The organism is Pseudomonas sp. 22082, assembly GCF_052046055.1.
In the GTDB taxonomy this organism is placed as follows: domain Bacteria; phylum Pseudomonadota; class Gammaproteobacteria; order Pseudomonadales; family Pseudomonadaceae; genus Aquipseudomonas; species Aquipseudomonas pharyngis.
Map to the genome: position 1 here is coordinate 1 of NZ_JBQEQB010000032.1, position 55827 is coordinate 55827.

Below are 55827 nucleotides of genomic sequence, written 5' to 3' on the forward strand. Positions count from 1 at the left end.
GTTGAATTCGACAAGATCGACAGCGCACCAGAAGAAAAAGCTCGCGGTATCACCATCAACACCGCGCACGTTGAGTACAACTCGAACATTCGTCACTACGCTCACGTTGACTGCCCAGGTCACGCTGACTACGTGAAGAACATGATCACTGGTGCTGCGCAGATGGACGGCGCGATCCTGGTTTGCTCGGCCGCTGATGGTCCGATGCCGCAAACCCGTGAGCACATCCTGCTGTCCCGTCAGGTAGGTGTTCCGTACATCGTGGTTTTCCTGAACAAGGCTGACCTGGTAGACGACGCTGAGCTGCTGGAACTGGTTGAGATGGAAGTTCGCGACCTGCTGTCCACCTATGACTTCCCAGGCGACGACACTCCGATCATCATCGGTTCTGCTCGTATGGCGCTGGAAGGCAAAGACGACAACGAAATGGGCACCACCGCTGTTAAGAAGCTGGTGGAAACTCTGGACAGCTACATCCCAGAGCCAGAGCGTGCTATCGACAAGCCGTTCCTGATGCCAATCGAAGACGTGTTCTCGATCTCGGGTCGCGGTACTGTTGTGACCGGTCGTATCGAGCGCGGTATCGTTCGCGTTCAAGATGCTCTGGAAATCGTTGGTCTGCGTGATACCACCACCACCACCTGCACCGGTGTTGAGATGTTCCGCAAGCTGCTGGACGAAGGTCGTGCTGGCGAGAACTGCGGCGTTCTGCTGCGTGGCACCAAGCGTGACGACGTTGAGCGTGGTCAGGTTCTGGTTAAGCCGGGTTCGGTTAAGCCGCACACCAAGTTCACCGCAGAAGTTTACGTTCTGAGCAAGGAAGAAGGCGGTCGTCACACTCCGTTCTTCAAAGGCTACCGTCCGCAGTTCTACTTCCGTACTACTGACGTGACTGGTAACTGCGAGCTGCCAGAAGGCGTTGAAATGGTAATGCCAGGTGACAACATTCAGATGACTGTTACCCTGATCAAAACCATCGCGATGGAAGACGGTCTGCGTTTCGCAATCCGTGAAGGCGGCCGTACCGTTGGTGCTGGCGTCGTAGCTAAAATCATCGAGTGATCTCTTTATTGAGTCAGCTTTGATGAGTTGAAAAAGCCCCCGCTTAGCGGGGGCTTTTTTATTGGGTTGACACCTATCTGGGGCGTCTATAGAATTGCGCCTCCTTTTAACGGGCGTATTGCGCCCGGTGGGAATAGCAGCCGGAGTCTGAAATCCAATGCAAAATCAGCAAATCCGTATCAGGTTGAAGGCTTTTGACCATCGCCTGATCGACCAATCAACCCAGGAAATCGTGGAAACCGCGAAACGTACTGGTGCTCAAGTGCGTGGTCCAATTCCACTGCCTACCCGTAAAGAGCGGTTCACCGTTCTGGTTTCTCCGCACGTCAACAAAGACGCGCGTGACCAGTACGAGATCCGCACTCATAAGCGCGTTCTGGACATCGTCCAGCCAACGGATAAAACCGTTGATGCACTTATGAAGCTTGATCTTGCGGCCGGTGTGGAAGTGCAGATCAGCCTCGGCTAAGACTCGGTCTTGGTCGTGTAACGCTCTGAAATGGGCGGCCATAGCGGGTGAAAGCCCCGTACACTCATGAGGTTTACAACATGACTATTGGTGTAGTCGGTCGTAAAGCGGGTATGACCCGTATTTTCACCGAAGAAGGTGTCTCCATTCCGGTCACGGTCATTGAGATCGAGCCGAATCGCGTCACCCAGTTCAAAACTGAAGAAACCGATGGCTATCGTGCAGTGCAAGTCACTGTCGGCGAGCGTCGTGCTTCCCGTGTTACAGCTGCTCAAGCTGGCCACTTCGCCAAGGCGAACGTTGCCGCTGGTCGTACCGTAATGGAATTCCGTCTTGAAGAAGGCGAGTACCAGGCCGGCGATCTGATCAACGCTGAAATCTTCGCTGCTGGTCAACTGGTTGATGTAACCGGTCAGTCCAAAGGTAAAGGCTTCCAGGGTACGATCAAGCGTTGGAACTTCCGCGGGCAAGATAACACCCACGGTAACTCCGTATCCCACCGCGTCCCAGGCTCTATCGGCCAGTGCCAGACTCCTGGTCGTGTATTCAAGGGCAAAAAAATGTCCGGTCATATGGGCGCTGAGCGCGTGACCGTGCAGTCCCTGGAAGTAGTGCGCGTGGACGCTGAACGCAATCTGTTGTTGGTCAAGGGCGCTGTACCTGGCGCTACTGGCGGCAACCTGGTTGTACGTCCGGCAGCCAAGGCTCGCGGTTAAGGGGAAGCTGACATGCAATTAAATGTAAATGACGCTCAAGCGATCGAAGTTTCCGAACTGACATTTGGCGGCGAGTTCAACGAGACGCTGGTTCACCAAGCAGTCGTGGCCTACATGGCTGGCGGCCGTCAGGGTAGCAAGCAGCAGAAGACCCGTTCCGACGTTCGTGGTGGCGGCAAGCGCCCATGGCGTCAGAAAGGTACTGGCCGTGCTCGTGCCGGTACTATCCGCAGCCCAATCTGGCGCGGCGGCGGCACCACCTTTGCAGCTCGTCCACAGGATCACTCCCAGAAGCTGAACAAGAAGATGTATCGCGCAGCAATGCGTTCCATCCTTGCTGAGCTGGTGCGTACTGATCGTCTGGTCGTGGTTCAGGATTTCGCAGTTGAAACTCCGAAAACCAAAGACCTGCTGGGCAAACTGAACAACATGAGCCTGACCGATGTTCTGATCGTGTCGGATGCTGTTGATCAGAACCTGTACCTGGCTGCTCGCAACCTGCCGCACGTAGATGTACGTGACGTGCAAGGTTCCGATCCAGTTAGTCTGATCGCATACGACAAGGTGTTGATCACCGTGTCGGCCGTGAAGAAATTCGAGGAGCTGCTGGGATGAACCAGGAACGCGTATTTAAAGTTCTGCTTGGCCCGCACGTTTCCGAGAAGGCTACGGTTCTGGCAGACAAGAAAGGCCAGTTCGTTTTCAAGGTTGCTACTGATGCAACCAAGCTGGAAATCAAGAAGGCCGTCGAAAGCCTGTTCAGCGTGAAGGTTGAGCGTGTTACTACCCTGAATGTTCTGGGTAAGAGCAAGCGCACCGCTCGCGGTCTGGGCAAGCGTAATGACTGGAAGAAGGCAGTTATCTCCCTTCAGCCAGGCCAAGATCTCGATTTCAGCAGCAGTGCTGAGTAAGGAAGGGGTGCATCATGGCAATCGTTAAATGCAAACCGACTTCCCCTGGCCGCCGGTTTGTGGTCAAGGTGGTCAACCAGGAGCTGCATAAAGGCGCTCCTCACGCACCGCTGCTCGAGAAAAAATCGAAGTCTGGTGGTCGTAACAACAATGGCCGTATTACCACTCGTCACATCGGTGGTGGTCATAAGCAGCATTATCGTCTGGTCGACTTCCGTCGCAATGACAAAGATGGCATCGCTGCCACTGTCGAGCGTATCGAATACGATCCAAACCGTACTGCTCACATCGCTCTGCTGCTGTACGCAGATGGCGAGCGTCGCTACATCATCGCCCCTAAAGGCGTGAGCGCTGGCGACCAGCTGATCGCAGGTGCTCTGGCACCGATCAAGCCGGGCAACGCTCTGCAACTGCGCAACATTCCAGTTGGTAGCACCGTACACGGCATCGAACTGAAGCCAGGTAAAGGCGCGCAAATCGCTCGTTCCGCTGGCGCTTCGGCTCAGCTGATCGCTCGTGAAGGCGTTTACGTGACCCTGCGTCTGCGTTCCGGTGAAATGCGTAAAGTACTGGCTGAGTGCCGTGCGACCCTGGGCGAAGTCTCGAACTCCGAGCACAGCCTGCGTTCGCTGGGTAAAGCTGGTGCCAAGCGCTGGCGTGGCGTTCGCCCAACCGTTCGTGGTGTTGCCATGAACCCGGTTGACCACCCACATGGTGGTGGTGAAGGTCGTACCTCTGGTGGTCGTCATCCGGTATCGCCATGGGGCTTCCCGACTAAGGGCGCGAAGACTCGTGGTAATAAGCGTACCGACAAAATGATCGTCCGTCGTCGCAAGTAAATAGAGGGATACGACAGTGCCACGTTCTCTGAAAAAAGGTCCTTTTATTGATCTTCACCTACTGAAGAAGATCGAAGTGGCGGCGGAAAAGAACGATCGCAAACCAATTAAGACTTGGTCGCGTCGTTCGATGATCCTGCCACAAATGGTCGGTCTGACCATCGCAGTACACAACGGTCGTCAGCACGTCCCAGTTCTCGTTAACGAAGACATGGTCGGCCACAAACTGGGCGAGTTCGCCGGTACCCGCAACTATCGCGGGCACGTGGCAGACAAGAAAGCCAAGCGTTAAGGGGTAAGGAAATGGAAGTAGCCGCTAAGTTGTCGGGCGCTCGAATCTCCGCCCAGAAAGCCCGCTTGGTCGCCGACCAGATCCGCGGGAAGAAGGTGGGCGAAGCGCTCAACCTGTTGGCTTTCAGCAGTAAGAAAGCCGCCGAGATCATGAAAAAAGTGCTGGAGTCGGCCGTAGCCAACGCCGAGCATAACGAAGGCGCAGACGTTGATGACCTGAAGGTCAGCACCGTTTTCGTCAACGAAGGGCGTTCGCTGAAGCGCATCATGCCACGTGCCAAAGGCCGTGCTGATCGCATCGTCAAGCGGTCTTGCCATATCACTGTCAAGGTTGCTGACAAGTAACGGAGTCGAAGAGATGGGTCAGAAAGTACATCCCATTGGCATTCGCCTGGGAATCGTCAAGGAGCACACCTCCGTCTGGTACGCAGACGGTCGGACTTATGCGGACTACTTGTTCGCTGATCTGAAGGTGCGTGAATACCTCCAAGACAAACTAAAAAGCGCGTCCGTAAGCCGTATCGATATCCATCGTCCGGCTCAAACTGCACGCATCACCATCCACACCGCTCGTCCAGGTATTGTTATCGGGAAGAAAGGTGAAGATGTTGAGAAACTGCGTCAGGACCTGACCAAGCAAATGGGTGTGCCTGTGCACATCAATATCGAAGAGATCCGCAAGCCGGAGCTCGACGGTATGCTGGTTGCGCAGAGCGTAGCTCAGCAGCTGGAGCGTCGTGTAATGTTCCGTCGCGCCATGAAGCGCGCTGTACAGAACGCCATGCGCATTGGTGCCAAAGGCATCAAAATCCAAGTGAGCGGTCGTCTCGGCGGTGCTGAAATCGCACGTACTGAATGGTATCGCGAAGGTCGTGTGCCACTGCACACCCTGCGTGCCGACATCGACTATGCCAACTACGAAGCTCACACCACTTACGGTGTGATCGGTGTAAAGGTTTGGATCTTCAAAGGCGAAGTAATTGGTGGTCGCCAAGAAGAGCTGAAGCCACAAGCACCAGCGCCTCGTAAAAAAGCTGCTAAGTAAGGGGTACGCCAAATGTTGCAACCTAAGCGTACGAAGTTCCGCAAGCAGATGACCGGCCACAACCGTGGTCTGGCACTGCGCGGTAGCAAAGTCAGCTTCGGCGAGTTCGCGCTGAAGTCTGTAGCTCGTGGTCGTCTCACCGCTCGTCAGATCGAGTCAGCGCGTCGTGCACTGACCCGTCACGTAAAACGTGGCGGCAAGATCTGGATCCGTGTATTCCCGGACAAGCCGATCTCCAAGAAGCCTCTCGAGGTTCGTATGGGTAAAGGTAAGGGTAACGTGGAGTACTGGGTTGCCCAGATTCAGCCAGGCAAAGTCCTGTATGAAATCGAGGGTGTTTCTGAAGAGCTGGCGCGTGAGGCTTTCGCCCTGGCTGCTGCAAAGCTGCCGCTCGCCACCTCCTTTGTTAAACGGACGGTGATGTGATGAAAGCGAATGAACTTCGTGAAAAATCCGCACAGCAGCTGAACGAGCAACTGCTCGGCTTGCTGCGCGACCAGTTCAATCTGCGCATGCAGAAAGCAACTGGCCAGTTGGGGCAGTCTCATCTGCTCTCGCAAGTTAAGCGTGACATTGCTCGCGTGAAGACTGTGCTCAACCAGCAGGCAGGTAAGTGATCATGGCTGAAGCCGAAAAAACTGTCCGTACGCTGACTGGCCGTGTTGTCAGCGACAAGATGGACAAAACCATCACCGTTCTGATCGAGCGTCGCGTTAAGCACCCGATCTACGGTAAATACGTTAAGCGTTCGACTAAGCTGCACGCGCACGACGAAACCAATCAGTGCCACATCGGCGACAAAGTCACTATTCGTGAAACTCGTCCGATGGCCAAGACCAAGTCTTGGGCGCTGGTTGATGTTCTCGAACGCGCTGTGGAAGTCTAAGGGCTAGGGGTCGGAGAAATTATATGATTCAGACTCAATCCATGCTCGATGTGGCCGATAACAGCGGCGCTCGCCGTGTTATGTGCATCAAGGTGCTGGGTGGCTCCCATCGTCGTTACGCTGGTATCGGTGACATCATCAAAGTTACCGTGAAGGAAGCAATTCCTCGCGGTAAGGTGAAAAAAGGCCAAGTGATGACTGCTGTTGTAGTCCGCACTCGTCACGGCGTACGTCGTGCTGATGGCTCCATTATCCGCTTTGATGGCAACGCTGCTGTTCTTCTGAACAACAAGCAAGAGCCGATCGGCACCCGTATCTTTGGGCCAGTGACCCGTGAACTTCGTACCGAGAAGTTCATGAAGATCGTCTCGCTCGCCCCAGAAGTGCTGTAAGGAGATCCGACATGCAAAAGATTCGTCGTGACGACGAGATCATCGTGATCGCCGGCAAAGACAAAGGTAAGCGCGGTAAGGTGCTGAAGGTTCTTGCTGACAACCGTCTGGTTGTTGGTGGTCTGAACCTGGTCAAGCGTCATACCAAGCCTAACCCGATGTCGGGCGTACAGGGCGGTATCGTCGAGAAAGAAGCGCCACTGCACGCTTCCAACGTCGCCATCTTCAACGGCGAAACCAACAAGGCTGACCGCGTTGGTTTCAAAGTAGAAGACGGTAAGAAAATTCGTGTCTTCAAGTCGACCCAAAAAGCGGTTGATGCTTGAACACTGCTAGGTAGAAGACCATGGCACGACTAAAAGAGATTTACCGGAAGGAAATCGCTCCGAAACTTAAGGAAGAACTTAAGCTTTCGAACGTGATGGAAGTTCCGCGCGTTACCAAGATCACCCTGAACATGGGTCTGGGCGAAGCGATCGGCGACAAAAAAGTCATCGAGCACGCTGTTGCTGACCTGGAAAAGATCACCGGCCAGAAAGTCGTTGTGACCTACGCTCGCAAATCCATCGCTGGCTTTAAAGTCCGTGAAGGTTGGCCGATCGGCGTCAAAGTGACCCTGCGCCGTGAGCGTATGTACGAGTTCCTGGATCGTCTGCTGTCGATCTCCCTGCCTCGGGTTCGTGACTTCCGCGGCCTGAATGCCAAGTCCTTTGATGGTCGTGGCAACTACAGCATGGGCGTGAAAGAGCAGATCATTTTCCCGGAAATCGACTACGACAAGATCGATGCTCTCCGCGGTCTGGACATTACCCTGACCACCACTGCTAAGAACGATGACGAAGGCCGCGCTCTGCTGCGTGCTTTCAAATTCCCGTTCCGCAACTGATTGGAGTAGGAAAATGGCCAAGAAGAGCATGAAAAACCGTGAGCTGAAACGTCAGCTCACCGTTGCCAAATACGCCGTCAAGCGTGCAGCGCTGAAAGCTATCATCGTCGATCTGAACGCAAGTCCAGAAGCGCGTTGGGAAGCTACCGTAGCTCTGCAGAAGCAACCGCGTGACGCAAGCGCTTCGCGCATGCGTAACCGTTGCCGTCTGACCGGTCGTCCGCACGGCGTTTACCGCAAGTTCGGCCTCGGCCGTAACAAACTGCGTGAAGCGGCAATGCGTGGTGACGTACCAGGTCTGGTTAAAGCCAGCTGGTAATTGCTGTCAAAGCCTTGATGGTCGGGGTCGCAAGAACCTGACCATCGGTGGCCTTGAACTTGAATCAAGCCCCTTTTGGGGCTTGATTCATTTCTGGGGTGTGTCTAGAATGACCGGCTCGCCTGAGCCCGTGTTTTTTACGCCCGGAATTCCTCGGCGACAAGTAGTAGCCGCAAGGCTAATTTTTCTGTATTAGGAGCGTCTAGCCCATGAGTATGCAGGACCCGTTAGCGGACATGCTAACTCGAATCCGTAATGCCCAGATGGCTGAAAAGTCCGTCGTAAGCATGCCGTCTTCCACGTTGAAGGTGGCTGTAGCAAAAGTCCTGAAGGACGAAGGTTACATCGCGGGTTATCAGATCAGCAGCGAAACCAAGCCGCTGCTGTCCATCGAGCTGAAATACTTCGAAGGCCGTCCGGTCATCGAGGAAGTGAAGCGCGTTAGCCGTCCAGGCCTGCGTCAGTACAAGTCCGTCGAAGATCTGCCAAAAGTACGTGGCGGCCTCGGTGTGTCTATCGTCTCCACCAACAAAGGTGTGATGACTGATCGTGCTGCGCGCGCTGCCGGTGTCGGCGGCGAAGTTCTTTGCACTGTGTTCTAAGGGGGGATAAGCATGTCTCGCGTCGCTAAGAACCCCGTTAAGCTGCCAGCCGGTGTCGAAGTAAAATTCGCAGGCCAACAGCTTTCGGTGAAGGGTGCCAAGGGTACTCTTGAACTGAACGTCCATTCGTCCGTTGAAGTCGTTGAAGAAGCCGGTGAGCTGCGTTTTGCTGCTCGCAATGGCGATCAACAGACTCGCGCAATGGCCGGTACCACTCGTGCGTTGGTAAACAACATGGTCCAGGGCGTAAGCCAAGGCTTCGAGCGCAAGCTCCAGCTGGTCGGTGTTGGTTACAAAGCGCAAGCAAAAGGTCAGGTGCTGAACCTGGCTCTTGGCTTCTCGCACCCAGTGGATTACGAACTGCCGGAAGGCATCACCGCTGAGACTCCTAGCCAGACCGATATCCTGATCAAGGGCATCGACAAGCAGCTGGTAGGTCAAGTGGCCGCCGAGATCCGCGACTTCCGTCCACCAGAGCCGTACAAAGGCAAAGGTGTGCGCTACGCGGACGAAGTCGTCCGTCGTAAAGAAGCCAAGAAGAAGTAGGGCATAGCAAATGACCGACAAAAAAGTTACTCGACTGCGTCGCGCTCGCAAAGCACGCCTGAAAATGCACGAACTCGAAGTCGTGCGTCTCTGCGTGTTCCGCTCTTCGCAGCACATCTACGCCCAGGTCATTTCGGCCGACGGCAACAAAGTCCTGGCAAGCGCCTCGACTTTGGATAAAGAACTGCGTGATGGCGCCACTGGCAACATCGACGCGGCCACTAAGGTTGGCCAGCTGGTCGCTACGCGTGCTAAGGCCGCTGGCGTCTCGCAGGTGGCTTTCGACCGCTCTGGCTTCAAGTACCACGGCCGCGTTAAAGCGCTGGCTGATGCTGCTCGTGAAGCTGGGCTGGAGTTCTAAGTTATGTCAAATAACGACCAAAAGCGCGACGAAGGCTACATCGAGAAGCTGGTTCAAGTTAACCGCGTAGCCAAAACCGTTAAAGGCGGCCGTATCTTCACTTTCACCGCGTTGACCGTGGTTGGTGATGGTAAAGGGCGTGTTGGCTTCGGCCGTGGCAAGTCGCGTGAAGTGCCTGCTGCGATCCAGAAGGCAATGGAAGCTGCTCGCCGCAACATGATCCAGGTTGATCTGAACGGCACCACTCTGCAGTACGCAATGAAGTCCGCTCACGGCGCTTCGAAGGTGTACATGCAGCCTGCTTCTGAAGGTACCGGTATCATCGCTGGCGGCGCTATGCGTGCTGTCCTCGAAGTTGCTGGCGTTCAGAACGTTCTGGCCAAGTGCTACGGCTCGACTAACCCGGTAAACGTGGTTCACGCCACTTTCAAGGGTCTGAAAGCTATGCAATCTCCTGAGTCCATCGCTGCCAAGCGCGGCCTGACTGTCAAGGAGATCTTCTGATCATGGCTACCGTTAAAGTAACGCTGATCAAAAGCATGACCGGCCGCATCCCTAACCACAAACTGTGCGTGAAGGGTCTGGGTCTGCGTCGCATCGGTCACACTGTAGAAGTCCAGGATACTCCCGAGAATCGCGGGATGATCAACAAGGCTTACTACATGCTGCGTGTCGAGGGTTAATCGATGAAACTCAATGATCTGAGTCCAGCGCCGGGTTCCCGTCGCGAAAAGCATCGTCCGGGCCGTGGTATCGGTAGTGGTTTGGGTAAGACTGGTGGCCGTGGTCACAAAGGTCAGACTTCCCGCTCCGGTGGCACCATCGCTCCAGGCTTTGAAGGCGGTCAACAGCCGCTGCATCGTCGCCTGCCGAAGTTCGGTTTCGTTTCCCTGAAAGCCATGGACCGCGCAGAAGTGCGTCTGTCCGAGCTGGCTAAAGTGGAAGGCGACATCGTCACCGTGCAGTCCCTGAAAGATGCCAACGTGATCAACGTCAACGTACAGCGTGTGAAAATCATGCTGTCCGGTGAAGTGACTCGCGCTGTCACTATCGGCAAGGGAATCGGCGCCACCAAAGGTGCGCGTGCGGCTATCGAAGCAGCTGGCGGCAAGTTCGAGGAATAAATGGCTAAGCAAGGTGCTCTCTCTGCGCTCGGCAAAGGCGGTATGTCTGAACTTTGGGCTCGTCTGCGTTTTCTGTTCCTGGCGATTATCGTCTACCGAATAGGCGCACACATCCCGGTTCCAGGTATCAACCCGGACCGACTCGCAGACCTGTTTCGACAGAATGAGGGGACCATTCTTAGCTTGTTCAACATGTTTTCCGGCGGCGCGCTGGAGCGGATGAGCATCTTTGCACTGGGGATCATGCCGTACATTTCGGCATCGATCATCATGCAACTGATGACCGCCGTCAGCCCGCAGCTGGAGCAGTTGAAGAAGGAAGGTGAAGCTGGCCGTCGCAAGATCAGCCAGTACACCCGCTACGGCACCGTCGTCCTCGCTCTCGTTCAGGCCATTGGCATGTCCATTGGTCTGGCGGGGCAGGGCGTTGCGTTCACTGGTGACTTTGGCTTCCATTTCGTCGCGGTCTCCACGTTTGTGGCTGGCGCAATGTTCATGATGTGGCTGGGTGAGCAGATTACTGAGCGTGGTGTAGGCAACGGTATCTCGATGTTGATTTTTTCGGGTATCGTCGCCGGTCTTCCGAGAGCAATCGGGCAGTCTTTCGAGTCTGCGCGTCAGGGCGATATCAATATCTTCGCCTTGGTTGCCATCGGTTTGCTGGCAGTAGCGATTATCGGTTTCGTGGTGTTCATTGAGCGTGGTCAGCGTCGTATCGCTGTTCACTACGCCAAGCGTCAGCAGGGCCGCAAGGTTTTTGCTGCGCAGACAAGCCACTTGCCGCTGAAGGTGAACATGGCCGGTGTTATTCCGGCTATTTTCGCGAGCAGCATTTTGCTGTTCCCGGCTTCGTTGGGTGCCTGGTTTGGTCAGTCTGAAGGTATGGGCTGGTTGCAGGACATCTCGCAGTCGATCGCTCCTGGTCAGCCGTTGAATATTCTGCTGTTTAGTGCAGGGATTATTTTCTTCTGCTTCTTCTATACGGCGTTGATGTTCAATCCGAAAGACGTAGCGGAAAACCTGAAGAAGTCCGGTGCCTTTATTCCGGGCATCCGTCCAGGTGAGCAGTCCGCACGCTATATTGATGGCGTTCTGACTCGCTTGACCATGTTCGGTGCTCTTTACATGACGGCCGTGTGCTTGTTGCCCCAGTTCCTGGTGGTTGCAGCAAACGTTCCGTTCTACCTTGGCGGGACCTCGTTGCTGATCGTGGTCGTGGTTGTGATGGACTTCATGTCCCAAGTACAATCGCACCTCGTTTCGCACCAGTACGAATCCCTGATGAAGAAAGCCAACCTGAAGGGTTACGGCAGCGGCATGTTGCGCTGAGTACCCATAAGGTTCGAGGAGTTGGTGATGAAAGTTCGTGCATCGGTGAAAAAGCTGTGCCGTAACTGCAAGATTATTCGCCGCGAAGGTGTTGTTCGAGTAATTTGCAGCGCGGAACCGCGTCACAAACAGCGCCAAGGCTGAGTGTGATTGTGCTTCAAGCCCGGTAGCTAGTGCGCTACCGGGTTGATTATTTGTTATTACAGCGATATTATCTCGCGCCCTATTTCTTGGCTTCCGGGGCGTAGGTAGCTGTCAATTGGAGTCCCACTGAATGGCCCGTATTGCAGGCGTTAACATTCCAGATAACAAGCATACTGTTATCTCGCTGACCTACATCTATGGTGTTGGTCGCACTACTGCACAGAAGATCTGTGCAGAGACTGGGGTAAACCCAGCCGCAAAGATCAAGGATCTGAGCGACGAGCAGATTGAACAGCTGCGTGGCGAAGTGGCGAAGTTCACCACTGAAGGTGACCTGCGTCGCGAAATCAACATGAAAATCAAGCGCTTGATGGACCTCGGTTGCTATCGCGGTCTGCGTCATCGTCGTGGTCTGCCAGTACGCGGTCAGCGTACCAAGACCAACGCGCGTACCCGTAAAGGTCCGCGTAAGCCGATCCGCAAGTAATCGCCCCAGCGAATCGACAGGAATTTAATCATGGCAAAACCTGCTGCTCGTCCTCGTAAAAAAGTTAAAAAGACAGTGGTTGATGGCATCGCCCACATCCATGCCTCTTTTAACAACACCATCGTGACCATCACCGACCGTCAAGGTAACGCTCTTTCCTGGGCTACCTCCGGTGGTTCGGGTTTCCGCGGTTCCCGCAAGTCCACCCCGTTCGCTGCTCAAGTAGCTGCTGAGCGTGCTGGTCAAGCTGCGCTGGAATACGGCCTGAAAAACCTCGACGTGAACGTCAAGGGCCCAGGTCCAGGTCGTGAATCCGCAGTCCGCGCTTTGAACGGCTGTGGCTACAAGATCGCCAGCATCACCGACGTGACGCCAATCCCGCACAACGGGTGCCGTCCGCCGAAGAAGCGCCGCGTGTAATCCAGGAGATTGTAAAGAATGGCTCGTTACATTGGTCCAAAATGCAAACTCGCTCGTCGCGAAGGCACCGATCTCTTCCTGAAGAGCGGCGTGCGCGCGATCGAATCGAAGTGCAACATTGAAGCAGCACCTGGTATCCACGGCCAACGCCGCGGTCGCCAGTCCGATTACGGCACCCAACTGCGCGAAAAGCAGAAGGTCCGTCGTATCTACGGCGTTCTCGAGCGTCAGTTCAGCGGCTACTACAAAGCTGCTGCCAGCAAGAAAGGTGCAACTGGTGAAAACCTGCTGCAACTGCTCGAATGCCGTCTGGACAACGTTGTATACCGTATGGGCTTCGGTTCGACTCGTGCCGAATCCCGTCAGCTGGTATCGCACAAGTCGATCAGCGTTAACGGCCAGACCGTAAACGTTCCGTCCTACCAGGTTCGTGCTGGTGACGTGGTTGCTGTTCGCGAGAAGGCAAAGAACCAACTTCGCATTGTCCAAGCTCTCGAGCTGTGCGCCCAACGTGGTCGCGTAGAATGGGTAGAGGTAGATGCTGAGAAGAAGTCGGGCGTTTTCAAGAACGTTCCTGCTCGCAGTGATCTGTCCGCCGACATCAACGAAAGCCTGATTGTCGAGCTCTACTCCAAGTAAGTAAGGGCTAGAAAATAGGTGCATCCATGCAGATTTCGGTAAATGAGTTCCTGACACCCCGCCACATTGATGTGCAGGTTGTCAGTCCAACCCGCGCCAAGATCACTCTCGAGCCTCTCGAGCGTGGTTTTGGCCACACCCTGGGCAACGCGCTGCGCCGCATCCTGTTGTCCTCAATGCCCGGCTGCGCAGTAGTCGAGGCCGAGATTGACGGTGTGCTCCACGAGTACAGCGCCATCGAAGGTGTACAGGAAGACGTAATTGAAATCCTGTTGAACCTTAAAGGTCTGGCCATCAAGCTGCACGGTCGTGACGAAGTTACGCTGACCTTGTCGAAGAAGGGTTCGGGGGTGGTTACCGCTGCCGATATTCAGCTGGATCATGATGTCGAGATCGTTAATCCCGATCACGTAATCGCTAACCTGGCGTCTAACGGCGCCCTGAACATGAAGCTCACCGTAGCTCGTGGTCGTGGTTATGAACCAGCCGACTCGCGTCAGAGCGATGAAGACGAAAGCCGTAGCATCGGTCGCTTGCAGCTTGACTCTTCGTTCAGCCCGGTTCGCCGTATCGCATACGTGGTGGAAAACGCCCGTGTCGAGCAGCGTACCAACCTGGACAAGCTGGTTATTGATCTGGAAACCAACGGTACCCTGGATCCTGAAGAGGCTATCCGCCGCGCTGCAACCATCCTGCAACAGCAGTTGGCTGCGTTCGTCGACCTCAAAGGTGACAGTGAGCCAGTGGTTGTCGAGCAGGAAGACGAGATCGATCCGATCCTGCTTCGCCCGGTTGACGATCTGGAACTGACTGTACGTTCGGCTAACTGCCTTAAGGCGGAAAACATCTACTACATCGGCGACCTGATTCAGCGTACCGAAGTAGAGCTGTTGAAGACTCCGAACCTGGGCAAGAAATCCTTGACTGAAATCAAGGACGTTCTGGCCTCCCGCGGTCTGTCCCTCGGCATGCGCCTCGACAACTGGCCGCCTGCAAGTCTTAAGAAGGACGACAAGGCGACTGCCTGATCGTCGTAATCACCGAACGTAGTGTTTGGTAAGGAATGAACCATGCGTCATCGTAAAAGTGGGCGTCACCTGAGCCGCACCAGCTCGCACCGCAAGGCCATGTTCCAAAACATGGCGGTGTCGCTGTTCGAGCACGAGCTGATCAAAACTACTCTGCCAAAAGCCAAAGAACTGCGCCGCGTTGCCGAGCCGCTGATCACTCTGGCCAAGACAGACAGCGTTGCTAACCGTCGTCTGGCTTTCGACCGTACTCGTTCGAAAGCTATCGTTGGTAAGCTCTTCAACGACCTGGGCAAGCGTTACGCTACCCGTGAGGGTGGCTACCTGCGCATCCTCAAGTGCGGTTTCCGCGCTGGCGACAACGCGCCTATGGCGTACGTCGAACTGGTTGATCGTGCTGTCGGCGGTGAAGCTGTATCCGCTGAGTAAGACGTCAGTCTGAAACAAAGAACCGGGCCGAGTGCCCGGTTTTTTGTGCCTGTAAGAAATGCGCTGTTCGTACAAGCTTCTACCCTGTTTGGGTCTGCACTATTTGTGCGGATTGATCGTTAGTTTTTATCTATTGATGACCATAAGTTAATGAATTTGTGGCTGTCATATTGATGATCGATACTCCCCAACAAGCCGATTAGCCGGCAGTTCAAGACCGATAGAGGATGAAGATCGCATGAGCCAGAACAAGACGCTTACGACCGCCAGTGGCGCACCTGTCGCCGACAACCAGAACTCTCGCTCCGCTGGCCCTCGTGGCCCGTTGCTGCTCGATGACTTCCACTTGATCGAGAAGCTCGCCCACTTCAACCGGGAAAACATTCCTGAGCGTCGTGTACACGCCAAGGGGTCGGGTGCCTACGGCACTTTTACCGTCACCCGTGACATTACTCAGTACACCAGCGCCAAACTGTTTTCTGCCGTCGGCAAGCAAACCCCGACATTCCTGCGCTTCTCCACTGTAGGTGGCGAGCGTGGCTCGGCTGACACCGAGCGCGATCCACGTGGCTTCGCTCTCAAGTTCTATACCGAAGAAGGCAACTGGGACATCGTTGGCAACAATACGCCCGTGTTCTTCATTCGTGATCCACTGAAATTCCCTGACTTTATCCACACCCAGAAACGCCTGCCGCAAAGCAACCTGAAAAGCGCGCAGATGATGTGGGACTTCTGGTCGCATTCGCCTGAAGCGCTGCACCAGGTCACGATTCTGTTCTCTGATCGCGGTATTCCGGACGGATATCGCCATATGCACGGTTTCGGCAGTCACACCTACAGCCTGATCAGTGCTCAGGGCGAGCGTCACTGGGTGAAGTGGCACTACAAGACCAAGCAAGGGATCAAGAACCTTGCGCCGGCAGACGCTGCACGCCTGGCGGGCACTGATCCGGATTACGCACAGCGTGACCTGTTCGAAGCCATCGAGCGTGGTGACTTCCCGAAATGGAGCGTATGCATCCAGATCATGACCGAAGCCCAAGCCGCTGCGCACTATGAGAACCCGTTCGACGTGACCAAGACCTGGTCGCAAAAGGAGTTTCCACTGATCGAAGTGGGTGAGCTGGAACTGAACCGTAACCCGCTCAACTACTTTGCCGAAGTCGAGCAAGCCGCGTTCGGCCCGAGCAACATGGTGCCTGGCGTAGGTCTGTCGCCAGATCGCATGCTGCAAGGTCGGGTATTCGCGTACGCCGATGCCCACCGCTATCGCGTAGGTACCAATCACCAGCAACTGCCAGTGAACGCTCCGCGTAGCCCGGTGAATACTTACCAGCGTGATGGTTCGATGGCTTTTGGGAGCAATGGTGGCGCGGCGCCTAACTACGAGCCGAACAGCTACGTGGAGTCGCCGAAACAAGCGCCGCACTACGCCGAGCCTGCACTGGCCCAGAGCGGCGCGGCTGATCGTTACGATCACCGTGAAGACACTGACTACTACAGTCACGCCGGTGCGCTGTTCCGCTTGATGAGTGACGAACAGAAAGCGCTGCTGGTCAGCAACATCGCCGGGGCGATGGCGGGGGTGTCGAGTGACGTCGTCGATCGTCAGCTGCAGCATTTCTACAGGGCCGATCCGGCGTACGGAGAAGCAATCGCAAAGCTGCTCAACGTACAGCTTAACGAAGTCTAAACGAGAAGCAGAACCGCCCTCATTTGGGCGGTTTTTGCGTTATTTAGGCTGCTTTTCTCGGAATATCTTCGCTTTTATTGCGCTAAGTGAGTGACCTTCCAGTCAGGTTGGTTCAAACTACAGACTTTCAAGCAGGGAGATGTAGGGCGATGCAAGGCCACCCAGACGTTATCGATTACCTCAACACGTTGCTGACCGGCGAACTGGCCGCGCGTGACCAATATTTCGTTCACTCGCGGATGTATGAGGACTGGGGATTCACCAAGCTCTACGAACGAATCAACCACGAGATGGAAGAAGAGGCCGGTCATGCCGATGCGCTGATGCGCCGGATTCTGATGCTTGAAGGCACCCCGCGCATGCGCCCGGATGATCTGGATGTCGGCACTACCGTGCAAACCATGCTCGAAGCGGATCTGCGCCTGGAGTACAAGGTGCGCGCCGCGCTGTGCAAGGGCATCGAACTGTGCGAACAGCACGGCGACTATGTCAGCCGCGAGATCCTTCGGGTTCAGCTCAATGACACCGAGGAAGATCACACCTACTGGCTGGAAAAGCAGCTCGGCCTGATCAAGCTGATCGGTATCCAGAACTACCTGCAGTCCCACGCGTCCTGATTGCAATTGATACAAAAAAAGCCCCTGTCACTGACGAAGTGACAGGGGCTTTTTCATGCCCGGCAATCAGGCCCGATCGCGAATCAACAGCGGCTTGAGATAGTGACCGGTGTGAGATTGCTTCATCTCGGCCACTTCCTCCGGCGTACCGGTGGCGATGATCTGTCCACCTTTCGAACCACCCTCGGGGCCAAGATCCACCAGCCAGTCGGCCGTCTTGATCACGTCGAGGTTGTGCTCGATCACCACCACGGTGTTGCCGTGGTCGCGCAGGCGATGCAGTACGTCGAGCAGTTGCTGGATATCCGCGAAGTGCAGACCGGTGGTCGGCTCATCGAGGATGTACAGGGTTTTGCCGGTATCGCGCTTGGACAGTTCGCGGGACAACTTGACCCGTTGGGCCTCACCACCAGACAGCGTCGTGGCCGACTGCCCGAGCTTGATGTACGACAGGCCCACATCCATCAGCGTTTGCAGCTTGCGCGCCAGCGCCGGCACCGCGTCGAAGAACTCCCGCGCTTCCTCGATAGTCATCTCGAGGGTTTCGTGGATGCTCTTGCCCTTGTATTTGATCTCCAGGGTTTCGCGGTTGTAGCGCTTGCTCTTGCACACGTCACACGGGACGTAGATGTCCGGCAGGAAGTGCATTTCCACCTTGATCAGACCGTCGCCCTGGCAGGCCTCGCAACGCCCGCCCTTGACGTTGAACGAGAAACGCCCCGGCCCGTAACCACGGGAGCGGGACTCGGGCACGCCGGCGAAGAGTTCGCGAATCGGCGTGAACAGGCCGGTGTAGGTCGCCGGGTTGGAGCGCGGCGTGCGGCCGATCGGGCTCTGGTCAATGTCGACGACCTTGTCCAGATGTTCCAGGCCCTTGATGCTGTCGTGGGCTGCCGCTTCCAGGGTAGTCGCGCCATTGAGTGCCGTGGCACTCAGCGGGAATAGCGTGTTGTTGATCAGCGTCGATTTGCCGGAGCCGGAGACGCCGGTCACGCAGGTCAGCAGGCCGATCGGGATTTCAAGGTCGACGTTGCGCAGGTTGTTGCCCCGCGCGCCCTTGAGCGACAGCACCTGTTTCTTGTTGCGCGGCGTGCGCTTGGCCGGCACCTCGATCTTGACCCGGCCCGACAGGTATTTACCGGTCAACGAATCCGGGTGCGCCATGACCTCGTCCGGCGTGCCTTCAGCGACGATCTGCCCACCATGAACACCGGCGCCCGGCCCGATATCCACTACGTAGTCGGCCAGTCGAATCGCGTCTTCGTCGTGTTCGACCACAATCACCGTGTTGCCGATGTCGCGCAGGTGCTTGAGGGTGCCGAGCAGCCGATCGTTGTCGCGCTGGTGCAGACCAATCGACGGTTCATCGAGGATGTACAGAACACCCACAAGGCCCGCGCCGATCTGGCTGGCCAGACGAATCCGCTGCGCTTCACCGCCAGACAGAGTGTCGGCACTGCGATCCAGCGACAGGTAGTCGAGACCGACGTTAACCAGAAACTGCAGGCGCTCGCGGATTTCCTTGAGAATCTTGTCGGCGATCTCGCCACGGCGGCCGGTCATCTTCAGCGCCCCGAAGTAATCGCAGGCATCGCCTATCGGCAGGTTGGTCACCGCCGGCAGGGTTTTCTCGCCGACCCACACATGCCGCGCTTCGCGACGCAGGCGGGTGCCACGGCAGTCCGGGCAGGACTGGGTGCTGAGGAACTTCGCCAGTTCTTCACGCACGCTGGCCGATTCGGTTTCGCGGTAGCGGCGCTCAAGGTTCGGCACGATGCCTTCGAACGGGTGTGAGCGTTTGACGATGTCGCCCCGGTCGTTGAGGTATTTGAAATCGACGTTCTGCGAACCGCTGCCGTGCAGGATGAACTTCTGCTGATCGGCCGGCAGTTCGTTGAACGGCTGCTCCAGACTGAAGCCGTAATGCGCGGCCAGTGAGCCGAGCATCTGGAAGTAATAGACGTTACGCCTGTCCCAGCCACGGATCGCGCCTTCGGCCAGGGTCAAATCACCGTTGACCAGTCGCTTGATGTCGAAAAACTGCTTCACCCCCAGACCATCGCAGGTCGGGCAGGCGCCGGCCGGGTTGTTGAAGGAAAACAGCTTGGGTTCCAGCTCGCTGATCGCGTGGCCGCAGACCGGGCAGGCGAAGCGCGCGGAGAAGATCATCTCTTCGCCCGGCTCGTCGTCCATCGGCGCCACCAAAGCGATGCCGTCGGCCAGCTTCAGCGCGGTTTCGAAGGATTCGGCCAGACGCTGTTGCAGATCGGCGCGGACCTTGAAGCGGTCGACCACCACTTCAATCGTGTGCTTCTTCTGTTTATCCAGCTTCGGCAGTTCGTCCAGCTCGCAGAGCCGGCCGTTGACCCGGGCCCGGACGAAGCCCTGGGCACGCAGTTCTTCGAACACCGACAGGTGCTCGCCCTTGCGCTCGCGGATCACCGGCGCCAGCAGCATCAGCTTGCTGCCTTCCGGCTGAGCCAGCACCAGGTCGACCATCTGGCTGACGGTCTGCGCTTCCAGCGGAATGTCGTGATCCGGGCAGCGTGGCGTACCGACGCGCGCATAAAGCAGACGCAGGTAGTCGTAGATTTCGGTGATGGTGCCGACCGTGGAGCGCGGGTTGTGCGAGGTCGACTTCTGTTCGATGGAGATCGCCGGCGACAGGCCTTCGATGGTGTCGACGTCGGGCTTCTCCATCATCGACAGGAACTGTCGGGCATAGGCCGACAGGGATTCGACATAGCGGCGCTGACCTTCGGCGTACAGCGTGTCGAAAGCCAGGGAAGACTTGCCGGATCCGGACAGGCCGGTGATGACGATCAGTTTGTCCCGTGGCAGGGTCAGGTCGATGTTCTTCAGGTTGTGGGTACGGGCCCCACGAATCAGGATCTTGTCCAAAATGGCCTCGCTCGGCGGGCGTCGAAAACACAGGAGTATACGGCCAAATACTGGATGGATGCACACTATCAAGTGAAGGGTTTTTTGCCTTACATGAAGAGAGTTTCATCTGTACGCGTCAAAGCGTCGCGATATACCCCGTCTCTCGATGGGACTGGTAGAATCGCCGCCGGTTCACACGAGGTTTTTCCATGCACGATCCCCACAGCGAACGCATGAGTGGCAGCGAGACCCGCGCGGCGAGCGGTCTGGCCCTGGTGTTCGCCTTCCGTATGCTTGGCATGTTCATGGTGTTGCCGGTACTGGCGACCTACGGCATGGATCTGGCGGGAGCGACCCCGGCCCTGATCGGGCTGGCGATCGGCGCTTACGGCCTGACCCAGGCGATTTTCCAGATTCCGTTCGGGATCATTTCCGACCGCATCGGTCGGCGTCCGGTGATTTACCTGGGGCTGATCGTCTTTGCCCTCGGCAGCGTGCTGGCGGCTCAGGCCGATTCGATCTGGGGCGTGATTGCCGGGCGGATCCTGCAGGGCGCCGGGGCGATTTCGGCGGCAGTCATGGCCCTGCTCTCCGACCTGACCCGCGAACAGCACCGCACCAAAGCCATGGCCATGATCGGCATGACCATCGGCCTGTCGTTCGCCGTGGCCATGGTGGTCGGCCCGCTGCTGACCCGTGCGTTCGGCCTGTCCGGCCTGTTTCTCGCCACCGGCGGCATGGCCCTGGTCGGGATCGTGATCGTGATGTTCATGGTGCCGAAGTCCACCGGGCCGCTGAGCCACCGCGAATCCGGCGTTGCACGCCAGGCGTTGATGCCGACGCTCAAGCACCCGGACCTGCTGCGGCTGGACCTGGGCATTTTTGTGTTACATGCGATGTTGATGTCGAGCTTCGTCGCACTGCCCCTGGCGCTGGTCGAAAAGGCCGGTCTGCCCAAGGAGCAGCACTGGTGGGTGTACCTCACCGCACTGCTGATTTCCTTCTTCGCCATGATTCCGTTCATCATCTACGGCGAGAAGAGACGCAAAATGAAACGAGTTTTGCTCGGCGCCGTGATGACGCTGATGCTCACTGAGCTATTCTTCTGGCAGTTCGGTGACAGCCTGCGGGCTCTGGTGATCGGGACGGTGGTGTTCTTCACCGCGTTCAATCTGCTGGAAGCTTCGCTGCCGTCGCTGATCAGCAAGGTTTCACCGGCAGGTGGCAAAGGCACGGCCATGGGCGTGTACTCCACCAGTCAGTTCCTCGGTTCGGCACTCGGCGGGATTCTCGGCGGCTGGATGTTCCAGCATGGCGGTCTGTCGGTTGTGTTCCTCGGATGTGCCGGGCTGGCTGCACTTTGGCTGGCCATTGCTGTTACCATGCGCGAACCTCCCTACGTGACGAGCCTGCGCCTGCCGCTGTCGCCCGAAGCGATCCGCGAAGCGGGTCTGGTCGAGCGTCTCAAGGCCCTCGTAGGGGTAACTGATGCAGTGATAGTCGCTGATGAAGCGGCGATCTACATCAAACTGGACACCGAATTAATGGATCGCACCACTCTCGAACGCCTGGTGAACAACCCGGCGCAGACTGCGTGCGAAGCCTAGGAGAACGTTATGGCCCGTGGGGTTAACAAAGTCATTCTGGTCGGTACTTGCGGCCAGGATCCCGAAGTACGCTACCTGCCCAACGGTAACGCCGTGACCAACCTGAGTCTGGCGACCAGCGAGCAGTGGACCGACAAGCAGACCGGTCAGAAGGTCGAGAAGACCGAGTGGCACCGCGTATCGATGTTCGGCAAGGTTGCCGAAATCGCCGGCGAATACCTGCGCAAGGGTTCGCAGGTCTACATCGAAGGCAAGCTGCAGACCCGTGAGTGGGAAAAAGACGGTATCAAGCGTTACACCACCGAGATCGTGGTCGACATGCAGGGCACCATGCAACTGCTCGGCGGCCGTCCACAACAGGGCGACCAACAAGGCGGTGGCAACAACTACCAGCAGCAGGCGCCACGCCAGCAGGCTCCGCGTCCGCAGCAGTCGGCACCTCAGCAGCGTTCGGCCCCGGCTCCACAGCAGGCCGCACCGCAGCCGGCTCCGGATTTCGACAGCTTCGATGACGATATTCCGTTCTAATTCCTACCTAAGACTATTTTGTAAAGTTTAGGCCTGAGACCCTCGCGATGCGGGGGTTTCGCGTTTTTATGGGTGTTAAAAATATCTTGAGCAAGTTCTTAAGAATTAATACCCTGTAAAAACGTAAAGAAAGGAGCCTGTCGTGGAGCTGTCAGCGCGGAGAATTAAATCCTCGAACGGTGAGCGATTTATCGTTCTAGTCGATGAGGGAGGGATGCCTCTGTTCTACCCTGCGTTGTACGTTACTGTGCACATGCGGGGGCGCTCACTGGCAGTGAACACAATTCAGAATGCGCTCAATGCGCTCAAGGCCATGTACGCCTGGCAGAGCTACTACAGCATTGATGTCGAGTCGCGTTTCTCGCGCGGAGAGCTGCTTCAGAGCCACGAAGTCCATTCTCTGCGTGATTTCATGCAGAAACCGTTGACCGACGGGAATGACGGCAACGTCGTTTCGATTTCCCGCAGGCCCAAGACAGTTAGCACAACCAACCAATATGCACGTATGTCAGTGATTGCCGATTACCTAGGCTTCCTCGCTGACCAGCTTCTATCGCCATCTACTTCGGGCCGCGAAGGTATTGCGCGAATGGTTGCGCAGATCAAAGCCAACCGTCCGAGGACGTCGAATAAGTCCAACATCAGTAGGGAGGAAAAGCATCTCGATGACGCAGTGCTTGATACGCTCGAAGAAGCTTTGAGGCCAGGGTCAGACAGCAATCCAGTGCGTGAATATGCCGTCCAGGTGCGCAATGCTTTGATGTTCTCCATTCTCCGCATCACGGGACTCCGTCGCGGTGAACTGTTGAATCTGAAAGTCGAAGACATCGATTTTGCGAAGAACACATTGAAAGTGGTTAGGCGCCCAGACTCCAAGGGTGATGCTAGGGCCTATCAGCCAGTTGCAAAGACACGAGAACGTGTCTTCCCGTTAATGCCCGAGCTTGTGGATCGGATTCGTGGCTATGTGCTCAGTCATCGAAATAAAGTGTCGGGCGCCAAGAAGCATGGCTATCTCTTTGTAACGCACAAACCGGGAGGTTCGCAGGGGCTGCCATTGTCGAACGCGGGGTTCGGTAAATTCATGGGGGAGCTGAAGCATACCCTTGAAGGCCATAGCGGTATTCACGCTCATTCGCTACGCCATCATTGGAACTATTCCTTCTCGAAAACCTGCGAGATTCAGGGCGTGACGCCTGAGCGAGAAGAAAAGATTCGTTCATACCTCATGGGCTGGAGCGAGACCTCCGGAACAGCAGCCACCTACAATCGAAGGCGTATTAAGGAGCAGGCCAATAAGGCTGTGCTTGAACTCCAAAGTAAGCATTTCAGTAACGCGAAAAGTGGAGCGACTGAATGAACAAACTTGCAATGCAGGTGAGTGCTACCGAAGAGTTTTACTCTCGTGATGGATATCATGTTCGGCTTGTTGATAAGCGTTGGAGGTTGAATAAAGATATTGTCATTCCCGTTTCGGTGTTAGCAGATATCCTTCCCACCAATTTGTACCTGTCCTTCCGTCACGTGCTCGCTTTTTATGCCAAGACGGGTTCTGCATCACATGCGGTTAATATCTACTCTCGTAGTAAGCACTATCTAGAATCTACGATTGCCCACGCGCCGTTCGGTAGTGAGTCTTTGATTTCCTACCGTTCCACGTTGGATGTGAAAACAGAGTGGTATTTGGGCGTTTTACGAGGATTTATCAAGAAGTGGGCTGATCTCGGGTATTCAGGTATTCCTAACGACTCATTAGTCCTGCTGGATAATTGGACACTCAAGGGGAATGAGAAGGGATATGCGGTTCAATCTATGTGCCCGGACAGTGGCCCGCTAACTGATATCGAAATGGAAAGTGTCATTGCGGCTGTTGTGGCCGCCTACAGCGAGAGTGTTCTATCTCTTACTGATACATGCTACGCAATGACCCTGGCTATGACCGGGCGGCGAAGAGTGCAAATTACAGCGTTGAAGCTGAAAGACTTGCTTTCACACTCTCACCAATACGGCGAAAAATACTATATCAACTTTCCACGAGCTAAGCAGCGGAGTCAGTCTTGGCGCACGGAATTCAGTAAATTCTCAATAGTCGAAGATTTATGGCTGCTTTTGAAGCAGCAGGCATTTGTGGTTCGCACAGCATTCTCGGATAGGTTCGGGGAGGGCTTTCCCTTTGAGTTGATCCCTGAGCTTCCGCTATTTCCGGTTATGAAAAATGTTGGCACTCTCGCTGAGCTAACGGATCAGCTTAAAGGGGATCGCTTGCATGCGCCAACCCATTTCGTAAAGGCCGCTATGGATCGGGTTGAGAAAACGATAGCGGTTATTAGCGAGCGAACAGGTTTTCCAGTTCATCTGAATCCGATTCGTTTCCGTTATACCCTTGGGACCAACCTCGCTCGTGAAGGGAAAGGTGAGTTTGTCATTGCTGAAGCACTCGATCATTCCGATATTCAGAATGCTGGTGTGTACGTGAAGAACATCCCCGAAATTGTCGAGAGAATTGATAAGGCGGTGGCTTTACAGCTGGCCCCCATCGCACAAGCATTTCAAGGCGTGCTCGTTGCATCTGAGAGACACGCAAAGCGAGGAAATAATCCAAGCAGCCGGATCTCCAACGGCGTTGTGAATTTGGGCACCTGCGGCAGCTTTGGCTTTTGCGGCGCCTTAGCACCTATTGCCTGTTACACCTGCAATCATTTCCAGCCTTGGTTAAACGGTCCGCATGAAGCTGTCCTGGATGGCTTGATCAACGAGCGTGACAGAGTGCTAGAGCAGACGGAAGACAGAAAAATTGCTTCCGTTAACGACCGATTGATACTTGCTGTCAGCGATGTGGTTAGCCGCTGCAATGCAATGCGAGGAGAGGTCGCTCGTGGCTGAAGTCCTCCTGTTTACACCAAAGCATTTACTTGATGCCAAAGCCAATCTCAATGACTTCATCGAGATGTGTCGTGACAGGCTTACGGTGTTCGGGGCTGATCTCGAATGGGGGCGCGACACATGGCCGGGGGTTGGTAATTTTACGGTTATTGGTGCGCCGGCCCGGGGCTTTACCGAAAGCCAACTTCTGAATCCCGAGATAGTTCCTTTCGCCAAATCTTATGTGCGCTATCAGCAAGGGCATAACCCGAGCAAACTCAAGAATGAATTTAAAGCGATCCGTTGCATCGAGAAAGCGCTTCTTCAGGTCAAGGGGAGAGCCGATATCACGCTGACGGACATTCAGGTGATGGATGTAGCTGCGGAGGTCGCACGAGAGTACAGCTCGACGGCATATCAAGCAGGGAGCAGCTTGGTTCAGCTCGTTAAATTCCTAAACGAAAATAAAATTATCGCAGCGTCAATCACTTGGAAGAACCCGATCTCCAAACCCAAGGACATACATCGGATAGACGTTGAGGGGAAAAAGAAACGGGCTGATAAAATGCCCGACCAGCACTTACTCGAATTTATGGGGGAAATGTTCGCAAACGATCCTCAATCCCCTCGAGATCGCTTCACAACCTCGATCTTTGCGTTGTTGATGTGCGCACCGTCGCGTGTCACTGAGATCCAGGACCTGCCAGTGAACTGCCTGCATTCAGAAATCGACACCAAAGGTGTTGAGCGCCTTGGGCTGCGTTTCTATGCCGGTAAAGGCTACGGGGCTGATATCAAGTGGGTTTCAACCGTGACGAGAGAGATAGCCGTCGAGGCGGTGCGTCGTCTCTCCGAAATGTCTGAAGAAGGGCGTAGGCTGGCTACCTGGTATGAAACGCAGCCTGACAAGTTCTATCGTCACGTGGACTGTCCAAATGTTGGCGAGCTTGATCCGCTAACAGATGAGCAGGCGGCAATGGCGCTAGGGTTGTCGGTGGAGCATCTGAATATCAGTCCGTACTTTAAGGGCTATGAGCCTTATCAGATCCTGAAGGCAAAAGGGGAGCCTTTGACCTTGGCGTTCCTGAACAGGTTTGCTCATAGCCAACTACCGGAAGGCTGGCCTTGGAAGAACAAGGAACGGCACATCAGATACTCGCAAGCACTCTGCTGCTTCCGCCGTCATGAGATGCACCTTGATCGTACTACCAGTCCTTTGCTGCTTTGGACTCCGGGCAAAAGCACCTTTACTACAGATCTGAATTACATCCCAGGCCAAGAAAGCAATATTTGGCGTCGTCATGGTTACACCAATCGGGATGGCACGCAGATTTCCATGACTTCGCACCAGTTGCGGCACTTCTTAAACACAGTTGCTCAAAGGGGCGACCTCGGCCAGCTTGATCTCGCAAAGTGGTCAGGTCGCGCGAACGTCCATCAAAACGCCACTTACAACCACATGAGCGACGATGAATACGTTGATCTGGCTCGGTCGGCTGGATTAGGTGGTGTTCTCGATAAAGTAAAGGCTAATGCTCCGGTAACGTTTGCTGACCTGAATGCCGTCGGAGACGGAATTGCTCACGTAACCGAGTATGGCTTCTGTGTTCACGATTTCTCCATGTTGCCATGCCAGAAGCATCGCGACTGCTTGAACTGCACTGAGCAGGTTTGCATCAAGGGAGACGCGGAAAGGCTGGAGCGCCTGATGCAGCAGCGGGATGGCATTCGTATGCAGTTGGAAAAGGCACGAGAGGCCACTTTAGATGGGATGTATGGTGCTGATCGATGGAGTCAGCATCAACAAAAAACCTTGCAACGGGTGAGTCAGCTTATCGAGTTACTTGAGTCGCCAAATACTCCGATGGGATCAGTAATCCGGTTGAGGGACGATCAAGAGTTCAGCGCACTGAAGCGTGAATTGGCTGCCCGTTCAGGTTCTCCGAAGCTTGTAGCGCCATCGCCATCGCCATCGCCATCGCCATCAGAAGTGCCAGCTCTTGATGAGCTTCGCTCGCTGTTTGGGGGAAATCATGGCTAAGCACTTGACCAGCAAGGACATCGAAATCCTAGTTAACTTGATCGATGCTTGGGAAGGAAAACTGGGTTGGGATGCGCTATGCGAAGCGGTTGCGCCTCTGATTGGTGGGCGGCCGACTCGACAGACGCTCAGCTCGCATGACCAAGTAAAGGCAGCCTTTGGGCACAAGAAAGAACAGCTAAGAAACGGTTTTGTCGCGACCAAAAGGCCTGCCAGCTTGAGTATCGCAGAGCAGCGCATTAGACGACTTGAAAGCGAAAACGATCGTCTTAAAGCAGAAAATGGCCGCCTGTTAGAGCAGTTCCTGAAATGGCAGTACAACGCATATAGGCACGGAATTAGCCAAGACAAGCTTGATGCCTCGCTGCCTTCGATTGACCGTGACTCATCAGAGTGAAGCGTCAAGGATATTAATGAATAACAGATGCTCTCGGACAGTTTTGTACCACGGTTCATAGCCGACTACGTCGAAGCTATGGCTCGGACGGCAGTATATTTGCTTTATAGGGGAAATAGGGAAATCATGGATAAAAGCGCTCACGAAGTTCCTCAGCAAACGCTGGCGCAGTGCATTGCTGCTTGGCGAGGGGGGCTAGATCTCGCTATTACTGAGGCTGAGGACAGGCCGGAAGAAGTTGGAGATTGTCATTTTGCAGCGGGGGAGTTTTTACAGGCGGCCTCTAGCTACGGTCAGGTCCGGCGCCCTAACTCAGTTTGTAAAGCAAAGTATGGCTGGGTTGCCGCTGTAAATGGGGATTTTGCGCTTGCGAAGACACTATTAACTACTCGTAATTGCGGAGACACCTCGGGAGAAATCGCTATCCTCGTGTTGATTGAGGTTGGGGGATTTGGTGCGCCTTTGCTACATAGTGCTGAGCAAGGAAAACTCTCAGCTTCTCAAAAGTCCAAGCTTTTATCAAAAGTTACGTCTCTTTTGCAGCTATGCTTGCAAGAATCTGAACCGGATTTCCTGGTTTTTTATGTTTATAAGGATGTATTTCCCTACTACCAGAACGCTGCACTTCATCTCCCCGTTGCTAAGCGAGGTCTGTCTTTTTTTTCAAACTATTATGTAGTGCGTCTATGGCATGCGCGCGTATGTCGATTGGCTGGAGCTACTGACTCCAGCGTTCTATCCGGTTTGCGAGAAAATATTCCCTCGAAGTGGAACGGAGAGTATGCCGAAGAAATATTCCAAACAGCGTGTTATTTGCAGGATTACTCCTCGATAGATAAAATTTTGGAGTCTACAAGTCAATGGGTTGCGTCTGAGTGGGAGGAGCCGCAGGACAGTGTAGGGTTGAACCAGTTGGATCTGTTACACAGCTATCTTGATCTGAAACGTATTCAGCAAGGTGATAATGCTGTCTTGTCACGTGCCTGTGCTCGCTTGAATGAACAGGTCGAGGTCGCCATTCGTGATCATTGTGTTGTTATTGTTGCAAGTGAAGGGGCTATAGATCAGCGATTTACAGATATGACAGTACTCGCACTTAGGCTAGCTTTGGCGTGCGAAAGCGATGATAAGCTTCTAGTAAGAAGAATCGTCAATCTACTGGCTTCTGTTCGAATGAAATCCGAAGCTGGTCCCGGATGCGATGATTTGTTTTCTGACTACCTTTTCAGAAACCCTCTAGCGATGGAGTCGCTTGCTATTGATCTTGATCGCTACACAGCATTTATCGAGTCCTGTGTTGATGGCGAGGTGTTTAATAAATGGCTCTTCATCAGGGCCGCTGAGGCTGTTGTATTAGGTGATGAGCTAGAAGAAAATATAGAGACTTTAGTGGCTTTCGCGCCTGTGTTTGATGCTCCGGGATTGTTTACTTATATCTCTGATGCATGGCTGGGAAGGCTAGAGTCAGATAATTTGTTGCATATAACGCAGTTTGCCAATGCGTTGATTGCTTATGTCAACTGGCTGAAGAAGGAGCCCTCATCAGAAATTTATTATGGCTTTGAGCTTTCTGAGGCTTCATCTGAAATTATAAATCTACTGCTGGGTAGTGTCCTTGAGCGTTTGAAGGCAGAGAGATCATATGTTGGTGAATGGCTGGTGGGACTTTTTGGGGCCGCCCTCCTGGAGCATAAACGTCATATCAATCTTCTAGAGGTGTGCGAGCTGGTTCTTGAACAAGTGGAGTCAGGTATTGCATTGTTCTATTCTGGTTATGTACTCCAAGTTGAGGGGCTTCTGGAGGACGCGCGTGAACGCTACGAATCGGCTATCAAAGTTAATCCTGACTATACTGCGGCGCTTGGAAATCTCGCGATAGTATATCGCGATTTAGACCTTTTTCCGGAACTTGAGACTTTGGTTAGCTGTATCGCTGCAAAAGCAAAAGGTGGTTCAGATTCATGGCGTCGGGTGCTGGATATTGCCAAACGACAGCTATCAGGTTTGACCGCGCAACGTACTCAGCATCAGGCACAGCAGCGACTAATATCTGCAAAAAGCTCATTTTCAAATCTGGTTTCTAGCAGTCTCGAACCTGGAAATCTTTCTTTAATAGAGGCGGTTTACCTCGTCGCATTAGTGCGCGGCTGTGATATGGACCATGTAAATGGGCGGCTCGCCCCATTCGGGACCACTGCAAAGCCAATGGATCCTACCCCGGGTTTACGCTACGCGATCATCGGCTTATTGAAGAAAGGAATCCTGGGCATTGCTGATATCACACCGGATAGCGCCTTTGATGTGAGTGCTGAGCACACGCGTTACTATTTGCATCGCATTACTTGGACGTTCAACTCGGCGACATTGGATCTGTATAAAAATATACGAAAGCTTTCTCGGGGTGAGTGGCCGGAGAACTGGGAGTCTCAACTCTCTATTTTGGCTAGAGATCTTGCGGTTGAAGAGTGCGTGCAGTTTTTGGAGTCCCAGGCCGAAGAGCGCAAGATTGAACCACCTCCTGTTGAGGACATGCGCTCTGTTTACCGGTTACTGCTGGAGAAGTGTTCAGTTAGCCGTTGCTGGTATTTCTCGTATCTGGCTGCGATGTCTGCAAACGATTATCGTACCAAGTATAACGCTAACGATCGTGCAGTGACGACGCGACTTATCCGTCTGGTAGATCAAAAGGCGGCAAAAGCTTTAGAAGAGGGATATGGTAAGGATTTTAATCGATCCTCTAGTAGCCCTCGATCTCAATTAAGTGAAGCGTTTCACGATGTACTGACAGGGTGGGAGGAAAAGGCATTCACCACTCCCTTACATGAGTTGGTATTTTAAATTATTAGTAACCGTAAGTCTTATTACAGGGCGACGGCTCCAGTGGGGTCGTCGAACTTGTATTTATCAATAAAGGCCGACTCTGGCATAAATTTTTCCTATTGAGGAGCAATCTGCCTTCGATGGGATACGCCACGCGATTTCTAAGGAGGGGCGGTTAGGGTTCTGCACCTCCCGGTTTTACCTACGTAAGGGCGTCTATTGCTACCTTAGAAAAAGCCTAGACCAAGCGATATCATTTGGCTAGTATTAGTGATGATTTTAATCACATCGCTAAGGAATGGTAATGGTTGACTTCAAGAAAAGATTAAAGAATAAAGTTGTCGAGCGCAAAATAGAACCAATAGAACTTTACGATTCGTTAGATCGTCGAAGTGAGGCGGGTCCGCTACGGAAGTCGCAAGTCGCGATATTACAGGATTGGCATAGTTCTCGACGCAACGACAAAGACTTAATTGTAAAGCTTCATACGGGGGAAGGGAAAACTCTAATTGGTCTGTTGATACTTCAGTCTAAGCTAAATGAGGAGAATGACCCTTGTCTGTTCCTTTGTCCCAATATATATCTAGCAACGCAAGTTAAGGCTGAGGCTAAGAAATTTGGGATACCATACTGTGAAATCGGTAAGGATAACGAAATCCCAGATGAGTTCCAGTTAGGCAAGAGTATTTTAATCACTCATGTGCAGAAGCTTTTTAATGGTAAAACGAAATTTGGGCTTTTCAATAAGTCAATTTCTGCTGGGACAGTGATTCTTGATGATTCACATGCATGTATCGATGCAATACGAGCATCCCTCACTATTAAAATTGATAAAGAGCATGCGCTTTATTCAAAATTGCTTCAAGTCTTTGAGCAGGAGTTGCGAGATCAGGGGGAAGGGAGTTTTCTCGAGATTCAAAGTGGTAGTTACAACACAATGCTTCCCATACCATATTGGGCGTGGATTGATAGAAGAGATGAGCTTACTCCCTTGCTATTGGAGTATAAGAGTGATAATGAAATTGCCTTTGCCTGGGAGCTGATTAAAGATAATATTACCAGTTGTCAGGCATTTGTATCTGGCAGCTATTTAGAAATCTCTCCTATTTTAATGCCTATAGAAGCTTTCGGAACGTTCTCAAAGGCAAAGCAACGTATTTTGATGTCGGCGACTACTCAGGACGATTCGTTTGCGATTAAAGGGTTGGGGTTTGATGTTAAAGCTATTAAAAGTCCATTGACCAACACCGAATTGAAGTGGTCTGGAGAAAAAATGATTCTCCTTCCTTCCCTGATTGACGTCTCTCTGGATCGGGAAATGATCGTTAACTGGCTCGCCAAACCGTCGAGTCTTAACTTTGGAATTGTATTCCTTACTCCTGATTTTCACAAAAAAAATCAATATGAAAAGCTGGGTGCAAAGGTCGCAACCACGAAAAATATTTTTGAGCATGTGCAAGGCTTAAAAGCGGGCGATCACTCAGCCCCCGTTATGTTTGCTAATAGGTATGACGGCATCGATCTGCCGGATGATGCCTGTCGAGTCTTGATTTTGGATTCCAAGCCATATTTTGATTCTTTATTAGATAGGTATGAAGAGGATTGTCGAGTTGATAGCGATATTATCAACATAAAAATAGCACAGAAAGTAGAGCAGGGGCTGGGGAGAAGTGTTCGGGGTGAAAAAGACTATAGCGTAATTTTGGTTACTGGCGGTGACCTTACAAAATTTATAAAAAGCCAGGCCACTAGTAAGTATTTTTCAGGGCAAACAAAGAAGCAAATAGAGATTGGTTTGCAGAGTACCTCCTTTGCAAGGGAAGAGCTTGAAAATGATATTGAACCGAGTACGGTTCTCCGAAGTCTGATGAACCAATCTCTGCAGAGAGACGAAAGCTGGAAAGAGTTCTATATTGAGTGCATGGACGAGACTACAGAGATAGGTCAGCAAGATGCACTTTATGAATTGTTAAAAAAAGAGTATGAGGCTGAAAGTCTGCATGCTGCGGGAAACATTCCCAGGGCCTGCTCCATAATGCAAGAGCTTTGTGATAGGTTTGGTAGCGTGCCGGCCGAAAAGGGTTGGTATGCCCAGCAACTCGCAAGATTTCAGTATGGTATTAGCAAGATTGATTCCAATAAAACTCAAGGTGCAGCATTCACTTTGAATACGCAACTTCTTAAACCTAAGTCTGGTATTAAATATAAGTCTATTAATTATATTAATGAGAGTCGGCATGCCCTGATAAAAACGTGGTTGAGGGGGTTTAAGGATTATGAAGACTTGCAACTGTACGTGAGCGGACTCCTAGATAACTTGGTCTTTGGTGTGGCCTCCGAGAAATTTGAGGCAGCCGTAAAGGTCTTAGGTGTCGCGTTGGGTTTTGTAAGTCAGCGACCAGATAAAGAGATAAAAAAAGGACCGGATAATCTTTGGTGTATAGGTACTAATAAATACATCATGATTGAGTGCAAAAATGAAGTTGGTGTTGATCGTGTTGAGATAAATAAACATGAAGCAGGCCAGATGAATAGTCATTGTGGCTGGTTTGAAGAGAATTATGGTGATGCAGAATGTAAGCGTATTCTCATAATACCGCCTAAGTTGTTGTCGTATCACGGTAATTTTACTCACGAAGTTGAGATTATGAGGCGAGCTCAGTTAAATCAGCTAAGGAAGAATTTTCAATCTTTTATAATGGAGCTTTATGCATCTGAGTTGGATGAGATTAGTGATGATCTACTCCATAAGAGAATTGAGTTTCATCAGTTAGATATTCATTCTCTGCTTACTTCGTATTCGACGCCATACATTAAGGCTTCTAGCTGAAAATACGTTGGCGAGATGCTTATTCGTCTCGCCAAATTTTATTTTTGTGGGTTCTTGTTCAAAGTAAAGTCACTGCTTCTATCATTAAAGGATTTGATTGTGGAGTATTGCTATTTTTGTGGCGTTCCATTCGTTAACCGTGAACATGTCCCTCCGCGTTGCTTTTTCCCTGAGAAGAGTAAGAAGGATTACAGGGTAAATCTGATAAAAGTACCATCTTGTCTAAAGCATAACTCAGCTAAATCTAGTGACGATCAGTACATGCTTTTGTTATTTTCAGCGATGGCAAAGGCTTTATCTGGGGATGAAGGGTTATTACTGAATCTCCAAAAAAGTGTCAGGACTATCGTTAGAGATCTGACATGGATTCCGTTGTTGACTGATCAATTAAAAATTATCCCGAAAAGTGAAGAGCTGGAACCTCTGCCAAAAACTGACTGGCATGCACCTGAGAATCAAGTCGAGATTAAGCCTGACTATCTGCGCATAGGAAATTTCCTCGCAGCGGTCGCTAGGGGAGTCTTATACCACGACGAGAAAGTTATATGGGGCGGAGGTGTGGTGGTAATCCCTATTTTTCTTGTGCGTATTGAGGCTGATAATCGATGCTTTACTGACGAGCTTTCTAATATGATTTCTTCGGAGCATGGAGCGGGAGATAATAAAGATATTTTTTATTATGAAATATCAAAGTTCACTGGTGCTGGTGCTGGTGCTGGTGTCGTACCGTTATTTCAGGTGGATATGTGCTTTTATAGCGAGTTTAAAGCTTCTTGTTTTTTCTTTCCTCGCGATAAGCGTGAATTTGTCATGAGGAGCTATACAGACGTACCCCAAGTCATTTGGAACGATGTCGATTGAGGAGTGAAACTTGTTGCGTCTAAATTCATGCTATTAGCCTTGCTTTGATGGAATTGTGTCCGGGCTGTTGCCAGCTCTTTGGAGATGTTTTACCACCCGATGGTGTGCAATCAGGGCAAGATGTTGTGATGGTAGATTACGTGTGAGTTCAGCGTGGCAGTATGGACGTTTCACCTGTGGCGTGTTCGTTCTGGCTGTAAATGAGAAAGGCGTCGGGTGCTCAGGAGCTACACCGATGCACGACAAGGTTCTCAGTGTTTCGTATAATTTCCCGCCCAAATTAAAAGGTTTTTGGATAATAATTTACAATATTCTTTACGATTATTTGTTTTTGACGAGTAATGATTCGCAATATGCAGCTATTACGTGGGTTTACTTGCTTTCTGTCGAGTGATATATCGTTGGTTGGTATTTACAACCATTTTGATTCGCTGCTGAATTCGCGCTGAATAAAAAAGGCCCGTCGCTGAACACGACGGGCCTTTTTCATGCCCGCAGGTTTTTCAGTCAAGAATCAAATGCGGCAAAAACCGGCTCGAATCCTTGGTGATCAGGCTGTTGTCTTCGCGCACGCCAATCCCGGCCGCCTGGTCGCCGATCACCCAGGAACCGATCAGCGTGTAGCTGTCGTCGAACTTCGGCAAAGGGGCAAGTTCCTGCAGGATGAAGGGCGCATCGGTGTAGGGCCCATCCTCTTTGACGATCAGGCCTTCAGCGGTCTGTAACTCGATGTTGGCGCCTTCCCGAGAGAAGTACGGTTTACGCACCCAGCCCTTGGGCACCGCGCTGCCCGGATTCGGGTCGAGGTGCGCGGCGAGCAGATTCGGGTGGCCCTTGTGAAACTCCCATAGCAGGGGCAGGGCGCCCTTGTTGGAAAGAATCGACTTCCACGCCGGTTCGAAAAACTGGGTGTCGCATTCGGCGATCGCCGCGCCGAACGGTTCGTGGAAGATGAACTCCCAGGCGTGCAGCTTGAACAGGTGCGGGATCCAGCGATCTTCGAGATCCACGAAACGACCGTCAGCGCTCAGGCCGATGTCTTCGATGTCGATGTGCCGCGATTCGATGCCGACCTTCTCTGCGATCAGCCGCAGGTAATCCGTGGTGCCCTTGTCTTCGACCGAGTCTTTCATCGAGGCGAAGTAAAACGGCCGCTTCAGTTTCAGTTGAGCAAAGGCCTCGTGCAGCCGGGTGTCGATGCTGTTGAACTGGTCCGCATGGCGCGGCAGCATCCCGCGCTCGATGCATTGCTCCAGCCAGCCCCACTGAAACGCCGCCGCTTCATAAAGGCTGGTGGGCGTGTCGTAGTTGAGTTCGAGCAGCTTCGCCGGGCCCTTGCCGCTGTAGGAGAAGTCCATACGCCCGTACAGATGCGGATGACCTTCCAGCCAGGACGTTCGGATCATGTCGTAGTACGACGCCGGAATGCTCAGGCGATCCAGCAGTTCTTCGCTGTGCACGACGCGGTCGACCAGGTCCATGCACATCTCGTGCAGTTCAGTGGTCGGATCCTCCAGATCGTTTTCGATCTGTGCGAGCGTGAACTGGTAGTAGGCGCGCTCGTCCCAGTACGGCTCGTCGTCGATGGTGTGAAACAGAAAGCCGAGGCTCTCGGCGGTCTGTTTCCAGTCGTGGCGCTCGGCGCAGTGGATCTTCTTCATGGTCAGCTGCTCGAACGGCCCCAGCCGCCCCAACCACTGCGTGCGCTGGACTGGCTGCCGAAGCCGCCACGGGAGGTGGACGCAGCGACGTTGACCGGTTTGCGGTAATCGCTGTCGTAGTCCCGCTGGCTGCGGCTCGGCGCCGATTCGATGCGACGGTTCAGCGTCGAGGTGTCGTAGGTCTGGCGGGTATTGCGCTCACGATAAACCGGCCGCGAGTCGATCGCGCGGTTGTTGCTCATGGCATTGCCGATCAGCCATCCGGTGAGCCAGCCGTTGCCTGCACCGCTGGACGAGTGCGAAGTGCTGGTCTGATTGCTCTGCACGGCGGCCGCGTCGCCGGCGGGCATCTGGGCATTGGCGATCGCATCGAGGTTCTGTGCCGGCTCACCGTCCTGCGGCACTTTGAAGCCACCGAGTTTCGGTACGAAACGGCCGGCGGAATTTTTCTGACACCAGTCGGCGGCGAAGTCCGCGTCGCAGGCAGCCTTGTCGTCGTAGGCCGGGGAGATCCGTCGGTGTTCGGCCAGGGCTGCGACGTAGGCGTTCGAGCAGACATCCGGCGCCACTTCGGCGTCGACGCATTGTTCGACGCTCTGGAAGTTGCGTTGCTGCTCCTGGGCGGCCACTTCAGCGGAAATCGCCAGGGCTACCGAAGCGGCCAGCGACAGTTGAACGTACTTGCTTCGTTTCATCTCAGGCTTCCTGCCGATCAGTAGGACGGGGTCATGCACGCGGCGTTGAGCATGCCGACGCTGATCGCCACCGCCGCCACATAGATGCCGGCGGCGATTTCACCGTTAACGATGCGCTGGGACGTGCCTTTGAGCACCAGCCCGGTCGCCAGGAAAGCCAGCAATTGCACCGCGGCCGCGATCACCGCCCAGAGAATGAAGTCGAGGACGTTGATCGAATGAGCGATCACGTTGCTGGCCGGAATCGCGAAGCCGATGATCGCGCCGGACAGTGCGATCGCGGCGGCGTTGTTGCCAGCACGGATCAGCTCGAATTCCTTGTGCGGCGTGATGCGGGTGTAGACGAACTGAAACAGCATGAACAGCAGCACGGCGCCGATCAGGTAGGCGACGAAACCGACCAGCGCGGCTTTGTTCAGGGAGATGGACAACGCTTCCAGCATGGAAAACTTCCTTTTAGATGGTGCTCAAATCAGTGGTGTACAGCGAGATGCCCAGCGAAGTGCTCAGGCTGACGGTGCCTTCTTCGTCCTGCTCGACGGAGAACAGCAAGAGCTCGCGGCGATCGGTCAGGCCGGTCTCCCGGGCGTAGAGCATCGAGTGATGGTTGATGGTGTACGACTCGTCGGGGTTGACCACCTGTTCGGTGAGCGGCACCAGTTCGGTCTGGCCGCGTTCGGTGCCCCATTCACGGGTGTATTCGACACCTTCGTGGCGATAGGTCGGCAGGCCGATCAGGCTGTTCGGTCCGGCCAGGCGCTGCAGTTCGGCGTCACTGTTGACCGTCACATAGCTGACGTAATTGAACAGCGTCACCGATTCGATCTGATCGTCGCCCGTGACATGGATCTGTACCCAGAATTCTTCATCGTTCAGGTAGTAGCGATGCAGTTTGTTCGACTGTCCGAGGTCGATCCAGCCGGCACTCCAGATGGCCTGGGCGTCGGGAACCCGCACTGAAGTGCTGCCGTCGAGCAACAGGCCGAGGGTCGTGTCGAAGCGGATCGCCTTGCCCTGCGCCAGTCCGAGGGGGCCGCCGGCAGACCCGGACGCCGGCGCGGCCGACTGCCAGTTGCTGGTGCCGAGCAAATCTTTGAACCATCCCATGGGTACATTCCTTGAAGCGGGTGGAGGTATTCGTTTGCAAAAACGCCGCTAGTGTACCGGGCGCGCGGCGAACGAGCAGGCAAAAAAGAAGGGCACCCGGTGCCCTTCTTTACTCCCGCCGCCGTTACTGGGCGGACTTCTGCTTCAGACGCTCGAGGATGGCGTTGGCGCTGCCTTCGTTCGGCGTGATGCCGGCTTCGCGCAGCTTGCGATCCAGGTCGTTGCCGGTCGACGCATCGGCCAGTTCGTCGGCAGCGCTCAGCTCGGCAGCGCGTTGCTGCTGCTTGGCTTGCAGACGGTTCAGGGTGCCGACGGCGGTTTCCAGCTTGCCGTTGGCGCCGCCGCTGGCGATCGAGGCGCTGACCTGAGCCTTCTGCACGCTGTCACGGGCCTTGGCCATGTCCACTTGCTGGCGCAGGCTCTTGATCCGCGCTTCGGCCTTGTTGATGTCCTTGCGCATGTTGTCGGCGTAGGTGCCGAACTCGTCGCTTTGTTTCTTCTCGACGCCCAGGTCGTTGGTCAGGGTCGAGATCGCTTCGGCGACTTCCAGCGCCAGGTCTTCACGGCCGGCGTTCAGGGCGGAAACAGCCTTGGCTTCCAGGTCCCTGATCTTGGCTTCGTATTCGCTCACGCGGTCGGCGGAGAGTTTGTGCTTGGCCATGATGGTGACCAGTTCGCGACGGGCGTTGGACAGCGCGCTGTCGGCGTCACGGATTTCCTGATCGAGGATGCGCAGGGCCTGTTGATCGGCGATCGCTTCGCCGACTTCGTTGGCGCCGCCGCGCAGCGCGGTGAACAACTTGCTCCAGATGGACTGAGTCATTGGATATTCCCTGTTGATTACTTGAAGAAGTGTTCGAAGGCTTCGCTGGCGCGCTGCACGTTGTCGACCAGGGTTTTCACCTCGGTGACCACGTTGGTCAGGCTCGAGTCGGCACTCAGTGCACCGAACATGTTGTAGACGGTCTGGCCGTTGGGCATGGTCTCGATGCCGATCGACGACAGCGGGAACATTTCCCGGCTGCGCAGCACGGCGTCGTTGAAGGCGCGCACGTCGGTGATCGAATCGATGTCCACCAGCACGGTGTCGACGATGATCTGCTGACCGGCGAGGGCGATGTGAATCGGCAGACCGCCGAATTCGTTCATTTCCAGCTTGAGGCTGGGTTCGGAGCTCTGGATCAGAGACAGCGTGATCTCCTGCGAAGCCACCTCGTCCAGCGCCTTGAAAGCGTTGTAGAGGCTATCGATGTTCCAGTTGTTGCCTGCGCTCATGTAATTCTCCGACATGAAAGAGCCAGCCAGAATCGGTTGGCGTAGCTGTTGCTCCATTTGCTTGAGCAAGCTTCGGTTTTCCGGAAGCACCCAAGTTTCGTGTTTCACATAACCGGCGGCAGCCAGGCCCGCGCGCATCTGCTTCATGTAGAAGCTCGACGGTTTTTTCGCGGACGGTGTCGAGCGCACTCCCTTTGGGCTCTCTGACTGGGTGGCAGGGGAGCGGCTTTTCATGGCGATGACTCCGTTATGAACATCTCACGCGTGAGCCACACTACAACCAAATCAAAATGCCATCAATGGCTCACGCGTGAGATTTTCATGACCCACGGAAAAACGCCCGCAACTAGGCGGGCGCAGGTATTTCCAGTTGTATCAGAGCGGGCTCAGCGGCTGGCGGCGAGGAATTCGTCGGTGGACACCACGCTGGCGTAGGCAAAGCCCAGCGCCGACATGAACGCCGCATGCACGTGGGCGGCGGGCACGGTCAGACCGTTGAATTCCAGGTCACGGCTGGCGCAGGCATCGTGGATCACCGTAACGGTGTAACCCAGATCCGCCGCCGCACGGGTGATGCCGTCGACGCACATGTGGCTCATGCTGCCGACCACCACGAGCTCCTTGATGCCTTGTTCGTCGAGGATCGATTGCAGCTCGGTTTCGCGGAACGAGTTGACGAAGTGCTTGAGCACCACCGGCTCGTCGGTGCGGTTGAGCACTTTCGGATGCAGTTTCGCGCCTTCGGAGCCCGGGGTGAAAAACGGTGCCTCGGGCGAGGTGAATTCGTGGCGGATATGCACCACCGAATCACCGGCTTCACGGAAGGCCGCGATCAGCCGGGCGGCGTTGTCGGCGGCGGCGTCGGCACCGGCCAGCGGCCACTTGCCTTGGGGGAAGTAGTCGTTCTGGATATCGACTACGATGAGCGCTTGCTTGGCCATGGGTGTGTCCTCGAAGTGTGGGTTGGCGTGGGTTCAGTATTGGCGCTGGCCACGGTTTCGAGGATTGGCCGCACCGACAATACACAGGGGAAAACTGACAATGGGTGCAGAAAGGACCGTCGCGGAACTGGGCGTGCTGATGTATCCCGGGGCGCAAATGGCGGCGGTGCATGGCCTGACCGACCTGTTCGGGGTCGCCAACCGGATCGCCGCCGAACACCAGTCCACACAGCTGCCGCTGCTGCGGATCAGCCACTGGCAGGTCGATGGAGATCGGCCACCGGTACGGGTCCATGACAGTCATCCAGCTGCCGACAACGGTTTGCTGGCGGTGTTGATCCCGCCGTCCATTGCCGGTTTTTCCGCGGCACAGATGCCGGCCGGGCTGCTGCCCTGGCTGCGTGAACAACATGCTCGTGGCGCGACGCTTGGCGGGGTTTGTGTCGGCTCGTGGCTGCTGGCGGAGAGCGGGTTGCTCGATGGTCGCAGCGCTACCACGCACTGGACTTCGGCCAAGGCCTTCGCCGAGTGTTACCCGAAGATCAGGCTCAAGGCCGACACGCCGATTGTCGATGACGGTGACCTGATAACGACGGCGGGGCTGATGGCCTGGTCAGAGCTTGGTTTGCGGCTGGTGGACCGATTGCTCGGGCCGAGCATCGCCAGCAGCACCGCGCGGTTTCTGGTGGTGGAGCACAGCGACAGCGCCAGTGCGTGCGGCAGCAATTTTGCGCCGATTCTCAATCATGGCGACGGGCCGATTCTTCAGGTTCAGCATTGGCTGCAGGGCACCGGCGCGACCGATGTCTCGCTGACGGCAATGGCCGAACGTGCGGGTCTGGAAGAGCGAACATTTCTGCGCCGGTTCCGTGCGGCGACCGGCCTGAAACCCACCGAATACTGCCAGCACCTGCGGGTCGGCAAGGCCCGGGAAATGCTCGAGTTCACCAACGGCACCATCGACCATATTGCGTGGACGGTGGGCTATCAGGATCCGGGAGCCTTTCGCGCGACGTTCAAGAAAATCACCGGGCTGGCGCCGAGTGAATATCGCGCGCGATTCGGCGTGAGTCCGCAGGCGACCGTGGCGAAGTAATACGCATCTGTCGTGCAAAATGCCGGACCCTGCAGCGCGGTCGTGCAGATTGAAACGGGCGCGGTGCCAGTACGGGTTTTTCAAGTGGCTGATTTTCAGAGTGTTTCAGGCGAGCCCCGGTTGGCCTGATCTCTGCACCCTCTGACCTACATTCAACCCGCCGTTGGAGGGGGACGCATGACCCCGACATCCCGCAGGAAAGTGGTCGTCGCCCATTCGGTTCGGCCCGGCGCACCACAACATGAAGTGCAGACCAACAAGGTCCTCGCGCGATGGCTGGCGCAGATCCTCGGCCTCAAGTTCGGCGGCAGTTACGACGCTGAAAAACATCGCGGCCGGGATATTTATCTGCTGCCGACCCAGACCCTCGTCGGCGCGGCGGCACGCGAACTGGGGGTGAGCGGCCCGAACGATCTGTGGGGCGGTTTCGTCGAGCACGATTTCATCTGCACCAAAGCCATCAGCCACGGTTTGCGCAGCCATCAGGCCCATGCGCCGCAAGGCTGGTCGCCATTGTTTTCCGAACGGGTGCGCACCGTGGTGCTGGACGGGCTCAGCGTCTTTGCACTGGAGGATGCGCGGCCCGCCGCCGAACATCTTTTGTACAGCGGACCGATCCGGATCAAGCCGATCCATGCCTGTGCCGGGCGTGGTCAGGAAGTGATCAAGAGTCTGGATGCGTTCGACGAAATTCTCGCCCGACCCGAGGCCGGAGAACTGTTCAGCGATGGCGTGGTGCTGGAGCAGGACTTGAGTCAGGTGGTTACCCACAGCGTCGGCCAGTCGTTCATCGGCGGCAGGGTGCTGAGTTACTGCGGTGATCAATACTTGACCAAGGACGCCCACGGCGAAGAGGTGTACGGCGGCTCGAACCTACTGGTGGTGCAGGGAAGTTACGAGGAGCTGCTGGCGCTGGATCTGCCCGACGACGTGCGTCTTGCGATCCGGCAGGCGCAGGTGTTCGACCGGGCGGCGGACGAAGCCTATCCGCGTTTTTATGCCTCTCGGCGCAATTACGACATCGCCCAAGGCCTGGACAGCGAAGGCCGGCCGCGCAGTGGCGTGCTCGAGCAGTCCTGGCGCATGGGCGGCGCCAGCAGCGCGGAAGTGGCGGCGCTGCAAAGTTTTGTCAACGATCCCTCGATGCGCGCGATCCGCGTGTCGTCGGTGGAAACCTATACCGATCAAGCCCTGCCGGCCGATGCCATTGAGGTGTATCGCGGGCCGGCCGAAAACAGCGACTTTCTTCTCAAATACGTGATGGTCAAATCCTATGACGGCTAGAAGCGAAAGCATTCAAATCGACATTGATGACGAGCAGATGAGCGGGACCTTCCTCAGTCCCAAATCGAAAGTCCCCGGCGTGTTATTCGTACACGGCTGGGGTGGCAGTCAGGAGCGGGATCTGGAACGGGCCAAAGGCATCGCCGGTCTGGGCTGTGTGTGTCTGACGTTCGACCTGCGCGGGCACACCGGCGGTACCGGCATTCCGCTGAGCCGGGTCACCCGTGAAGACAATCTGCGTGATTTGCTGGCGGCCTACGACCGGCTGCTCGCCCACCCGGCGCTGGATACTTCGGCCATCGCGGTGGTGGGCACCAGCTATGGCGGTTACCTCGCCTCGATCCTCACCTCGCTGCGCCCGGTGCGCTGGCTGGCGCTGCGGGTGCCGGCGCTGTACCGCGACGAGCAATGGCACACGCCCAAGCGCGAGCTGGACAAGGCCGATCTGCGCGATTATCGCAGCACGCTGATCCGCGCCGACAGCAACCGCGCCTTGCACGCCTGCTCGCAATTCACCGGGGACGTGCTGCTGGTGCAGTCGGAAACCGATGAGTACGTGCCCCACGCGACCATCATGAGTTACCGCGCCGCGTGCCAGCAGACCCATTCGCTGACCCACCGCATCATTGATGGCGCCGACCATGCCCTGAGCGATCCGACCTCGCAGCAGGCCTACACCTCAATCCTGGTCGACTGGATCACCGAGATGGTGGTGGGTGAGCGGTTGAGCATCATTCAGTCCACATGATTTGTGCTGTCTCTTCGGACGCCTTCGCGAGCAAGCCCGCTCCCNCGCGTTCTGCCTGTGGGAGCGGGCTTGCTCGCGAAGGGGCCACCAGCCATAACAAAAAAATCAGGACGGCTTCTTCTCGATCCGCAACGCCTTGGCCTTGGCTTCCACCACCAGGTACATCAGCACGGTGATCAGCAGCGGCAGCAGGAAATAGATTGCCCGATAGGCCAGCAATCCTGCCACCAGACTGCCGCGTGAGGCCTCGTGTTGCAGCAGCGCCACGAACACTGCCTCCAGCACGCCCAGCCCGGCGGGAATGTGGGTGATGACCCCGGCAATCGCACTGATCAGCAGCACCCCGAGCACCAGCGGATAGTCGAGCTTGCTCGGCAGCAAGGTGAAAATCACCGCCGCCATTAACGACCAGTTGAGCGCACCGAGCAGCAATTGCAGAACCGCCATGCGCAGCGATGGCAGGTTGATTTCCACCCCGCGAATCGACCACTCGCGACGCCGGGAAAACTGGCAGGCAACCAGATAACCGACACTGACCAACAGCAGCAACACGCCAATGCCCTGCAACGCGCCGCTGCTGACCTTCCAGCCCGGTGGCATGCGCACCAGCCCACTGGCAAACACCACGCCGGCGATGGTCATGTAGCCGAACCAGTTGGTCGCCAGGCTCAGGCCGAGGATTTTGGCGATGTTGCTTTTGCTCACCCCGAGCCGCGAGTACAACCGATAACGCATGGCGATCCCGCCGACCCATGCGCTGAGGTTGAGGTTGAACGCATAGCTGATGACGCCCACCGGCAGGATCTGTTTCCACGTCAGGTCCTGACGAATGTAAGTACGGCCGATCAGGTCGAAACTGGCGTACACCAGAAAGCTCAGCAAGGTCAGGCTGGAGGCGATGATCAGCGTGCGTACCTTGAAGTCGGCAAGGGTTTGCAATACCTCGGCCCATTCGATGCGGCTGGCGAACATCGTCAGCAGGACGATCAGCGCCAGAAAAAACAGCAGGGTCAGCGGACGTTTCCAGCGACTCCAGCGGGACTTGCTCGCCGGTGCCGGATGCACGGCTGCGTGGGCTTCGGAATGGCTCATGAAGGATCACTCCCAGCGGCATGGGAAAAGGGTTTGAGTCGTGGCTTGTGCGCCGGCAGCCAACCGGCCATGGCCGGAAAATGCCGCAGGAAGTGAAACACCAGAAAGCCCACGGTCATGTGCCAGATCCGTCCACGTGGCGATTTCGTGGCGTCCATCGCCTTGCAGTGGTTGTGGCTGAGGTCTTCGAGGCGTTCGAACAGGTGGCGATTGAAGGCGCGGTCGCGGATCAGCACGTTGGCTTCCAGGTTCAGCGACAGGCTCAGCGGATCGAGATTGCTCGAGCCGACGGTGCTCCATTCCTCGTCCACCAGTGCCACTTTGCCGTGCAGCGGCCGCTCGCAATATTCGTGAATCTGCACCCCGGCCTTGAGCAGGTAGTCGTAGGTCATGCGCGCGGCGAGTTTGGCCACCAGCATGTCCGGCTGCCCTTGCAGAATCAGCCGCACCTCTACCCCGCGCCGGGCGGCGTTGCGGAGCTCGCGCAGCAGGCGGTAGCCAGGAAAGAAGTAGGCGTTGGCGATCACCACCCGCCGTTGGGCGCGTCGCAGCACCTGCAGATAGACGTCTTCGATATCGGTGGGGTGGCGATCGTTGTCGCGGAACACCAGACGCACCTGACCGTCGTGATCATCGAATGCCATCTCGGCGCGCCGCTGTCGACGGCGTTGCCACCAGAACCTTGCGCGTCCCGGACGGCCGCTTTGCAGCAGGGCGAAATGATGGATGTCGGCCACCGCCGGGCCCTGAATTTCCACCGAGTAATCCTGCTTCGCTTCGGGACCGAAATCGGCCAGATGATCGCCGGAAAAATTGATCCCGCCGATGAACGCAACCAGCCCGTCGACCACCACAATCTTGCGGTGCAAACGGCGGAACCAGTTGGTGCGAATACCCAGATGCTTGGGGGCCGGATCGAAGATCTGCAGGTGGACGCCGGCTTCGCTCAGCGCGGCCAGATAACCGGTGCTCAGTTCGCCGCAACCGAAGCCGTCGAGGCTGACGGTGGTGCGCACGCCACGGCGGGCGGCATCGATCAGAATTTCCTGCAACTCCTTCCCGACCTTGTCTTCGAAGACGATGAAGGTCTCCAGCAGGATTTCGCTTTTCGCTGCGCGCATCGCTTCGAAGACCCGGGGGAAATACTCTTCGCCGTTTTCCAGCAACTCGACGCGGTTGTTACCCTGCCAGCGATACTCGACATCGACGGTGCCGGGCTGGCGCACGGGTGGGTTGATGCTGACCGGCTCTACGGCGGATTTCTCCAGCGGTGCACTGCTCATAGTTCAATCTCCACCGACAGCGGCGCGTGGTCGGAAAGGTGTGACCAGGGACGGTTCGCCAGCACTTTGGGCTGGCTGGCCTTGAGGTTGCGCACGTAGATCCGGTCCAGGCGCAGCAATGGCAGACGTGCGGGAAAACTGCGCGCTGCCCGGCCGTGATGCGCAGCGAACACCTCACGCAGACCGCAGGGTTCAAGCAAGGCATCGGCGCGCTGGCGCCAGTCGTTGAAATCGCCGGCGACGATCACCGGCGCATCCTCAGGCAGTTCGGCCAGGCGCTTTTTCAGCAGAGCCAACTGATCGTTGCGATGGCTTTCGCGCAGGCCCAGATGGACGCAGATCGCGTGCACTTCACGGTCGTCTCCCGGCAGGCGCAGCACGCAATGCAGCAGCCCGCGGTTTTCGTGGCCGCTGATCGACACGTCGAGGTTGTCATGGCGCACGATCTGGAATTTCGACAGCACCGCATTGCCATGATCGCCCTCCGGGTACACGGCGTTGCGGCCGTAGGCGAACTGCGGCCAGAGACTGTCGGCGAGAAATTCGTACTGCGGCATCGTCGGCCAATTGTTGTAGCGCTTGGGATGATGTTCGTGGGTGCCGTGAACTTCCTGAAGAAACACCACGTCGGCGGACACGCTGCGCACCGCTTCGCGCAATTCCGGCAGGATGAAGCGCCGGTTCAGGGCGGTGAAACCCTTGTGGGTGTTTACCGTCAGCACAGTGAAACGGCGCTCGGTGGTGATGACCGTGGACTGCTCGTCGGTGAAGCCGAGCGGCTCGGGAATGCTCATGCGAGTACCCCCTCGGCAGCCGGTTCGCCGGGCACGGTTTCGAGTGTTTTATCCAGATCGAAGCGCTGCAGCAGGCTGCGGGCATCGAACGGCGCGCGGACCTTGATGTCGTTGTCGAAGTAGCAGAAAACCTCACGGGATTTACGGGCCCGAGGCTTCAGGCGCGGGGCGATCAAATGGGCGTCGCCCGGTTGCCGGCCATGGTGCCAGTCATCAATCCGTTCGGCCCAGCGTCGCAGCGCAGCTGGGGTGTAGCCGCTGGCGTAAAGTTCTTCGGCACCGTGCAGGCGCAGGTAGACGAAATCGCTGGTGAGGTCTTCGCGGTACGGCCATTTCCCGGCGGTGTCGGCGATCACCAGCGCAGTGTTGTAGCGCTTGAGCAGGCGCACGAAGTCGGGATCGATGAAACTGTCGTTGCGGATTTCCACGGCATGGCGCAGCGGTTTTTTGCCGTAGGCCTTCAGGCTCGCGTGGCCGTGCAGGTGTGAGTCGTGCTGACGGGCGAGGGCGGCAGCGGCCTGGGTGTCGTGGGGCAACTGGTCGAGAAAGGCTTCGAAACGCACGGGGTCGAAAGTGAAGTTGGGCGGGAATTGCCAAAGGACCGGCCCGAGTTTTTCCTTCAGTTCCAGCACCCCGGAGGCGAAAAAATTGGCCAGGGGTTTTTCGATATCGCGCAGACGGCGGATGTGGGTGATGAAACGGGGCGCCTTGATGCTGAACACGAAATCGTCCGGCGTTTCGGCGTACCACTGGGCATAACGTTCAGGCCGCTGCAAGGCGTAGAACGATCCGTTGATTTCGATGCTGTTGACCGCCCGTGAGGCGAACTGCAATTCGCGTTTCTGAGCCAGCCCCTTCGGGTAAAAGTCCCCGCGCCACGGGGCGTAACGCCAGCCTGAAATACCGATATGAATCGTTGCCATGCCGCCCTCCCGTCGAAAGTCCCCATACGGCCTCTGTCTGTGGATGACTGCGGGCGGTCGCGGAAAGTTTCGACGGGATTACGGACGGTCGGGCTGCTACGGATCAGTGCCCGGTGACGATCCGGGTCGAGCCTACGGCGGGTTCGGCGTACACCGGGCCCAGGCGATCGAGGCGACCGCTCCAGGCCGTCAGGGCCAGTGCCACCAGCACCACCAGGCCGCCGATCCACGCGGTGTGGATCAGGCCGATGTGTTCGACGATCAGACCACCACCCCACGCGCCACCGGCAATACCGAGGTTGAACGCGGCAATGTTCAGCCCCGAGGCCACGTCCACGGCGTGCGGTGTGTGATGTTCAGCCTGACGCACCACATACACCTGCAAGCCCGGCACGTTGCCGAAGGCGACTGCGCCCCAGACCAGCACGGTGGCCAGCGCCAGCCACGGGTTGGCGGCGGTGAAGGTGAGCACGAACAGCACGGCGGCGAGCAGGGCGAAGATGATTTTCAGCGCGCTGATCGGCCCGCGTTTGTCCGCCAGTTTGCCGCCCCAGAGGTTGCCGACCGCCACCGACACTCCGTACACCAGCAACACCAGGCTGACAGTGCTGGCGCTGAAGCCGGAGAGGTCCTGAAGAATCGGCGCCAGGAACGTGAAGGCGATGAACGAACCGCCGTAACCGATGGCCGTCATGGCGTACACCAGCAGCAGGCGCGGTTGCTTGAGCACCTGCAATTGCTGCAACAGCGACGCGGGTTTGCTGTGGGCAATGTTGTTCGGCACGTACAGCAGGCTGCCGATGAACGCGATCACGCCGAGTGCCGACACGGCGAGGAAGGTTTCACGCCAGCCGAAATGCTGACCGATGAACTTGCCCAGCGGCACGCCGGTGACCAGCGCCACGGTCAGGCCGGTGAACATGATCGCAATCGCACTCGCAGCTTTCTCCTTGGGCACCAGGCTGGTGGCGATGGTCGAGCCGATCGAAAAGAACACGCCATGGGCCAGACCCGTGACGATCCGCGCCAATACCAGCGATTCATAACTCGGCGCCAGCCAGGCCAGCAGGTTGCCGAGGGTGAACAGTACCATCAGCGATAGCAGCAACAGTTTGCGCGGGACTTTGCCGGTGAGGGCGGTCAAGACCGGCGCACCGATGGCTACGCCGAGGGCGTAGAGACTGACCAGCAGACCGGCGGACGGCAAGCTGACGCCGAGATCGGCGCCGATGGTGGGAAGCAGGCCAACGATGACGAACTCGGTCGTCCCGATGGCGAAGGCGCTGAGGGTCAGCGCGAGTAGGGCAATGGGCATGACGGCACTCCGGTGGGGGATTGAATGGAGCGCAGTGTCGGGGTTTGGTGGGGGTGGAAAAATACAGGGGTGGGCATTTGATATTTGATCTCGGCGCAAAGATCAAGGAGCGGCTCTCAAGGCGTTCTTGAACTTTGCCAAGCCAAAACCGATCAGTTCCTTACAGGTTCAACCAAGGGAGCTCTGCGTTTTGACCAGGTTCAGGATCGCGATTCTATTGGGGGCATTGCTGTTGTTCGGCGGCCATGCAGTGCAAGCCGCCAGCCTGCCGGGCGTTCCGGCAGCCAGCGAAGAGCCGGCGAAACCGGAGCCCATCGTGCAGGGCGGACTGCTCGGCGCCATCAGTTCCAGCATTGACGACGTGCAGGAAAAACTCGATCTCAACGAGCATCTGGTCGACGCCTGGCGCCTGCGCGCCGATCGGGCGGCGGATGAAGTCGACAGGCTGGTCAATCAACCTTCGAACCGCTCAGGCTGGAGCGTGGCGGGGGATTTCATGATGCTCTCCGGCGTGTGGCTGGGCACGTTTGCCGTGTTGACGGTGCTCGGCAGCGTACTGGGCAAGCGACTGCGGGAAGGGCGCTGGCTGCGCACCCGCCAGCGCAGTCAGGACCTGCTCGGTTACCTGTTGCCCTACACGCTGCCCGCGCTGATCTGCCTGCCGCTGACCCTGTACGTCAGCCATTTTCTGTCGGCCTCGGTGGGGCGAGCGCTGGCGCTGTGTTTTGCCTACGCCACCAGCAGCGGGATATTTTCCACGTCGATGCTGTTGTGCGTGGTGGTGATGTTCAATGTCGGCCACAAGCGCCGCGCCGTGCAGATCATCCGCGACTACTGCCCGAAACCGCTGTTCCTGATCGGCTTTCTCGCCGCGTTGAGTGACGCCCTGACCAGCCCGCAGATCGCCCGGCAACTGGGCGGCAACATCACCAGCAGCATTGCGGTATTCACCGGTCTGCTGGCGTCGATCATCTTCGGCCTGCTGGTGATTCGCCTGCGTCGGCCGGTGGCGCACCTGATCCGCAATCGCCCGCTGGCCCAGCGCCTGAAGCAGCCGTCGCTGCAGGAGTCCCTGAGGATTTTTTCCGGGCTCTGGTACTGGCCGATCGTGCTGATGGTGCTGGTCTCGGCGGTCAATCTGATCGGCATCGGCGAGGACAATCAAAAGGCCCTGCGATGTGCGCTGTTCACCACGGTGCTGCTGATCGGCACGGTGTTTCTCAGCACGATTCTTCAGCATCTTTTCAAGTCGCGCAGGGCCGAGGCGATCCAGCGCAGCAGTGCCTACAAGGAACGCTTTCTCAGCCTGTTGCACGCCTTGCTGCGGATCGTCATTGCGATTGCGTTCATCGATATTCTCGGGCGGATCTGGGGAGTGTCGCTGCTCGATTTTGCGCAAAGCAGCACGGTCGGTCGGGCGATCAGCAATGCGCTGAGCAGCATCGGCTTGATCTTCCTCGTGACGTGGCTGTTGTGGGTGGTGCTCGACACGGCGATTCAGGAAGCACTCAAACCACCGGTCAGCAAACGCTCGGCGCGTCAGCCCAGCACCCGGGTGAAAACCATCCTGCCGCTGCTGCGCAACGCGATCAAAATCATCCTGGTGGTGATCTGCGCGATCACCACCATGGCCAATCTCGGGATCAATGTCGCGCCGCTGCTGGCCGGTGCCGGGGTAGTCGGCCTGGCCATCGGTTTCGGCTCGCAGCAACTGGTGCAGGACGTGATCACCGGGCTGTTCATCATCATCGAAGACACCCTGTCGATCGGGGACTGGGTGGTGCTCGATTCCGGGCATGCCGGCACGGTCGAAGGCCTGACCATTCGCACCCTGCGCCTGCGTGACGGCAAGGGCTTCGTGCATTCGGTACCGTTTGGCCAGATCAAGGCCGTGACCAATCAATCGCGACAGTTTGCGTTCGCGTTTTTCTCGGTGCAGTTCACCTATGACACTGATGTCGACAAGGCCATCGAGCTGATCCGCGAGGCGGGGGATTCGATCCGCGAAGACCCGTTCCTCAAGTACAACCTGCAGGGTCCGCTGGACGTGTTCGGTGTGGAGAAAATGGACCTGAACGGCGTGGTGCTGACCGCGCAATTCCGCACGGTCTCGGGCGGGCAATACGCGGTGAGCCGCGCGTTCAATCAGCGCTTGAAAAAGCTTGTGGATAACAGCCCGTGGGTGCATTTCGCGCAGACTTATCCACAGCAGGTTCTGTTGCCCAAGCGACAGGACGAAGAGGTGGCGCCGGCGCATTCGTCGGTGGTGTTGCCGGAGCAGGCGCGCACTCAGTGACGGGTCAGCTTGTTGCGGATTTCGCTCATGGCGGCGGAGTCCAGCTCCACCCAGAATTGCGGCTTGCCCGCGACCTCGGCAGCGACCGGCAACCCATCGCGATACACCAGCCGATTGCTCGCCAGCGCCGGCACTTTCGCCCCCGGCAACAAGGTCCCGGCGAGGTTCAGCGGGTCGACGCCGCACACCGCGACCAGGCTGCCGTCATGGGGGCGACGGCGGACTTCGCGCAGCAGCGCAATTGCCTCGGGCAGGGCGAATTGCTCGCCGGCCAGACCGCTGACAAAGCGCCCGCCGCGAATCTCGCCCCGCGCTTCCAGTCGATGGAACGTGCGCAGAAGTTCGCGCCAGCTCGGCAGCCAATCGGCCTCGCGCTCCAACAGGCGCCAGAACACCACGCCATAGCGGCGTAACAGGGTCATGGCGATGTGTTCGAGGGTTTCGGGCGACGCCGTTTGACGGTTTTCCACCACCGGCCCGCGACGCAAAAGCGCCCAGCGCCCGGCATCGTCCATGCCACCGACAAATGCCCCGCGCCCGCGTCGACTGCTGCGCTGCTGGCGCTTGCTCGCCGGGGTGATCAGCGCCCGCAATCCGGCAAAGCTGTCGGCATTCACCAGCCCGGCGCCGACCAGTTCCTGCAAGGCGATTTCCAGCTCGGTGCGCAGCAGGTGTGCTTCATGAATCAGCTCATCGAAAAACAACGCACCGTGCTGGCTCAGCGCGTCGAACACCTTGCGAGTCTTGGGCGACAGTTCGCTGACCGGCGTTTGCTCGGCCAGCGCGCTCCACAAGCCGACCTGACTGCGCGGCAGCAACACGATGGGGGTGCTGCGCAATGCCGTGCCACTGCTGTTTTGCCGGGCGCTGAGGCGCGTCCATACCAGTTTGCCGCTGCGGCACAGATCGTCCAGCCAGCTCGGTGAATAATCCTTGAGCCGCGCCGGAAGGAGGTCGCTGTCCCACGCTGAAGCGGCGGCCGGGTAGCCTTCGAACTGGCCGACAATCGCCGGCAATACGGTGTTGCCCTGACCACGGGTGGACGGGGACACGTGCTGCCAGTCGAACAGAAACCGCATGAAATCCTGCAACGCCACCGGCTCGATTTCCCGGCGCAGACGCTTGACCGTATAGCGGTGAATGCGCGCCAGCAGATGCCGTTCGCACCATTCTTCAACGGTCGACCCCGGCGTGAACTGGCCGCGCAGTACATAACCTTCGCGCTCCAGATGAGCGAGGGCTTGATGAACAGCGGCCGGCATCAGGGTCAGCGGCTCGGCAATCGCCACCAGCGGTTGCGGACCGAACGCGCCGAGCCGCGCGCGGATCACTTCGATCAGTGCCTCATCGGCGGTCCATGCTTCGTCGAAACCGGGCAACGCGGCCAGTTCAGAATGCGCCTGTGGATAAAGCGCTTGCAGACAGGTCAGGCGTTCTCTCGCCAGCCACAGTGAGTGCTCGGGATCGATCTGCAATCGGCAGGCTCGCCCGGTTTCGGCCAAAGCATTCAGCCAATCGCGCCAATGCGGATTGGCCTCGACTTCGCCGTCACTGATGCAGGCCAGGCTCATCAGCGCTTCATGCATTTCATCGGCGCTGTTCGGCGTCGGCCAGGCTTCTTCGCGCACGGCGTTGATCGCGTCGGCGTCCAGCGCGCCGAGGTCGTCGGTGGATTGCGGATCGCTCCAGCGGCGGTTGAGCACGGCCTGGGTGCGACGCTCTTCCAGCGGCGCGTCGTCGAGAAAGGTGTAGGGGCGGGCGCTGAGGATTTCCGCCGCCAGCGGCGAGGGCGCCGGCAGGTCGCGGGCGATCAGGCGCACTTCGCCGCGCTCCATGCGCCGCAGCAGTTGCAGCCAGCCTTCGCTGTCCATCGCTTCGTGCAGGCAATCGTCGAGGGTCTGTTCCACCAGCGGATGCTCGGGAATTTCCCGTTCACCGGCGAGGTTTTCCAGGCAGGCGATCTGATCGGGAAACACACTGGCGATCAGGTCTTCGCTTTTCATCCGCTGCAATTGCGGCGCGACCTTGCGCCCGCCGGTGAAGCGCGGCAGGGCCAGCGCCACCCCGGCATTCCAGCGCCAGCGCACGCCGAACAGCGGCGCATCCAGCACCGCTTGAATCAGGATGTGCTCGGCGCTGTTGCTGTGCAGGTAACGCCAGACCTCATCGAGTTCGAAACTGTGGCTGGTGGACAGCGACAGCACGATCGCGTCTTCGCTGGCGGCGGCCTGCAATTCGAAGTTGAAGGTGCGGCAGAAACGCTTGCGCAGGGCCAGGCCCCAGGCGCGGTTGATTCGGCTGCCGAATGGCGAATGGATGATCAACTGGGTGCCGCCGGACTCGTCGAAAAACCGCTCCATCAGCAGCGTGTCGCGCGACGGCAAGGCACCGAGGGCGAGGCGGGCGCGGGCCAGGTAATCCACCAGTTGCTCGGCGCTGGCCAGGTTCAGGCCGAGGGTGTCGGTCAGCCAGTCGAGGGCCGGTTGCAGGTTGCCGGGGCTGGCGCTGAGCAGTTGATCGAGCTGCGCGTGCAGGCGCGCCACGGCCGCCGACAGTTCATCGCTGCGTCCCGGCGCCTCGCCGAGCCAGAACGGAATGGTCGGCGGCAGGCCCCGGGCGTCTTCGACCCGCACCTTGCCGGCTTCCACCCGCAGGATCCGGTAAGAGGCGTTGCCGAGCTGGAACACATCGCCGGCGATGCTTTCCACGGCGAAGTCTTCGTTGACGCTGCCGATGTTCAGGCTCTGGGGTTCGAGCAAGACGCTGTAGTCGGCATTGTCGGGGATGGTGCCGCCGCTGGTGACTGCCGTCAGCCTTGCACCGCGCCGTCCGCGCAGGGTTCGGCTGATGGCGTCGCGGTGCAGATAAGCGCTGCGGATGCCCTGACGGCCGTTGTAGCCTTCGGCGAGCATGCCCAGCAGCGCCTGATAATGTTTTTCGTCAAGGCGGGCGTAGGGCTCGGCCCGGCGGAACAGCGCGAGCAAATCGTCTTCGGCCCATTCCTGGCAACTGACCTCGGCGATGATCTGCTGCGCCAGCACATCCAGCGGCGCCTCGGGGATGTGCAGCGTATCGAGTTCACCCCGGCGCACGCAGTCGAGCAGGGCGGCGCACTCGATCAAATCGTCGCGGGTGGTGGCGAACAGGCGGCCCTTGGGCGTACCGCCGACCTGGTGCCCGGAGCGGCCGACTCTTTGCAGAAAACCGGCAATCGAGCGCGGTGAAGCGATCTGGCAGACGAGGTCGACTTCGCCGATATCGATCCCCAGCTCCAGCGAGGCGGTGGCGATCAGCACTTGCAGCTCGCCACGCTTGAGCCGTTGTTCGGCGTCGAGGCGAAACTCCTTGGCCAGACTGCCGTGGTGCGCGGCCACGGCGTCTTTTCCGAGGCGTTCGCTGAGGTGTCGACTCAGGCGCTCGGCCAGACGTCGGGTGTTGACGAAAATCAGCGTGGTGCGGTGTTCACGGGCCAGTGCTGCGAGGCGGTCGTAGACCAGTTCCCAGACGTCGTTGGCCATCACCGCCGTCAACGGCACCGGCGGCACTTCGATGCCCAGATCCCGTGGACGCGCGTGGCCGATATCGATGATGTCGCATCGGCGCTCATGGCCGACCAGAAACCGCGCGACGGCATCGATCGGTTTTTGCGTGGCCGACAGACCGATGCGGGTCAGTGGTTCAGGACACAGCGCCTGCAAGCGTTCGAGGCTCAAGGCCAGGTGACTGCCGCGTTTGCCGGCAGCGATGGCGTGGATCTCGTCGACGATCACCGTGCGTGTGGTGCCGAGCATTTTTCGCCCGGACTCGGAGCCGAGCAGCACGTAGAGCGATTCCGGAGTGGTCACCAGTATGTGCGGCGCGCTCTTGCGCATGGCGGCGCGGTCTTTCTGCGGGGTGTCGCCGGTGCGCACGGCGGTGGTGATTTCCAGCGCCGGCAGATCCATTTGGCGTAGCTGCTCAGTAATCCCGGCCAGCGGGTTCTGCAAGTTGATGCGGATGTCGTTGGACAGCGCCTTGAGCGGCGAAATGTAGACCACCAGGGTTTCGTCCGGCAGACCTTCCGGGGTTTCCAGGCCGCGGTGGACCAGTTCGTCGAGCACGGCGAGGAACGCGGTGAGGGTCTTGCCGGAACCGGTGGGCGCGGCGATCAGCGTCGAACGGCGCTGGCGGATCAACGGCCATGCGCGGGCCTGGGCGGCGGTTACCGTCGGGAAGGTGCTGCTGAACCAGGCGCTTACGGCGGGGTGAAAGCCTGCCAGCGCCGCGTCCGTGGGAAGGGGCAGATTCATGGTTCCAGTTATGCGGGTGGGTGGGCGAAGTTGCAAGTACCGCTCGGGATCTACACTTTACGGGTGACGGTTGCGCACTAAACCCGCAAAATGCAACGATTCCGGCAATTATCGACGACGGTGTCACAAGCATCGTCGCCAAAGCCATCGTTCCAATCAGACTGGGCCTGCTGACTCTATGCGAATGCGCCTTATGTTACTGGGCGGCGGAAATGCCCTTGGGCAGGCGCTGATTCGCCTCGGTGCGGAGGAAGACATCGGTTTCCTCGCCCCCCGCCCGCCCGAAGACGGCTGGGATGCCGCGAGCCTGACCCAATTGCTCGACGACACCCGTCCCGATGCATTGATCAACCTTGCCTACTATTTCGACTGGTTCCAGGCCGAGGTCGTCAGTGAAAGCCGTCTGGCCGGGCAGGAACGCGCCATCGAACGCCTGGCCGAACTGTGCCAGCACCACAACATCGTGCTGGTGCAGCCGTCCAGTTATCGGGTGTTCGACGGTTCCCGCGCCACTGCCTACAGCGAAAAGGACGAACCGGTGCCATTGGGCCTGCGCGGTCAGGCGTTGTGGCGGATCGAACAGAGCGTTCGCGCCACTTGCCCGCAACATGTGCTGCTGCGCTTTGGCTGGTTGCTCGACGACAGCCCGGAGGGGATCCTCGGGCGCTTCCTGGCCCGTGCCGAACAGCCGGAAGAACTGCTGCTGGCCGATGACCGCCGTGGCAATCCGACGCCGGTCGACGATGCGGCACGGGTGATCATTTCGGTGCTCAAACAACTCGATTGCGCCGCGCCGCTGTGGGGCACGTACCACTACGCCGGCCACGAGGCGACCACGCCGCTGGCACTGGGTCAGGCGATTCTCTCCGAAGCGCGCAGCCTGCACCCGTTGGCCATCGAAGCGCCGACCGCCCAGGCCCACGCCGCGCGGCCGGATGCCGCCGAAGAACCGCAACACGCGGTA

Annotated in this window: 59 protein-coding genes (1 of these 59 only partly in view); 45 read left to right on the plus strand and 14 right to left on the minus strand. The window is 56.9% G+C overall.

Translation table 11 applies throughout. The features are described from left to right. The 31 genes from tuf to bfr all read left to right on the plus strand — a co-directional run. On the plus strand, positions 1 to 1062 hold a 1062-nt coding region (tuf, locus tag ACTJK9_RS27155; protein ID WP_440817432.1), incomplete at its 5' end, for an elongation factor Tu. A gap of 157 nt (positions 1063 to 1219) precedes the next feature. Continuing rightward, positions 1220 to 1531, plus strand: a complete 312-nt coding sequence (rpsJ, locus tag ACTJK9_RS27160; RefSeq protein ID WP_003186070.1) for a 30S ribosomal protein S10 — start codon at positions 1220 to 1222, stop codon at positions 1529 to 1531. Positions 1532 to 1611: 80 nt separating this feature from the next. Then, positions 1612 to 2247: a 50S ribosomal protein L3 gene (gene rplC / locus ACTJK9_RS27165; protein ID WP_007955641.1), complete on the plus strand. Its 636-nt coding sequence runs from the start codon at positions 1612 to 1614 to the stop codon at positions 2245 to 2247. A gap of 12 nt (positions 2248 to 2259) precedes the next feature. Continuing rightward, entirely contained in the window at positions 2260 to 2862 is a 603-nt protein-coding gene (rplD, locus tag ACTJK9_RS27170; protein ID WP_003228735.1) for a 50S ribosomal protein L4, read from the plus strand. Further along, a complete protein-coding gene (gene rplW / locus ACTJK9_RS27175) occupies positions 2859 to 3158 on the plus strand; it encodes a 50S ribosomal protein L23 (protein WP_002555488.1) in 300 nt (99 codons plus the stop codon). The genes rplD and rplW overlap by 4 nt, the downstream gene beginning before the upstream one ends. Positions 3159 to 3172: 14 nt before the next feature. Beyond that, positions 3173 to 3997 carry a 50S ribosomal protein L2 gene (gene rplB, locus ACTJK9_RS27180; RefSeq protein ID WP_003186055.1) on the plus strand — a complete coding sequence of 275 codons (825 nt, stop codon included), beginning with the start codon at positions 3173 to 3175 and terminating at the stop codon, positions 3995 to 3997. Between the two features lie 16 nt (positions 3998 to 4013). After that, entirely contained in the window at positions 4014 to 4289 is a 276-nt protein-coding gene (rpsS, locus tag ACTJK9_RS27185) for a 30S ribosomal protein S19 (RefSeq protein ID WP_011336172.1), read from the plus strand. Positions 4290 to 4300: 11 nt separating this feature from the next. Next, a complete protein-coding gene (gene rplV / locus ACTJK9_RS27190) occupies positions 4301 to 4633 on the plus strand; it encodes a 50S ribosomal protein L22 (RefSeq protein ID WP_003103908.1) in 333 nt (110 codons plus the stop codon). Between the two features lie 13 nt (positions 4634 to 4646). Next, complete coding sequence (rpsC, locus tag ACTJK9_RS27195; protein ID WP_003176422.1) at positions 4647 to 5333, plus strand: 30S ribosomal protein S3; 687 nt, start codon at positions 4647 to 4649, stop codon at positions 5331 to 5333. Positions 5334 to 5345: 12 nt separating this feature from the next. Then, the gene (gene rplP / locus ACTJK9_RS27200) at positions 5346 to 5759 is read left to right on the plus strand and encodes a 50S ribosomal protein L16 (RefSeq protein WP_003228729.1); all 414 of its coding nucleotides are present in this window, start codon (positions 5346 to 5348) and stop codon (positions 5757 to 5759) included. Beyond that, the gene (gene rpmC / locus ACTJK9_RS27205; protein ID WP_002555481.1) at positions 5759 to 5950 is read left to right on the plus strand and encodes a 50S ribosomal protein L29; all 192 of its coding nucleotides are present in this window, start codon (positions 5759 to 5761) and stop codon (positions 5948 to 5950) included. Before rplP ends, rpmC begins: the two co-directional genes overlap by 1 nt. 2 nt (positions 5951 to 5952) lie before the next feature. After that, the gene (rpsQ, locus tag ACTJK9_RS27210) at positions 5953 to 6219 is read left to right on the plus strand and encodes a 30S ribosomal protein S17 (RefSeq protein ID WP_003194644.1); all 267 of its coding nucleotides are present in this window, start codon (positions 5953 to 5955) and stop codon (positions 6217 to 6219) included. A gap of 23 nt (positions 6220 to 6242) precedes the next feature. After that, positions 6243 to 6611 (plus strand): 50S ribosomal protein L14, encoded by a 369-nt coding sequence (rplN, locus tag ACTJK9_RS27215; RefSeq protein ID WP_002555479.1) that lies wholly within the window; start codon positions 6243 to 6245, stop codon positions 6609 to 6611. An 11-nt stretch (positions 6612 to 6622) separates the two neighbouring features. After that, positions 6623 to 6937 (plus strand): 50S ribosomal protein L24, encoded by a 315-nt coding sequence (rplX, locus tag ACTJK9_RS27220; RefSeq protein WP_003186046.1) that lies wholly within the window; start codon positions 6623 to 6625, stop codon positions 6935 to 6937. A 20-nt stretch (positions 6938 to 6957) separates the two neighbouring features. Next, positions 6958 to 7497 carry a 50S ribosomal protein L5 gene (gene rplE / locus ACTJK9_RS27225; RefSeq protein ID WP_003210069.1) on the plus strand — a complete coding sequence of 180 codons (540 nt, stop codon included), beginning with the start codon at positions 6958 to 6960 and terminating at the stop codon, positions 7495 to 7497. Between the two features lie 13 nt (positions 7498 to 7510). Continuing rightward, on the plus strand, positions 7511 to 7816 hold the full coding sequence (rpsN, locus tag ACTJK9_RS27230) for a 30S ribosomal protein S14 (RefSeq protein WP_007955639.1): 306 nt from the start codon (positions 7511 to 7513) through the stop codon (positions 7814 to 7816). Positions 7817 to 8025: 209 nt separating this feature from the next. Further along, positions 8026 to 8418 (plus strand): 30S ribosomal protein S8, encoded by a 393-nt coding sequence (gene rpsH, locus ACTJK9_RS27235; RefSeq protein WP_003228724.1) that lies wholly within the window; start codon positions 8026 to 8028, stop codon positions 8416 to 8418. Between the two features lie 12 nt (positions 8419 to 8430). After that, on the plus strand, positions 8431 to 8964 hold the full coding sequence (rplF, locus tag ACTJK9_RS27240) for a 50S ribosomal protein L6 (protein WP_011336170.1): 534 nt from the start codon (positions 8431 to 8433) through the stop codon (positions 8962 to 8964). 10 nt (positions 8965 to 8974) lie between these two features. Then, positions 8975 to 9325 carry a 50S ribosomal protein L18 gene (gene rplR / locus ACTJK9_RS27245; protein WP_003186037.1) on the plus strand — a complete coding sequence of 117 codons (351 nt, stop codon included), beginning with the start codon at positions 8975 to 8977 and terminating at the stop codon, positions 9323 to 9325. Between the two features lie 3 nt (positions 9326 to 9328). Beyond that, positions 9329 to 9829: a 30S ribosomal protein S5 gene (gene rpsE, locus ACTJK9_RS27250; RefSeq protein WP_003176409.1), complete on the plus strand. Its 501-nt coding sequence runs from the start codon at positions 9329 to 9331 to the stop codon at positions 9827 to 9829. A gap of 2 nt (positions 9830 to 9831) precedes the next feature. Continuing rightward, positions 9832 to 10008 (plus strand): 50S ribosomal protein L30, encoded by a 177-nt coding sequence (gene rpmD / locus ACTJK9_RS27255; RefSeq protein ID WP_003176408.1) that lies wholly within the window; start codon positions 9832 to 9834, stop codon positions 10006 to 10008. 3 nt (positions 10009 to 10011) lie between these two features. Continuing rightward, the gene (rplO, locus tag ACTJK9_RS27260) at positions 10012 to 10449 is read left to right on the plus strand and encodes a 50S ribosomal protein L15 (protein ID WP_003228720.1); all 438 of its coding nucleotides are present in this window, start codon (positions 10012 to 10014) and stop codon (positions 10447 to 10449) included. Next, complete coding sequence (gene secY, locus ACTJK9_RS27265) at positions 10450 to 11778, plus strand: preprotein translocase subunit SecY (protein WP_003228718.1); 1329 nt, start codon at positions 10450 to 10452, stop codon at positions 11776 to 11778. Between the two features lie 27 nt (positions 11779 to 11805). Further along, entirely contained in the window at positions 11806 to 11922 is a 117-nt protein-coding gene (rpmJ, locus tag ACTJK9_RS27270) for a 50S ribosomal protein L36 (protein WP_002555468.1), read from the plus strand. A 130-nt stretch (positions 11923 to 12052) separates the two neighbouring features. After that, entirely contained in the window at positions 12053 to 12409 is a 357-nt protein-coding gene (rpsM, locus tag ACTJK9_RS27275; protein ID WP_009045849.1) for a 30S ribosomal protein S13, read from the plus strand. Positions 12410 to 12439: 30 nt separating this feature from the next. After that, positions 12440 to 12829 carry a 30S ribosomal protein S11 gene (rpsK, locus tag ACTJK9_RS27280; RefSeq protein ID WP_002555466.1) on the plus strand — a complete coding sequence of 130 codons (390 nt, stop codon included), beginning with the start codon at positions 12440 to 12442 and terminating at the stop codon, positions 12827 to 12829. 18 nt (positions 12830 to 12847) lie between these two features. Continuing rightward, a complete protein-coding gene (rpsD, locus tag ACTJK9_RS27285; RefSeq protein ID WP_011336168.1) occupies positions 12848 to 13468 on the plus strand; it encodes a 30S ribosomal protein S4 in 621 nt (206 codons plus the stop codon). 26 nt (positions 13469 to 13494) lie between these two features. Further along, positions 13495 to 14496, plus strand: coding sequence for a DNA-directed RNA polymerase subunit alpha (locus ACTJK9_RS27290; RefSeq protein WP_003186012.1), 1002 nt, complete (start codon positions 13495 to 13497; stop codon positions 14494 to 14496). 42 nt (positions 14497 to 14538) lie between these two features. Next, positions 14539 to 14925 carry a 50S ribosomal protein L17 gene (gene rplQ / locus ACTJK9_RS27295; protein WP_007955635.1) on the plus strand — a complete coding sequence of 129 codons (387 nt, stop codon included), beginning with the start codon at positions 14539 to 14541 and terminating at the stop codon, positions 14923 to 14925. Between the two features lie 238 nt (positions 14926 to 15163). Then, on the plus strand, positions 15164 to 16618 hold the full coding sequence (locus tag ACTJK9_RS27300) for a catalase (protein WP_440817436.1): 1455 nt from the start codon (positions 15164 to 15166) through the stop codon (positions 16616 to 16618). 149 nt (positions 16619 to 16767) lie between these two features. Then, complete coding sequence (bfr, locus tag ACTJK9_RS27305; RefSeq protein WP_064382244.1) at positions 16768 to 17235, plus strand: bacterioferritin; 468 nt, start codon at positions 16768 to 16770, stop codon at positions 17233 to 17235. A gap of 66 nt (positions 17236 to 17301) precedes the next feature. Here bfr and uvrA read toward each other — a convergent pair whose 3' ends face one another. Then, the gene (gene uvrA / locus ACTJK9_RS27310) at positions 17302 to 20136 is read right to left on the minus strand and encodes an excinuclease ABC subunit UvrA (protein WP_064599779.1); all 2835 of its coding nucleotides are present in this window, start codon (positions 20134 to 20136) and stop codon (positions 17302 to 17304) included. Between the two features lie 191 nt (positions 20137 to 20327). Between uvrA and ACTJK9_RS27315 the strand changes: the two genes are divergently transcribed. The 9 genes from ACTJK9_RS27315 to ACTJK9_RS27355 all read left to right on the plus strand — a co-directional run bounded on the left by ACTJK9_RS27315 (position 20328) and on the right by ACTJK9_RS27355 (position 34064). Next, the gene (locus tag ACTJK9_RS27315; RefSeq protein ID WP_085613348.1) at positions 20328 to 21725 is read left to right on the plus strand and encodes an MFS transporter; all 1398 of its coding nucleotides are present in this window, start codon (positions 20328 to 20330) and stop codon (positions 21723 to 21725) included. 9 nt (positions 21726 to 21734) lie between these two features. Continuing rightward, positions 21735 to 22253, plus strand: a complete 519-nt coding sequence (locus tag ACTJK9_RS27320; protein ID WP_003228709.1) for a single-stranded DNA-binding protein — start codon at positions 21735 to 21737, stop codon at positions 22251 to 22253. Positions 22254 to 22395: 142 nt separating this feature from the next. Then, the gene (locus ACTJK9_RS27325) at positions 22396 to 23613 is read left to right on the plus strand and encodes a tyrosine-type recombinase/integrase (protein ID WP_440817440.1); all 1218 of its coding nucleotides are present in this window, start codon (positions 22396 to 22398) and stop codon (positions 23611 to 23613) included. Then, positions 23610 to 25136, plus strand: coding sequence for a site-specific integrase (locus ACTJK9_RS27330; RefSeq protein ID WP_440817443.1), 1527 nt, complete (start codon positions 23610 to 23612; stop codon positions 25134 to 25136). The genes ACTJK9_RS27325 and ACTJK9_RS27330 overlap by 4 nt, the downstream gene beginning before the upstream one ends. Then, positions 25129 to 27156, plus strand: coding sequence for an integrase (locus ACTJK9_RS27335; protein ID WP_440817446.1), 2028 nt, complete (start codon positions 25129 to 25131; stop codon positions 27154 to 27156). Before ACTJK9_RS27330 ends, ACTJK9_RS27335 begins: the two co-directional genes overlap by 8 nt. After that, positions 27149 to 27553, plus strand: a complete 405-nt coding sequence (locus ACTJK9_RS27340) for a hypothetical protein (protein WP_440817448.1) — start codon at positions 27149 to 27151, stop codon at positions 27551 to 27553. The genes ACTJK9_RS27335 and ACTJK9_RS27340 overlap by 8 nt, the downstream gene beginning before the upstream one ends. Positions 27554 to 27679: 126 nt before the next feature. Next, positions 27680 to 30391 carry a hypothetical protein gene (locus tag ACTJK9_RS27345; protein ID WP_440817451.1) on the plus strand — a complete coding sequence of 904 codons (2712 nt, stop codon included), beginning with the start codon at positions 27680 to 27682 and terminating at the stop codon, positions 30389 to 30391. Positions 30392 to 30677: 286 nt separating this feature from the next. Continuing rightward, positions 30678 to 33203: a DEAD/DEAH box helicase gene (locus ACTJK9_RS27350; protein WP_440817454.1), complete on the plus strand. Its 2526-nt coding sequence runs from the start codon at positions 30678 to 30680 to the stop codon at positions 33201 to 33203. A 15-nt stretch (positions 33204 to 33218) separates the two neighbouring features. Then, positions 33219 to 34064: a hypothetical protein gene (locus ACTJK9_RS27355; RefSeq protein WP_440817456.1), complete on the plus strand. Its 846-nt coding sequence runs from the start codon at positions 33219 to 33221 to the stop codon at positions 34062 to 34064. Positions 34065 to 34567: 503 nt separating this feature from the next. On the opposite strand, the gene ACTJK9_RS27360 is transcribed toward ACTJK9_RS27355, so the two are convergent. From ACTJK9_RS27360 to ACTJK9_RS27390, 7 genes are all read right to left on the minus strand, one after another. Further along, complete coding sequence (locus tag ACTJK9_RS27360) at positions 34568 to 35725, minus strand: glutathionylspermidine synthase family protein (protein WP_085613349.1); 1158 nt, start codon at positions 35723 to 35725, stop codon at positions 34568 to 34570. A 2-nt stretch (positions 35726 to 35727) separates the two neighbouring features. Then, a complete protein-coding gene (locus ACTJK9_RS27365; protein ID WP_011336163.1) occupies positions 35728 to 36420 on the minus strand; it encodes a DUF1190 domain-containing protein in 693 nt (230 codons plus the stop codon). Positions 36421 to 36437: 17 nt separating this feature from the next. Continuing rightward, positions 36438 to 36863, minus strand: a complete 426-nt coding sequence (locus ACTJK9_RS27370) for a DUF350 domain-containing protein (RefSeq protein ID WP_440817459.1) — start codon at positions 36861 to 36863, stop codon at positions 36438 to 36440. A gap of 13 nt (positions 36864 to 36876) precedes the next feature. After that, positions 36877 to 37527 (minus strand): DUF2491 family protein, encoded by a 651-nt coding sequence (locus ACTJK9_RS27375; RefSeq protein ID WP_064599773.1) that lies wholly within the window; start codon positions 37525 to 37527, stop codon positions 36877 to 36879. Between the two features lie 124 nt (positions 37528 to 37651). Continuing rightward, positions 37652 to 38350 carry a PspA/IM30 family protein gene (locus ACTJK9_RS27380; protein ID WP_064599771.1) on the minus strand — a complete coding sequence of 233 codons (699 nt, stop codon included), beginning with the start codon at positions 38348 to 38350 and terminating at the stop codon, positions 37652 to 37654. A gap of 17 nt (positions 38351 to 38367) precedes the next feature. Continuing rightward, a complete protein-coding gene (locus ACTJK9_RS27385; RefSeq protein WP_039771966.1) occupies positions 38368 to 39036 on the minus strand; it encodes a YjfI family protein in 669 nt (222 codons plus the stop codon). Positions 39037 to 39188: 152 nt separating this feature from the next. Beyond that, complete coding sequence (locus ACTJK9_RS27390; RefSeq protein ID WP_064599768.1) at positions 39189 to 39743, minus strand: cysteine hydrolase family protein; 555 nt, start codon at positions 39741 to 39743, stop codon at positions 39189 to 39191. 100 nt (positions 39744 to 39843) lie between these two features. Here ACTJK9_RS27390 and ACTJK9_RS27395 point away from each other — a divergent pair, with 100 nt between their 5' ends. The 3 genes from ACTJK9_RS27395 (at position 39844) to ACTJK9_RS27405 (ending at position 42871) form a co-directional block, all read left to right on the plus strand. Then, a complete protein-coding gene (locus tag ACTJK9_RS27395) occupies positions 39844 to 40839 on the plus strand; it encodes a GlxA family transcriptional regulator (RefSeq protein WP_085613351.1) in 996 nt (331 codons plus the stop codon). Between the two features lie 177 nt (positions 40840 to 41016). Next, the gene (locus ACTJK9_RS27400; RefSeq protein ID WP_440817463.1) at positions 41017 to 42123 is read left to right on the plus strand and encodes a DUF3182 family protein; all 1107 of its coding nucleotides are present in this window, start codon (positions 41017 to 41019) and stop codon (positions 42121 to 42123) included. Next, positions 42113 to 42871 carry an alpha/beta hydrolase family protein gene (locus ACTJK9_RS27405; protein WP_085613353.1) on the plus strand — a complete coding sequence of 253 codons (759 nt, stop codon included), beginning with the start codon at positions 42113 to 42115 and terminating at the stop codon, positions 42869 to 42871. Before ACTJK9_RS27400 ends, ACTJK9_RS27405 begins: the two co-directional genes overlap by 11 nt. A 105-nt stretch (positions 42872 to 42976) precedes the next feature. On the opposite strand, the gene ACTJK9_RS27410 is transcribed toward ACTJK9_RS27405, so the two are convergent. From ACTJK9_RS27410 to ACTJK9_RS27430, 5 genes are all read right to left on the minus strand, one after another. Next, positions 42977 to 43963, minus strand: a complete 987-nt coding sequence (locus ACTJK9_RS27410; protein WP_221398191.1) for a lysylphosphatidylglycerol synthase domain-containing protein — start codon at positions 43961 to 43963, stop codon at positions 42977 to 42979. Further along, positions 43960 to 45246, minus strand: coding sequence for a cardiolipin synthase ClsB (gene clsB / locus ACTJK9_RS27415; protein WP_236190143.1), 1287 nt, complete (start codon positions 45244 to 45246; stop codon positions 43960 to 43962). The genes ACTJK9_RS27410 and clsB overlap by 4 nt, the downstream gene beginning before the upstream one ends. Next, positions 45243 to 46040 carry an endonuclease/exonuclease/phosphatase family protein gene (locus ACTJK9_RS27420; protein WP_085648653.1) on the minus strand — a complete coding sequence of 266 codons (798 nt, stop codon included), beginning with the start codon at positions 46038 to 46040 and terminating at the stop codon, positions 45243 to 45245. The genes clsB and ACTJK9_RS27420 overlap by 4 nt, the downstream gene beginning before the upstream one ends. Continuing rightward, a complete protein-coding gene (locus ACTJK9_RS27425; protein ID WP_221398189.1) occupies positions 46037 to 46963 on the minus strand; it encodes a DUF72 domain-containing protein in 927 nt (308 codons plus the stop codon). Before ACTJK9_RS27425 ends, ACTJK9_RS27420 begins: the two co-directional genes overlap by 4 nt. 103 nt (positions 46964 to 47066) lie before the next feature. Further along, positions 47067 to 48278, minus strand: coding sequence for an MFS transporter (locus ACTJK9_RS27430; protein WP_440817468.1), 1212 nt, complete (start codon positions 48276 to 48278; stop codon positions 47067 to 47069). A 190-nt stretch (positions 48279 to 48468) separates the two neighbouring features. Here ACTJK9_RS27430 and ACTJK9_RS27435 point away from each other — a divergent pair, with 190 nt between their 5' ends. Beyond that, positions 48469 to 50574, plus strand: coding sequence for a mechanosensitive ion channel family protein (locus ACTJK9_RS27435; protein ID WP_440817470.1), 2106 nt, complete (start codon positions 48469 to 48471; stop codon positions 50572 to 50574). Here the strand turns inward: ACTJK9_RS27435 and ACTJK9_RS27440 are convergent. Then, a complete protein-coding gene (locus ACTJK9_RS27440) occupies positions 50568 to 54863 on the minus strand; it encodes a DEAD/DEAH box helicase (RefSeq protein ID WP_440817473.1) in 4296 nt (1431 codons plus the stop codon). The genes ACTJK9_RS27435 and ACTJK9_RS27440 overlap by 7 nt on opposite strands. A 178-nt stretch (positions 54864 to 55041) precedes the next feature. Between ACTJK9_RS27440 and ACTJK9_RS27445 the strand changes: the two genes are divergently transcribed. After that, positions 55042 to 55827: the 5' portion of a sugar nucleotide-binding protein gene (locus tag ACTJK9_RS27445; RefSeq protein WP_074691645.1), read on the plus strand. Its footprint extends 99 nt past the window's final position; 786 of the gene's 885 nt are visible here — the first part of the coding sequence; its start codon is at positions 55042 to 55044; its stop codon lies beyond the right edge, outside the window.

Excerpts from the sequence above, each read along its gene's own strand:
- rpsJ (WP_003186070.1), top strand. The coding sequence starts at position 1,220 with ATGCAAAATCAGCAAATCCGTATCAGGTTGAAGGCTTTTGACCATCGC.
- rplC (WP_007955641.1), top strand. The coding sequence starts at position 1,612 with ATGACTATTGGTGTAGTCGGTCGTAAAGCGGGTATGACCCGTATTTTC.
- rplD (WP_003228735.1), top strand. The coding sequence starts at position 2,260 with ATGCAATTAAATGTAAATGACGCTCAAGCGATCGAAGTTTCCGAACTG.
- rplW (WP_002555488.1), top strand. The coding sequence starts at position 2,859 with ATGAACCAGGAACGCGTATTTAAAGTTCTGCTTGGCCCGCACGTTTCC.
- rplB (WP_003186055.1), top strand. The coding sequence starts at position 3,173 with ATGGCAATCGTTAAATGCAAACCGACTTCCCCTGGCCGCCGGTTTGTG.
- rplV (WP_003103908.1), top strand. The coding sequence starts at position 4,301 with ATGGAAGTAGCCGCTAAGTTGTCGGGCGCTCGAATCTCCGCCCAGAAA.
- rpsC (WP_003176422.1), top strand. The coding sequence starts at position 4,647 with ATGGGTCAGAAAGTACATCCCATTGGCATTCGCCTGGGAATCGTCAAG.
- rplP (WP_003228729.1), top strand. The coding sequence starts at position 5,346 with ATGTTGCAACCTAAGCGTACGAAGTTCCGCAAGCAGATGACCGGCCAC.
- rpmC (WP_002555481.1), top strand. The coding sequence starts at position 5,759 with ATGAAAGCGAATGAACTTCGTGAAAAATCCGCACAGCAGCTGAACGAG.
- rpsQ (WP_003194644.1), top strand. The coding sequence starts at position 5,953 with ATGGCTGAAGCCGAAAAAACTGTCCGTACGCTGACTGGCCGTGTTGTC.
- rplN (WP_002555479.1), top strand. The coding sequence starts at position 6,243 with ATGATTCAGACTCAATCCATGCTCGATGTGGCCGATAACAGCGGCGCT.
- rplX (WP_003186046.1), top strand. The coding sequence starts at position 6,623 with ATGCAAAAGATTCGTCGTGACGACGAGATCATCGTGATCGCCGGCAAA.
- rplE (WP_003210069.1), top strand. The coding sequence starts at position 6,958 with ATGGCACGACTAAAAGAGATTTACCGGAAGGAAATCGCTCCGAAACTT.
- rpsN (WP_007955639.1), top strand. The coding sequence starts at position 7,511 with ATGGCCAAGAAGAGCATGAAAAACCGTGAGCTGAAACGTCAGCTCACC.
- rpsH (WP_003228724.1), top strand. The coding sequence starts at position 8,026 with ATGAGTATGCAGGACCCGTTAGCGGACATGCTAACTCGAATCCGTAAT.
- rplF (WP_011336170.1), top strand. The coding sequence starts at position 8,431 with ATGTCTCGCGTCGCTAAGAACCCCGTTAAGCTGCCAGCCGGTGTCGAA.
- rplR (WP_003186037.1), top strand. The coding sequence starts at position 8,975 with ATGACCGACAAAAAAGTTACTCGACTGCGTCGCGCTCGCAAAGCACGC.
- rpsE (WP_003176409.1), top strand. The coding sequence starts at position 9,329 with ATGTCAAATAACGACCAAAAGCGCGACGAAGGCTACATCGAGAAGCTG.
- rpmD (WP_003176408.1), top strand. The coding sequence starts at position 9,832 with ATGGCTACCGTTAAAGTAACGCTGATCAAAAGCATGACCGGCCGCATC.
- rplO (WP_003228720.1), top strand. The coding sequence starts at position 10,012 with ATGAAACTCAATGATCTGAGTCCAGCGCCGGGTTCCCGTCGCGAAAAG.
- secY (WP_003228718.1), top strand. The coding sequence starts at position 10,450 with ATGGCTAAGCAAGGTGCTCTCTCTGCGCTCGGCAAAGGCGGTATGTCT.
- rpmJ (WP_002555468.1), top strand. The coding sequence starts at position 11,806 with ATGAAAGTTCGTGCATCGGTGAAAAAGCTGTGCCGTAACTGCAAGATT.
- rpsM (WP_009045849.1), top strand. The coding sequence starts at position 12,053 with ATGGCCCGTATTGCAGGCGTTAACATTCCAGATAACAAGCATACTGTT.
- rpsK (WP_002555466.1), top strand. The coding sequence starts at position 12,440 with ATGGCAAAACCTGCTGCTCGTCCTCGTAAAAAAGTTAAAAAGACAGTG.
- rpsD (WP_011336168.1), top strand. The coding sequence starts at position 12,848 with ATGGCTCGTTACATTGGTCCAAAATGCAAACTCGCTCGTCGCGAAGGC.
- ACTJK9_RS27290 (WP_003186012.1), top strand. The coding sequence starts at position 13,495 with ATGCAGATTTCGGTAAATGAGTTCCTGACACCCCGCCACATTGATGTG.
- rplQ (WP_007955635.1), top strand. The coding sequence starts at position 14,539 with ATGCGTCATCGTAAAAGTGGGCGTCACCTGAGCCGCACCAGCTCGCAC.
- ACTJK9_RS27300 (WP_440817436.1), top strand. The coding sequence starts at position 15,164 with ATGAGCCAGAACAAGACGCTTACGACCGCCAGTGGCGCACCTGTCGCC.
- bfr (WP_064382244.1), top strand. The coding sequence starts at position 16,768 with ATGCAAGGCCACCCAGACGTTATCGATTACCTCAACACGTTGCTGACC.
- ACTJK9_RS27315 (WP_085613348.1), top strand. The coding sequence starts at position 20,328 with ATGCACGATCCCCACAGCGAACGCATGAGTGGCAGCGAGACCCGCGCG.
- ACTJK9_RS27320 (WP_003228709.1), top strand. The coding sequence starts at position 21,735 with ATGGCCCGTGGGGTTAACAAAGTCATTCTGGTCGGTACTTGCGGCCAG.
- ACTJK9_RS27330 (WP_440817443.1), top strand. The coding sequence starts at position 23,610 with ATGAACAAACTTGCAATGCAGGTGAGTGCTACCGAAGAGTTTTACTCT.
- ACTJK9_RS27340 (WP_440817448.1), top strand. The coding sequence starts at position 27,149 with ATGGCTAAGCACTTGACCAGCAAGGACATCGAAATCCTAGTTAACTTG.
- ACTJK9_RS27345 (WP_440817451.1), top strand. The coding sequence starts at position 27,680 with ATGGATAAAAGCGCTCACGAAGTTCCTCAGCAAACGCTGGCGCAGTGC.
- ACTJK9_RS27350 (WP_440817454.1), top strand. The coding sequence starts at position 30,678 with ATGGTTGACTTCAAGAAAAGATTAAAGAATAAAGTTGTCGAGCGCAAA.
- ACTJK9_RS27355 (WP_440817456.1), top strand. The coding sequence starts at position 33,219 with ATGCTTATTCGTCTCGCCAAATTTTATTTTTGTGGGTTCTTGTTCAAA.
- ACTJK9_RS27360 (WP_085613349.1), bottom strand. The coding sequence starts at position 35,725 with ATGAAGAAGATCCACTGCGCCGAGCGCCACGACTGGAAACAGACCGCC.
- ACTJK9_RS27365 (WP_011336163.1), bottom strand. The coding sequence starts at position 36,420 with ATGAAACGAAGCAAGTACGTTCAACTGTCGCTGGCCGCTTCGGTAGCC.
- ACTJK9_RS27370 (WP_440817459.1), bottom strand. The coding sequence starts at position 36,863 with ATGCTGGAAGCGTTGTCCATCTCCCTGAACAAAGCCGCGCTGGTCGGT.
- ACTJK9_RS27375 (WP_064599773.1), bottom strand. The coding sequence starts at position 37,527 with ATGGGATGGTTCAAAGATTTGCTCGGCACCAGCAACTGGCAGTCGGCC.
- ACTJK9_RS27380 (WP_064599771.1), bottom strand. The coding sequence starts at position 38,350 with ATGACTCAGTCCATCTGGAGCAAGTTGTTCACCGCGCTGCGCGGCGGC.
- ACTJK9_RS27385 (WP_039771966.1), bottom strand. The coding sequence starts at position 39,036 with ATGAAAAGCCGCTCCCCTGCCACCCAGTCAGAGAGCCCAAAGGGAGTG.
- ACTJK9_RS27390 (WP_064599768.1), bottom strand. The coding sequence starts at position 39,743 with ATGGCCAAGCAAGCGCTCATCGTAGTCGATATCCAGAACGACTACTTC.
- ACTJK9_RS27395 (WP_085613351.1), top strand. The coding sequence starts at position 39,844 with ATGGGTGCAGAAAGGACCGTCGCGGAACTGGGCGTGCTGATGTATCCC.
- ACTJK9_RS27400 (WP_440817463.1), top strand. The coding sequence starts at position 41,017 with ATGACCCCGACATCCCGCAGGAAAGTGGTCGTCGCCCATTCGGTTCGG.
- ACTJK9_RS27405 (WP_085613353.1), top strand. The coding sequence starts at position 42,113 with ATGACGGCTAGAAGCGAAAGCATTCAAATCGACATTGATGACGAGCAG.
- ACTJK9_RS27410 (WP_221398191.1), bottom strand. The coding sequence starts at position 43,963 with ATGAGCCATTCCGAAGCCCACGCAGCCGTGCATCCGGCACCGGCGAGC.
- clsB (WP_236190143.1), bottom strand. The coding sequence starts at position 45,246 with ATGAGCAGTGCACCGCTGGAGAAATCCGCCGTAGAGCCGGTCAGCATC.
- ACTJK9_RS27420 (WP_085648653.1), bottom strand. The coding sequence starts at position 46,040 with ATGAGCATTCCCGAGCCGCTCGGCTTCACCGACGAGCAGTCCACGGTC.
- ACTJK9_RS27425 (WP_221398189.1), bottom strand. The coding sequence starts at position 46,963 with ATGGCAACGATTCATATCGGTATTTCAGGCTGGCGTTACGCCCCGTGG.
- ACTJK9_RS27430 (WP_440817468.1), bottom strand. The coding sequence starts at position 48,278 with ATGCCCATTGCCCTACTCGCGCTGACCCTCAGCGCCTTCGCCATCGGG.
- ACTJK9_RS27440 (WP_440817473.1), bottom strand. The coding sequence starts at position 54,863 with ATGAATCTGCCCCTTCCCACGGACGCGGCGCTGGCAGGCTTTCACCCC.